Genomic DNA, 56,777 nt, shown 5'->3' on the forward strand with positions numbered 1-56,777 from the left:
CAGGCGCTCCATGTGGTTCCGCACCCGCACCGAGGCCCCCCTCGCCACGTTCCTCTGGCTGGACGTGGTCAACAAGGACATCAGTCCCTACCCCGGTGTCCTGGACCGCGTGCACTACGACGCCATGTCCGTCTACGTCGGCAGGGGCGTCGGCGGCGGCTCCCTCGTCAACGGCGGCATGGCGGTCACGCCCCTGCGGTCGTACTTCACCGAGCAGTTCCCCACGGTGGACGCCGAGGAGATGTACGGCACCTACTACCCCCGTGCGCGCGCCATGCTCGGCGTCAACACCATCGACCCGGCGTGGTTCGAGTCCACCGAGTGGTACCGGTTCACCCGCACCTCCCGGAAGGCCGCGGACAACGCCGGTCTGAGGACCACGTTCGTGCCGAACGTCTACGACTTCGACTACATGCGGCAGGAGGCCGCCGGCACGGCCGTGAGGTCCGCGCTCGCCGGCGAGGTCATCTACGGCAACAACCACGGCAAGCGCAGCCTCGACAAGACCTATCTCGCCGCCGCCCTCGGCACCGGCAACGTCACCCTCCACACCCTGGAGAAGGTGACGTCCGTCAGCCGGGCCGGTGACGGTTCCTACGTGCTGACCGCCGACCGGATCGACACCACCGGCGCGGTCCTCGGGACCAAGCAGTACAGCTGCACGTACCTCTTCCTCGGCGGCGGCAGCATCGGCACCACCGAACTCCTCGTCCGCGCCCGGGACACCGGGACGCTGCCCGACCTCGACCCCGCCGTGGGCGCGGGCTGGGGCACCAACGGCAACACCATGCTCGGCCGCGCCAACCACGTCTGGGACACCGTCGGCGCCGACGAGGCCACCATGCCGGTGATGGGCATCGACGACTGGGCCAACGCCGACAACCCGGTCTTCGCCGAGATCGCCCCGCTGCCCATGGGCTTCGAGCACTGGATCAGCCTGTACCTGGCCATCACCAAGAACCCCGAACGGGCGTCGTTCACCTACGACTCCGCCTCCGGCGCGGTGAGGCTCGGCTGGACCGCCGCCCAGAGCGCGGTCTCCGTGGGCATGGCCAAGAAGCTGTTCGACCGGATCAACCTGGCCAACGCGACCATCTACCGCTACGACCTGTTCGGCTCGACCGGCAAGGTCTTCGCCGACGACTTCACCTACCACCCGCTGGGCGGCTGTGTGCTGGGCGGGGCGACGGACGACTACGGCCGGGTGAAGGGCTACGACCGGCTCTACGTCACCGACGGCTCGCTCGTGCCCGGCAACATCGGCGTGAACCCCTTCGTCACCATCACCGCGCTCGCCGAACGCACGATGGCGCGGGTCCTCGCCGAGGACACCGCGCCATGACGGCCCGTCAGGAGGCCCGCTACTTCGCGTAGATCGCCTCGATCTCGTCCGCGTAGTCCTTCGCCACCACGTTCCGCTTGAGCTTCAGCGACGGGGTGAGGTGGCCCGACTCCTCCGTGAACTGGGAGGACAGAATGCGGAACTTCCGCACCGATTCCGCCTTCGACACCGCGGCGTTGCCGTCGTCGACCGCCGACTGGATCGCGGCCAGCAGGTCCGGGTCCTCGCGCAGCGACGCCGCGGTGGAGCCCGCCGGCTTGCCGTGCTCGGCGGCCCAATGGCCCAGGAACTCCTCGTCGAGGGTGACCAGCGCGCCGACGAACGGCCGCCCGTCGCCCACCACCATGCACTCCGCGACCAGCGCGTGCGCCCGGATCCGGTCCTCGATCACGGCGGGTGCCACGTTCTTGCCGCCCGCCGTGACGATGATCTCCTTCTTCCGGCCGGTGATCCTGAGGTAGCCGTCCTCGTCCAGAGTGCCGATGTCCCCGGTGTGGAACCAGCCGTCGGCCAGCGCCTCAGCGGTCGCGCCGGGGTTGTTCCAGTACTCCTTGAACAGGTGCTCGCCGTGCAGCAGCACCTCGCCGTCGTCCGCTATCCGGATCACCGAGCCCGGCAGCGGCTGGCCGACCGTGCCGATCTTCTGCCGGTCCCAGGGGTTGAACGCCGTCGCCGCGCAGGACTCGGTCAGGCCGTAGCCCTCCAGCACGGTGAAGCCGATGCCCCGGAAGAAGTGACCGAGCCGCTCGCCCAGCGGGGCGCCGCCGGAGATGGCGTACTCGCCCCGGCCGCCGAGCACCGCGCGCAGCTTGCCGTAGACCAGCCGGTCGAACACCTTGTGCTTGACCTTCAGGCCGAACGACGGACCCGACGGGCTGTCCAGCGCCTTGCTGTAGGCGATCGCGGTGTCCGCCGCCTTGTCGAAGATCGCTCCCTTGCCGTCCGCCTGCGCCTTGGCGCGCGCCGAGTTGTAGACCTTCTCGAAGACGCGCGGGACGCCGAGGACCAGCGTCGGCCGGAACGCGGCCAGTTCGTCGGTGAGGTTCTTGATGTCCGGGACGCAGCCCAGCTTGATCGGCGCCATCATCGGCGCGATCTGCACGAGCCGGCCGAAGACGTGGGCGAGCGGCAGGAAGAGCAGCACCGAGCACTCGCCGGTACGGAACAGCGGGCGCAGCCGCTCCACGATGTTGCCGCACTCGGCGAAGAAGCTGCGGTGGGTGAGCACACAGCCCTTGGGGCGGCCGGTCGTGCCGCTCGTGTACACGATGGTCGCCGGGTCGTCGGCCCTGGCGAGCGAGCTGCGCTCCTCGACCGTGCCGTCCGACACGTCCAGCCCGAGCCGCCCCAGCTCCTCGACACCGCCGGCCTCGATCTGCCAGACGTGCTTGAGGGCGGGCAGCGACTCGCGCACCGACTCCACGGCGGCGGCGTGGTTGTCGAGCTCCACGACGCAGGCGGTGGCGCCCGAGTCCGACAGGATCCACTGCACCTGCTCCGGGGAGCTGGTCTCGTACACCGGGACGGTGACCGCGCCGGCGCTCCAGATCGCGAAGTCGAGCAGGGTCCACTCGTACCGGGTGCGGGACATCAGACCCACCCGGTCGCCCGGCTGCACCCCGGCCGCGACGAGACCCTTGGCCGCGGCGTGCACCTCGGTCAGGAACGCCCGGGCCGTCACGTCCTGCCAGACACCGGCCACCTTGCGGGCGATGACGGCGACGTCGGGATGCTGCGCGGCGTTTCTGCGGACGATGTCGGTCAGGTTGCCGTCCGCAGGGACCTCGTACAAAGCCGGAAGGCTGAACTCGCGCAAGACTGCTGCTCCTCACAGGGCGCCGGCGCCACGACACTGTGTGATGCGACGGTGCGGTCCAAGGCTCGGGCGGGTGCTCGGGAATTCAGCTGTTGAAATCCAGAGCACGACTGGACTGCCCGGACGTTACCCGCCGGTATGGCCTTCCCGACAGGGGGTTCCGCCGAGATGTTCGCTGCGTCACACGCTGGGCGTTCCTTCGCGCACAGTAGTCCACGGCCGAACCGACCGGCGAGTAACCGCGGGCCGGACCGACACTGTTCACGCAGATCCCACAGGCCTACGCTTGATCGCCATGGCACCCACACGCTCCGGCAACCGAAGGACGCGCGTCCATGTGGTCAGCGACGTGCACGGCAACGCCCGCGACCTGGCCCGGGCCGGCGAGGGTGCCGACGCCCTGATCTGCCTCGGCGACCTCGTGCTCTTCCTCGACTACGCCGACCACTCGCGCGGCATCTTCCCGGACCTGTTCGGCAAGGAGAACGCCGACCGGATCGTCGAGCTCCGCACCGCCCGCCGGTTCGAGGAGGCCCGCGCGTTCGGCGCCCGGCTGTGGGCGGGCATCGGCGCCGACCGGGTGACGGCCGTCGAGAGGGCGGTGCGCAAGCAGTACGCCGAGCTGTTCGCCGCGTTCCCCACCCCGACGTACGCCACGTACGGCAATGTCGACATGCCGCCCCTGTGGCCGGAGTACGCCGGCCCCGGCATCACGGTCCTCGACGGCGAGCGGGTGGAGATCGGCGGCTGGACCTTCGGCTTCGTCGGCGGCGGCCTGCGCACGCCCATGCGCACGCCGTACGAGATCGGCGACGACGAGTACGCGGCGAAGATCGAGGCGGTCGGCGAGGTCGACGTGCTGTGCACGCACATCCCGCCGGAGGTGCCGGAGCTGGTGTACGACACGGTCGCCCGCCGGTTCGAACGCGGCAGCCGCGCCCTGCTGGACGCCATCCGCCGCACCCGGCCCCGCTACGCGCTGTTCGGCCATGTGCACCAGCCGCTCGTCCACCGCATGCGCATAGGCGCGACCGAATGCGTGAACGTCGGGCACTTCGCGGGGACGGGCCGGCCGTGGGCGCTGGAATGGTGAGAAGCGGGACATCGGTTGAAGGCGGCAGGTCGGCGGCGCGGTAGCCTTCACGCTGCACACACGTGCGCACGACGACCTCTGTACCGGCCCGCATCTGGAGGAGCCACGGCGATGGCGGAACACACCAGCTCGAGCATCACCATCGAGGCGGCACCGGCCGACGTCATGGGGGTGATCGCCGACTTCGCCCGCTACCCCGACTGGACCGGCGAGGTGAAGGAGGCGGAGGTCCTCAAGACCGACGACCAGGGCCGCGCCGAGCAGGTCCGCCTCGTCATGGACGCCGGTGCCATCAAGGACGACCAGACACTGGCGTACACCTGGACCGACGAGAACGAGGTCTCCTGGACCCTGGTCAAGTCCCAGATGCTGCGCTCCCTGGACGGGTCGTACGTCCTCAAGCCCACGGGACCGTCCACCACCGAGGTCACCTACCTCCTCACGGTGGACGTCAAGATCCCCATGCTCGGCATGATCAAGCGCAAGGCGGAGAAGGTCATCATCGACCGCGCGCTGGCGGGCCTGAAGAAGCGGGTGGAGTCGGGGGAGAAGTAGTCACTCCCGTTTCGACCCCGCGCACGGCGGTACCGTTCACCCCCATGCGCACCATCCTGATCACGGGCCCGGGCGGCAGCGGTCGTACCACGATCGCCGCCGCCACCGCGCTCGCCGCCGCCCGCGAGGGCACCCGCACGCTCCTCCTCGGCGCCGACCGCACCGACACCCTCGGCGCCGCACTGGGCTCCGCGACAGGACCGGCTCCGCGACAGACCGCACCTCACCTCACCGCCTGGCGGCCCGACGCCGTCGAACGCTTCCGTGGGGACCTCACCGCATTCCAGGACCGCGCCGCGAACGTCCTCGACCTGCTCGGCGCCGCCCGGCTGGACGCCGAGGAGGTCACCCCACTGCCCGGCGCCGAGGAGCTGTCCTTCCTGCGCGCGCTCAGGGACGCCGCCCTGTCGGAGCGCTTCGACCTCCTCGTCGTCGACCTGCCGCCGCTGCCGCAGGCCCTCGCGCTGCTCGGCCTGCCCGAGGAGCTGCGCCGTTATCTGCGCCGCCTGCTCCCGCCCGAGCGGCAGGCGGCCCGCGCCCTGCGCCCGGTCCTCGGCCGGCTGGCCGGGGTGCCGATGCCGTCCGAGTGGCTCTACGAGACGGCGGCCCGCTGGGACGTCGAACTGGCCGCCGTCGAGGCCGTCCTCACGGACCGGAACACCGTCGTACGCCTGGTCGCCGAGCCCGGCCCGGCCGGCGCCGACGCCGTACGGAGCGCCGGCCTCGGTCTCGCCCTGCGCGGCCTGCGCACCGAGGCCCTGGTCGCCAACCGCGCCCTGCCCGAGAGCACCCCGGACAGCTGGCTGTCCTCCCTGCTCGCGCAGCAGCGCAAGACGCTCGCCGACTGGCAGGAGCAGCCGTACGAGGTTCATCCCGTCCCGCACCTCGGCCGCGACCCGCGCGGCGCCGACGACCTCGCCGCCCTCGCGGTACCCGGCGTCGACCCGGCGCCCGCCCCGGTCGAGTGGCCCGTCGTGGACCGGCGGAGTGAGGACGGCGTGCTGGTCTGGCACATTCCGCTGCCCGGCGCCGTACGGGACGAGCTGGACCTGGTCCGGCGCGGCGACGAACTCGTGATCACCGCGGGCCCCTTCCGCCGGATCGTCCCGCTGCCCTCCGCCCTGCGCCGCTGCGGCGTCGCCGGCGCCGGCCTGCGCGAGGGCGAGCTGCGCATCCGGTTCGCCCCGGACCCCGACCTGTGGCCCGCGACCGGACGGTGATGATCCGGGTGCGCCCGTTCGGGTAACGTCGTAGAGGCGAACCGTAGTCAGGAGTCCGCCATGAGCGAAGAGCGCCCCGCATCCGACTCGTACGAGGAACAGGGCCGGGCGACCGACGCCGACGCCTGGGCCACGGCCTGTGCCGAGGACCTCGCGGCCGAGAAGGCCCGCCGCCGCGCCGAGCACGGCCCGCAGCCGGGCTCGGCCGCGGAGGAACTGAAGAGGCTCGTGGACACGGTGGCCGACAGGCTCTCCGGCCTGCAGTCACCGCTCCTCGGCGGCCTCGCAGGACCCGCCGCCCAGCAGGTGGTGCGCCAGGTCGTCCAGCAGGCCAAGGCCGCCGTCGAGCCCGTCATCGACCGCAACCCCGACGTCTTCGACCACCTCGCCGCCGCCGGCAGCGAACTGCTCGCCGCCTACCGCTCCGCCGTCCAGGCCCAGGAACGCCGCTGGACCGCCCGCACGGCCGACGACCTCACCCGCGAGGGCCCGGACGACCGCCCCGACGGGGGTGAGGGCACCGGTCCGGGGGAGCGCATCGACCTGGACTGAAGCCCTCCCACGGCAGGGCCTCGGGTACGGTTGGCCGTAGCGGGGCTCGACCGGAACTGAGGGATTCATGGGACTCACCATCGGCGTCGACATCGGCGGCACCAAGATCGCGGCCGGCGTGGTCGACGAGGAAGGCAACATCCTCTCGACCTTCAAGGTGCCGACCCCCACCACGCCCGAGGCCATCGTGGACGCCATCGCCTCGGCGGTGGAGGGTGCGCGCGCCGGGCACGAGATCGTCGGCGTGGGCATCGGAGCCGCCGGTTACGTCAACCGGCAGCGCTCCACGGTGTACTTCGCGCCCAACATCGACTGGCGCAACGAGCCGCTGAAGGACAAGGTCGAGGCCCGCGTGGGCCTCCCGGTCGTGGTCGAGAACGACGCCAACGCCGCGGCCTGGGGCGAGTACAGGTTCGGCGCCGGCAAGGGCCACCGCAACGTCATCTGCATCACGCTCGGCACCGGCCTCGGCGGCGGCATCATCATCGGCAACAAGCTGCGCCGCGGCCACTTCGGCGTGGCCGCGGAGTTCGGGCACATCCGGATGGTCCCGGACGGCCTGCTGTGCGGCTGCGGTTCGCAGGGCTGCTGGGAGCAGTACGCCTCGGGCCGCGCCCTGGTCCGCTACGCCAAGCAGCGCGCCAACGCCACCCCCGAGCGCGCCGAGGTGCTGCTGGCGCTGGGCGACGGCACGCCCGACGGCATCGAGGGCAAGCACATCTCCATGGCCGCCCGCCAGGGCTGCCCGGTGGCGGTGGACTCCTACCGGGAGCTGGCCCGCTGGGTCGGCGCGGGCCTGGCCGACCTGGCCTCCCTCTTCGACCCGTCCGCGTTCATCGTCGGCGGCGGCCTCTCCGACGAGGGCGAACTGGTCCTCGACCCGATCCGCAAGTCCTACAAGCGCTGGCTGGTCGGCGGCAACTGGCGCCCGGTGGCCGACGTGATCGCCGCCCAGCTCGGCAACAAGGCGGGACTGGTGGGGGCGGCCGACCTGGCCCGGGAGCCCGATCCGATCATGTGAGGGACGTTCACCCGAGCAGGGGCGCGGGGCTGTGTCTCCTGTGCTGCTACCGCCGCGTGGGCATGACCGGCCACGACGGCGCGGCAGCGGTACACGGCCTCCGCGCCCCGAGTCGTCGGGCGCCCCGACCCCGGGGCGTCGTAGATTGACGGCATGGCAACCCCCGCGCTCCCCAACTCCCGTACCGAGCCCGACGGTTCCGCCGTCATCCGTGTCCTGAGCTACAACATCCGCTCGATGCGCGACGACACTGCCGCCCTGGCCCGGGTCATCACCGCCTGTGCCCCCGACCTGGTCCTGATCCAGGAGGCCCCCCGCTTCTTCCGCTGGCGCAAGAAGCTGGCCCGGCTGGCGGCGGCCTGCGGGCAGGTCGTTCTCACCGGTGGCGCCACCGCGGCGGGCCCGGCGATCCTGTGCTCGCTCCGGGCCATCGTGGAGCGGACGGAGGACGTGCTGCTGCCTCTCACCCCGGGGCTGCACCGCCGCGGCCTCGCCACGGCGGTGGTCCGCTTCGGCGGTGCCCGCGTGGGGGTGATCAGCTGCCATCTGAGCCTCGACGAGAGCGAGCGGTACGAGCAGGGCGGGATGCTCCTCGACCGGCTGGCCGGGCTCGGGGCGGAGCACGCCCTCGCGGGCGGCGACCTGAACGAGGGCCCCGGCGGCCGGACCTTCCGCCGGCTCTCCGCGAGCCTCCAGGACTGCCGGGCCGTCGCCCCCTGGGGCGGCGGGACGACCTGGCCGCACAGCGACCCGCCGCAGCGCATCGACGCCGTCTTCGCGACCAAGGGCGTCGAGGTGCTCGGCTGCGGGGTCCCCCATGCCCGGCCGGGCGTCAGCCGCGCCGACCTGACGGCGGCCACGGACCATCTCCCGGTCCTCGCCGCGGTGCGCGTGCCTGCGGTATGACCGTCGCTTGAACCGAGTGCAGGAGATCGACCACCGTGGTCAGACCACGGCGCCCCGCCCCGGGTCGTCGTCCTCGTCGTCGTCCGTGCGCATCCGCATCACGAGTGCGCCGAAGCCGCCGAGGAAGCCGCCGACGCCCAGGGTGGTCAGCCACCAGGTCATGTCCCAGCCGAGCAGCACCGCCAGCAGGACCAGGACCGGGCCGCCGACGACGCCCAGCCAGGCGAACTTCGCGGTGGTGTCGGCGGCCGGCAGCGGCGGCGGCTCCGGCGGCACGAAGTGGCCCTCGTCGTCCTCGTCGAAGTCGTCCTCGGAGGGCTCGGGCGGGGTGTGGTCGCGCGGGCCGACCCCGGGCGCGAAGGACACGGAGCTGCCCAGCGGCGGCCGCACCGGCGCCTTGTCGGCGGTGTCGCTCTCGGCGTCCTTCTCCGGCTCCGGCAGCGCCAGGTCCTCCACCGGCCGGAAGGGCGTGGCCCCCGGCGGGTCCGGCGGCTCCTCGCCGTACCCCGCGACGATGGCCCGCCAGGCGGCGTCCTCGTCGAAGGGCGGGTTCTGCTCGTCCGGCTCGCGGCCCTCGCGGTCGGACTCGTGCTCAGCCACCTGTGGCCGTCCCTTCCTTGCCGAGACCGGGTGCGAGCCGACCCATGAAGGCGAGGCTCTCCTCGAAGACCCGGTCCGCGTCCTGGTCCAACGTCGCCACGTGGTAGCTGTGTTCCAGCACGATCTCCGTCACGTCCGTGGAGGACACCCGGCTCAGCACCCGGGCCGAGTCGGTCGCCGGAACCACATGGTCCTGGGCGCTGCGCAGCAGCAGCAACGGCTGGGTGACCTGGGGCAGCTCGCCGTCCAGCCGGCGCAGGAACAACCGCAGCGAGTGCGCCGCGTGCAGCGGCACCCGGTCGTAGCCCAGCTCGGCAGCGCCCTCCTTGGCTATGTCGCTGGCGATGCCCTTCGTGGTCCGCACGAGGTGCCGGGCCACCGGAAGGGCGTACGCCGACAGGCCGTGCACCTTGTTCGCCGGGTTGACGACCACCACGCCCGAGACGCGCTCGCCGTGCCGGGCGGCCAGCCTGAGCGCCAGCGCACCGCCCATCGACAGGCCCGCCACGAACACCCGGGAGCAACGCCCGGAGAGGATCCGCAGCTCGCGGTCCACCTCCGCGTACCAGTCCTGCCAGCCGGTGACCGCCATGTCCTCCCAACGGGTGCCGTGGCCGGGCAGCAGGGGAAGCGACACGGTCAGGCCGTGCGCCGCGTGGTGCTCCGCCCAGGGGCGCAGCGACTGGGGCGAGCCGGTGAAGCCGTGGCAGAGGAGGACCCCCACCTCCCCGCCCTCGTGGCGGTACGGCTCGGCTCCGGGGAGGACCGGCACCTTCGACGCTCCTGTTCCTGAAGAGGCCCCCGCCGGTGGCCGGCGCAGGCGTGAGGGAAACGTGCGGATGTGCTTCACCGTACGCGACCGCACTGACACCGACCAGGGTCGTCGGGTGCTTCGGCGCTCCCGCGGGTTAAGGTCTGTTCGACGGAAACAGGAGGCAAGCGGGTGTTGTACGGCACGATGAAGGTCGCCATCGGGGGACCGCTGAAGGTCGCCTTCAGACCCTGGGTGGAAGGCCTGGAGAACATACCGGCCGAGGGCCCCGCCATCCTGGCGAGCAATCACCTGTCCTTCTCGGACTCCTTCTTCCTGCCCGCGGTCCTGGACCGCAAGGTCACCTTCATCGCCAAGGCCGAGTACTTCACGACGCCCGGGGTGAAGGGCCGGCTGACCGCCGCGTTCTTCAAGGGCGTCGGGCAGCTCCCGGTGGACCGCTCCGGGGCGCGCGGCGCCGGCGAGGCCGCGATCAAGAGCGGCATAGAGGTGCTGGAGCGGGGCGAGCTGTTCGGCATCTACCCCGAGGGCACCCGCTCACCCGACGGCCGCCTGTACCGGGGCAAGCCGGGCGGCCTCGCGCGCGTGGCGCTCGCCACCGGCGCTCCGGTCATCCCGGTGGCCATGATCGACACCGAGAAGATCCAGCCGCCCGGAAAGGTGATGCCGAAGCTGATGCGCCCCGGCATCCGCATCGGCAAGCCGCTGGACTTCAGCCGCTACCACGGCATGGAGCACGACCGCTTCGTCCTGCGGGCCCTGACCGACGAGGTCATGTACGAGATCATGAAGCTCTCCGGTCAGGAGTACGTCGACGTGTACGCGACCGCCGCCAAGCGGCAGATCGCGGAGGCGGCGAAGGCGGCCAAGGAGGCCAAGGAGGCCAAGGAGGCCGAGAAGAAGGACGCCGAGAAGAAGAAGGCAGAGGATTAGGGGCCTCGCACCGGGGGCCGGGGGGACGGGGGACATGGCCGAGCGCGTCGGAGGCGCAGGAGCCGCACAACGGGCCGTGACGAGGATGTCGGTCGAGCTGCCGCTGTGGCGCGCGCTCTCCGGCTACCGCGTCCTGACCATGCTGTACGCCATCGGTCTGTGCGCCACCGCGTACTCCCACTTCGTACGGCCCTGGGTCGCCGTCGCCTACTACGCCGTCCTGGTGGTGTGGACCCTCGCCACCCTGCCCCGGGTGCGCAACGCGGCGAGCTGCACCAAGGGCTTCCTGGCCGCCGACCTGACCGTCGCGCTCGTCGGCATCCTGCTCACCCCGTTCGCCGACAACCACGAGCGGATCGCCGGCGGCGGCCCCACCCTGTCGTCGATATGGACCGCCGGCTCGGTGCTGGCCTTCGCCCTGAAGGGCGGCTGGCGCTGGGCGGCCGTCGCCTCCACCGCCGTGGCCGCCGCCAACCTGGTCGAGCGCGGGCGCCCCGCCCGGGACACCGTGCACAACGTGATCCTCGTCTGGGTGGCCTCGATCGCCATCGGCTACGTCGTGGAGGTCGCCCGCGCCTCCGAGCGCACCCTCGCCCGCGCCCTGGAGATCGAGGCGGCCACCCGGGAGCGCGAGCGGCTGGCCCGGGACATCCACGACGGCGTGCTCCAGGTGCTGGCCATGGTGCAGCGGCGGGGCGCGGTCATCGGCGGCGAGGCGGCGGAGCTGGGGCGGCTCGCGGGCGAGCAGGAGGTGGCGCTGCGCACCCTGGTGTCCGGCGGTCCGCCACCGGTCTCCCGGCTGCCGGAGGGCACCGCGCCCGGGGCCGTGCCACGCGCCGTCGAGGACGAGGAACCGGTCGATCTGCGCTCACTGCTGGCCCCCTTGGCGGGTGCCCGGGTGAGTCTGGCCGAGCCCGGGGCGCCGGTCGAGCTGCCCGCGCCGGCGGCGCGGGAGCTGGCCGCCGCGGCCGGCGCCGCCCTGGACAACGTACGCAGGCACGCCGGGGCCGAGGCCCGGGCGTGGATCCTGGTCGAGGACGAGCCGGACGGGATCGTGGTGACCGTCCGGGACGACGGCCCGGGCATCCCCGAGGGACGGCTCGCCCAGGCCGAGGGCGAGGGCCGGCTCGGCGTGGCCCAGTCGATCCGGGGGAGGCTGCGCGACCTGGGCGGCAGCGCCGAACTCGTCTCCGTCCCCGGGCAGGGCACGGAAGTCGAACTGAGAGTGCCGAAGAACGTGAAGGCGGGACGTCGATGAGCGAGCAGCGGGACCCGATCAAGGTCATGGTGGTGGACGACCACCCCATGTGGCGCGACGCGGTCGCGCGGGACCTGGCCGAGTCCGGCTTCCATGTGGTCGCGACCGCCGGCGACGGCGAGCAGGCGGTCCGCCGCGCCAAGGCCGCCGCCCCCGACGTCCTCGTGCTGGACCTCAACCTCCCGGCCAAGCCCGGTGTCCAGGTGTGCAGGGAACTGGTCGGTCACAACCCGGCGTTGCGGGTCCTCGTCCTCTCCGCGAGCGGTGAGCACGCCGATGTCCTGGAGGCGGTGAAGTCCGGCGCGACCGGCTATCTGGTGAAGTCGGCCTCCACCGAGGAACTGCTGGACGCCGTGCGCCGCACCGCCGTCGGCGACCCGGTGTTCACACCGGGCCTCGCCGGGCTGGTCCTCGGCGAGTACCGCAGGCTGGCCGCCGAGCCGGCACCCGCGCCCGACCCCGACGGACCCGGCGCGCCCCGGCTGACGGACCGGGAGACGGAGGTACTGCGGCTGGTCGCCAAGGGCCTGAGCTACAAGCAGATCGCCGAACGCCTGGTCATCTCCCACCGCACGGTGCAGAACCATGTGCAGAACACCCTCGGCAAGCTCCAACTGCACAACAGGGTCGAGTTGGTGCGGTACGCCATAGAGCGCGGCCTCGACGAGGAGTAGCACCTCCCTTGCCGCCTTCGGCAATGCCCCGAAATCACCCGTCCCGCCCCTCCCGGTGTGACCTGGATCACCGTTAGCGTGACTGCCTGTCAGGGAATTGCGGTGAAGGGACATATCCATGCGGGTCGGAGTACTGACCGGAGGCGGCGACTGCCCCGGGCTCAACGCCGTCATCCGGGGCGTCGTCCGCAAGGGCGTGCAGGAGTACGGCTATGACTTCGTCGGCTTCCGGGACGGCTGGCGGGGTCCTCTCGAAGGCGACACCGTCCGTCTCGACATCCCCGCGGTGCGCGGCATCCTGCCCCGGGGCGGCACCATCCTCGGCTCCTCGCGCACCAACCCCCTCAAGGCGGAGAACGGCATCCGCCGGATCAAGGACAACCTGACCAAGCTGGAGGTCGAGGCCCTCGTCGCGATCGGCGGCGAGGACACCCTCGGCGTCGCCGCCCGGCTGTCCGACGAGTACGGGGTGCCCTGTGTCGGCGTGCCCAAGACGATCGACAACGACCTGTCCGCCACCGACTACACCTTCGGCTTCGACACCGCCGTCAACATCGCGACCGAGGCCATCGACCGCCTGCACACCACCGCCGAGTCCCACATGCGGGTCCTGGTGGTGGAGGTGATGGGCCGTCACGCCGGCTGGATCGCCCTGCACTCGGGCCTGGCCGGCGGCGCCAACGTCATTCTCATCCCCGAACAGCGCTTCGACGTCGAGCAGGTCTGCGCCTGGGTGACCTCCCGCTTCCGGGCGTCGTACGCGCCGATCGTGGTCGTCGCCGAGGGCGCCATGCCCAAGGACGGCGACGCGGTGCTCAAGGACGGGTCGCTGGACTCCTTCGGACACGTCCGGCTCTCCGGGGTCGGCGAGTGGCTGGCCAAGGAGATCGAGAGCCGCACCGGCAAGGAGGCCCGCACCACGGTTCTCGGCCATGTCCAGCGAGGCGGCACGCCCAGCGCCTTCGACCGCTGGCTCGCCACCCGGTTCGGTCTGCACGCCGTCGACTGCGTCCACGAGGGCGACTTCGGCACGATGGTGGCCCTGCGCGGCACCGACATCGTCCGCGTCCCGCTCGCCGAGGCCACGGCCAAGCTGAAGACGGTGGACCCGAAGCTGTACCAGGAGGTCGGGGTGTTCTTCGGCTGACCGTCCGGCCCGGGCCCGAGGACCGGGCGGTCCCCGGGCCCCTTCGCTCACCTCGCCGTGCCGGCCCCGCGCAGCCGGCCGACCAGCTCCCGCACCACGGCGGCCCCGTCCAGGGTGAGGACGGACTCCGGGTGGAACTGCACCCCGGCGAACCCGGGGCCCCGTACCGCGTGCACCTCGCCGTTCGTCGCCCGGCTCACCTCGATCCCGTGCGCGGCCAGCTCCCGGGCCGCGTCCTCGTCGCAGCGGGCGACGAAGCTGTTGTAGAAGCCGACCGTCTCGGGTCGTCCGAACAGGTCGATCGTGGTCTGCGCCCCCTGGTACGGCACCTCCTTGCGGACGATGTCCAGCCCCAGTCCGGCCGCGATCAGCTCATGGCCCAGACAGACGCCGAGCACCCCGTGCCGGTGCTCCCGGAGCAGGGCGGCGGTCAGCTCCCGCAGGAAGCGCATCTTGGGGTCGGTGGGATCGCAGGGGTCCCCGGGACCCGGCCCGAGGACGACGGGTCCCTCGTGCGCGAGCGCCGCTTGCCGCAGCCCCGGCTCGTCGTACTGCCGGACGGCGACGTCCAGCCCGCTCGACCGCAGCACATGCGCGAGCATCGCCGTGAAGGTGTCCTCGCCGTCCACCACCAGGGCGTGCCCCGCCAGAGCCGCGGAACGCTCCTGCATCCGCAGCCAGAACGGCGCCAGTGCCGAGCGGCGCCCGTCCAGCGCGGCCTGCACCCGCGGATCGTCGGCCAGCCGGGGCCGCTCGCGCTCTTCGCGCGGCCGGGACGGCCGTACCCCGAGGGCCGCCAGCACGCCCGCCGCCTTGGCGTGGGTCTCCGCGACCTCGCCGGCCGGGTCCGAGCCGCGCACCAGCGTGGCGCCGACCGGCACGCGCAGCCGGCCCTGTGCGCAGATGTCGGCCGTGCGGATCAGGATGGGGGAGTCCAGGGTCTGCGCCCCGCCGTGGTCCCGGCCGAGCAGGGCCAGCGCACCCGCGTAGTACCCGCGGCCACCGACCTCGTGGCGCTCGATGACCCGGCAGGCGTTCCGCACGGGCGAGCCGGTGACGGTGGCCGCGAACATCGTCTCGCGCAGCACGTCCCTGGCGTCCAGGGACGACTTCCCGCGCAGTTCGTACTCGGTGTGCGCGAGGTGCGCCATCTCCCTCAGACGCGGCCCGACGACCACCCCGCCCATGTCGCCGACGGTGCACATCATCTTCAGTTCCTCGTCGACGACCATCGACAGCTCCTCGATCTCCTTGCCGTCGGCGAGGAAGGTCAGGAGGTGCTCGGGGCTCGGGCCCCCGGCGGGATAGCGGTAGGTCCCGCTGATGGGGTTCATGACGACCGTTCCGCCGGACATCCGCACGTGCACCTCGGGGCTGGCCCCGACCAGTGTGCGGTCCCCGGTGTGCACGACGAACGTCCAGTACGCGCCCCGCTCGCCCTCCAGCAGCCGGCGGAACAGCGCGAGCGCGTCGGCCCGGCCGAACCCCGGGATCGCGCCCTCGTACGTCCGCCGGATCACGAAGTTCGCGCCCTCGCCGCGGCCGATCTCCTCCGCCAGCACCCGACCGACGATCTCGCCGTACGCCTCGTCGCCGACGTCGAAGCCGCCGCCCTCGACGCGCACGTCATGACGCGGCAGCCGCCGCAGGGCTTCGTCCAGCGGGATCTCGTACGCCTCCTCGGGGACCAGCACCAGCAGCGGTGTGCCGTCGTCGCGGACGTCGAAGCCGCGCTCCCGGATCTGCCGGAACGGCACCAGCGCGAGTCCCTCGTCGGGCAGGTCGGCGAGCCGGTCGCGGCGGGTCACCGGGCCGGTCAGCACTTCCACCGTGTGCTCGTCGCGGCCCGGTGTGCGGCGGCGGAGCAGGGCGAAGGGGCGGTCGTCGTGCAGGAGCTGTGCCAGGTCCATGGTTCCTCTTCCGTCGGTGGGGAGGAACGACCCCGGACACACCGAAGGCCGCCCCTCGGGCGGCCTTCGCGAAGTCTTGCGCACGCGCGATCAGTGGGCCGCCGGATGAGCGGTCCACCACCAGTTCCGGATCGACGGCGCGAACATGGCAGAGACCCTACCGCACCCGCCCCGCGTCCACAGGACAACCTTCGCGTCTCACCTTTCGAGCCAGAAGAGGGGGCACGCGACACGACCCCGTAATGTTTACGAGGTGACCGTGAACGCTAAGACCAGCCCCGGCGCTGGCAACACCTGGCGAAACCTGCCCGCGGCGCAGCAGCCCGAGTACCCCGACCCCGAGGCTCTGCGTGCAGTGATCGCGGACCTCGAGTCGTATCCGCCGCTCGTCTTCGCGGGCGAGTGCGACCAGCTGCGCGCCCGGATGGCGGCCGTCGCCAAGGGAGAGGCGTTCCTCCTCCAGGGTGGCGACTGCGCCGAGGCCTTCGACGCGGTGTCCGCCGACCACATCCGCAACAAGCTGAAGACGCTGCTCCAGATGGGTGCCGTCCTCACCTACGCGGCCGCCGTGCCCGTGGTGAAGGTCGGCCGTATCGCCGGGCAGTACTCGAAGCCCCGTTCCAAGCCGACCGAGACCCGCGACGGCGTGACGCTCCCGGTGTACCGGGGCGACTCCGTCAACGGCTTCGAGTTCACCGAGGCGTCCCGGATCCCGGACCCCGAGCGGCTCAAGCGCATGTACCACGCCTCGGCGTCCACGCTGAACCTGGTGCGCGCCTTCACCACCGGCGGTTACGCGGACCTGCGCCAGGTGCACGCCTGGAACCAGGACTTCGTGCGGTCCTCCCCCTCGGGCCAGCGCTACGAGCAGCTCGCGCGCGAGATCGACAACGCGCTGAACTTCATGCGGGCCTGCGGCACCGACCCCGAGGAGTTCAAGACCGTCGAGCTGTACTCCTCGCACGAGGCGCTGCTGCTGGACTACGAGTCCGCGCTGACCAGGGTCGACTCGCGCACCGGCAAGCTGTACGACGTCTCCGCGCACATGGTGTGGATCGGTGAGCGCACCCGCCAGCTGGACGGGGCGCACATCGAGTTCGCCTCGCAGATCCGCAACCCGCTCGGCATCAAGCTCGGCCCCACGACGACGGCCGAGGAGGCGCTGCGGTACATCGACCGCCTCGACCCGGACCGGGAACCGGGCCGGCTGACCTTCATCGTCCGGATGGGCGCCGGCAAGATCCGGGACAAGCTCCCGGAGCTGGTGGAGAAGGTGACGGCGTCCGGTGCGACGGTGGCCTGGGTCACCGACCCGATGCACGGCAACACCTTCGAGGCGGCCTCCGGGCACAAGACCCGCCGCTTCGACGACGTGCTCGACGAGGTCAAGGGCTTCTTCGAGGTCCACAAGGCGCTCGGCACCCACCCGGGCGGCATCCACGTGGAGCTGACCGGTGACGACGTCACCGAGTGCGTGGGCGGCGGCGACGAGATCTTCGTCGACGACCTGCACCAGCGCTACGAGACGGCCTGCGACCCGCGGCTGAACCGCAGCCAGTCCCTGGACCTGGCGTTCCTGGTCGCGGAGATGTACCGGGACCAGTGAGCGGCCGAAGGGGCGCGGATCACACCGGATCCGCGCCCCTTCCTCTTTCGCCGGGCCCCACGGGATGGGTAAGGTTAGGTTTGCCTCACCGAGATACGGGACGGCAGTCATGGAGCGATCCCGTCGGGAGGTGCACCGCGTGTACGTCTGCAGCTGCTTCGGCATCACCGAGGCCCAGGTCGAGCGGCACGTCGAGGACGGTGCCTGCACGCCCCGCCAGATAGCCTCCGCCTGCAAGGCGGGCACGGACTGCGGCGGCTGCGTTCGGCGCATCCAGGCCCTGCTCGGGCGGAGTGCCTGTCCCCGCCGGGAACTGATCGAGCGGCGCGCCCCGGCTCTCGGCCGGCTGGACGAGGCCGCCTAGCGTCCGTGCCGCCGGCCGCTCAGTGCGTCGAGAAGCCGCCGGTGCCGGGGCCCGAGGCGTCGGGCTGGCTCTGCTCGATCAGGGTCGAGATGTACAGCGCCTCGCCCAGTTTGTCCACGAGTTCCAGCTGGGTGTCCAGGTAGTCGATGTGGTGCTCCTCGTCGGCCAGGATCGCCTCGAAGACGTTCGCCGAGGTGATGTCGTCCTTCTCCCGCATCACCCGGATGCCGCGGCGCAGCCGGTCGATGGCCTCGACCTCGATCTGCCGGTCGGCCTGGAACATCTCGGTCACTGTCTGACCGACCCTGACATGGAAGAGCCGCTGGTAGTTCGGCAGGCCGTCGAGCAGCAGGATGCGGTCGGTGAGGACCTCCGCGTGCCGCATCTCGTCGAACGACTCGGCCCGGGTGTACGTGGCGAGTTTCGACCACCCCTTGTGGTCCTGGAGCTTGGCGTGCAGGAAGTACTGGTTGATCGCGGTCAGCTCGGCGGTCAGCTGCTCGTTGAGCAGTTCGATGATCTCGGGGTCGCCCTGCATCGCAATGGACTCCTTCCAGGTAAGCCGGACCCGGCCGATAGCGCCGCATGATGGCACCGGCGACGAAGATCGTCCAGTAAGTGCGTACTTAGTAAATTCGTCATGAGTTGTCAGGCCTTGTCCGGCTTGGAGGAGGGTGGTCAAGGGCACTGCCCTAGGTCTGTCAGGATGGATACATGGGTCATCCGGTGGAGCGAGCGTCTGGAGCGAGGGCAGGGGCCGAGCTTCCGCCGGGTCAGCGGCTCCAGCGAGGCTGGCCGGTCACCCACTACGGACCCGTGCCGAAGTTCCGCCCCGAGCGCTGGGAGTTCCGGGTCTTCGGCGCCACCGCCGACGGTGACAAGCACATCTGGAACCACGAGGAGTTCACGGCCCTGCCGTACACCACCGTCGTGGCCGATCTGCACTGCGTGACGAAGTTCAGCATGGTCGGCGCGGAGTGGGGCGGCATCCCCGCCCGCACCATCCTCGACCTGGCCCCACCGGCGCCCGACGTCACCCACGTGATGGTCTGGGCGGAGTACGGCTTCAGCTCGAACCTCCGCCTGTCGGACTTCGCCGCCGACGGCACCATCTTCGCCACCCACAAGGACGGGGAACTCCTCACCGCCGAGCACGGCTTCCCGGTCCGCCTGATCGTGCCCCACCTGTACGCGTGGAAGGGACCCAAGTGGGCCCGCGGTGTCGAGTACATGAGCGCCGACCGTCGCGGCTTCTGGGAGGAACGCGGCTACCACAACATCGGCGACCCGTGGAAGGAACAGCGGTACTCCTACCAGGAGGAGCCGGGCGAGGGCCCGGAGCTGTGAGCCGGGGCCGGCCGGGCCGTCAGGCGTCCCTGAGCTTCTTCAGCCGCTCCACGTCCGCCGCGTGCCCCTCCTTGCCGCCCGGCGTCTCGATGATCAGGGGCACGCCCTCCGTCGCCGGGTGGGTCATCAGGGCGCGGAACGGGTCCTCGCCGATGTGGCCGGCGCCGATGTTCTCGTGCCGGTCCTTGTGCGCGCCGGCCACGTCCTTGGAGTCGTTGGCGTGGATCAGCTTCAGCCGGCCCTCGCCGACGGTGTCCACCAGCAGGTCGAGGGTCTGGTGCATGCCGCTCGGCCCGGTCAGGTCGTGACCTGCCGCGAAGACGTGGCAGGTGTCCAGACACACACCGAGCCTCGGGTGCGCGTCCAGCGCCTCGAAGTACGGGCCGAAGTCCCAGGTGCGGGAGCAGAGCGAGGCGCCCTGCCCGGCCGTCGACTCCAGCAGCAGGAACGGGTCGTCGTCGTGGGTCAGCTCGTCCAGCAGCGGCAGCAGATGTGCCCGCACCTGCTTCAGGGCCACCTCCCGGGTCCGCCCGCCGGTCGCGCTCCCGGTGTGCACGACCACGCCCAGCGCGCCGATCTCCCGCCCGCGCCGCAGGGAGTGCCGCAGCGACTCCACCGACCGCTCGACGGTCGCCTCGGTGTGCGAGCCGAAGTTGATCAGGTAGGGGGCGTGGACGTACGCCGGGATCGACTCCTCGGCGCAGGCCGCCCGGAACGCCTCGTCCTGCCGGGGATTGCCTGCGGGGTGGCCCAGCCGCGCGGATTGGCCACGAAGACCTGCACGGTCTCCGCCTTCAGCGCACGGGCGTACGACAGCCCCACCGCGTGCAGACCACCCGCGACGGGCACGTGGCCGCCGACGGGGTTGCGGAGGGAGGGGGCCGGGAGCGAGGGGGAGGAAGGTGAGGTCATGGCCCACCCAGCATGCCAGGACGTGTGGGGACGCCCCCGATCAGGGTACGACTGCACCAGCGCGCCCGCGCGGACGCCAGGGGAGGGTACACATGGGGGACGTCGTCAGCTTCTCGCTCCCGGACGGGGGCAGGGTCCTCGTCGAACCGGTCGACGAGGACGTCTACGGCCTGGAGGAGATCTCGGTCAACGGTGGCACGGTCGTCAGACGGGCCCAGGAGGGCCTCGGAGAGGCACTCGACGGCATCCGGCGCATGGCCGCGGAGGCCCATGCCCGGATCACCTCGCTCGCCGTCGCCCCGCAGCGCCTTGAACTGGAGTTCGGAGTCAAGCTCAGCGGGGAGACCGGAGCGGTCCTGGCCAAGGCGACCGGTGAGGCACACCTCGTCGTGCGGGCCGTGTGGGAGAACTAGCGGGGCCCGGCGCGGCCGAGCCGAGGTGTCCGGATCCGTCGCGGCGTGCGTACGGCCTTCTCCCGCAGTCGGGGGAGGTCGCCTACCATGCCCGAGTGGCGCGGACGCCGCAGTGCGGGCCGTGTGCCGGATGTCCCGGAGACGGAAGGGGCACAGGCATGGAAGAGACGACGGGGGTCGAGTGCGAACTGCCGGACATCGCCGCGTTCACCGTCGACGAACTGCGCGCGCTGCCGGGGTCCGTGCTCGCGGCGGCCCTGGAGCGGCTGCGGGCCGAGGCGGCGGAGTCCGGCGAGGACGCGTACAACAGCTGGCAGTCGAGCCCCTGACGGGCCGATGGCAGAGGTCGAGACGCTTCTCGCAGAGGGCTGGCGGCCCGTCCCGCTGCGCCAGTTCGTCGTCAAGATACGCAGCCGGTGCAATCTGGCCTGCGACTACTGCATCATCTACGAACACGCCGACAGGACCTGGCGCCGTCAGCCCGGTGCCATGAGCCCGCAGACGGTGCGGCAGACGGGCCGGCGCATCGCCGAGCACGCGACGCGGCACGGGCTGCGGCAGGTCCGGATCGTGCTGCACGGAGGCGAGCCGCTGCTGGCCGGACCGACGGGTATCGGCCGAATCGTGGGAACCCTGCGTGCGATCGTCGAAGACGCGGGCGCCGAGGCCGAGTTCGCCGTCCAGACCAACGGCACGCTGCTCGGCCCCCGCATGCTGCACACCCTGGCCGAACACCGGGTGCGGGTCGGGGTCAGCATGGACGGGGACCGGCGGGCGCACGACGCGCACCGCCGCACCCGGTCCGGCGCGGGCTCCTACGACCGGGTGACGGCCGGTCTGCGCCGCCTGTCCACGCAGTACCCGCACCTGTACGCCGGTCTGCTGTGCACCATCGACCCCGTTCGGGACCCCGTCGCCGTCTACGAGTCGCTCCTGCAGACCCGCCCCCCGCTGATCGACTTCCTGCTGCCGCATGCCCACTGGGGCGCCCGCCCGCCCGGACCGGCCGGCGCGTACGGCACCTGGCTCGCGGCCGTCTTCGACCGCTGGGCCGGAGCACCGCGCAAGGAGACCTCGGTGCGCCTGCTGGACGAACTGCTGCACGCCGTCCTCGGCGGCCGCAGCCGACTGGACTGGGTCGGCGTCACCCGCTCGGTGTCCGCCTTCGTCGAGGCCGACGGCGGCATCCACCAGAACGACGCCCTGCGTACCGGGTACGACGGCGCCTCCGCCACCGGCCTGGACGTCTACCGCAACTCCTTCGACGACGTCCTGCTGCACCCGGGGTTCGCGGCCCGGCAGGCCGGCCGGCGGATGCTCGCCGAGCAGTGCCTGGACTGCGCCGAGCTGTCCGTGTGCGGCGGCGGCGAATACGGCCACCGCTACGGCCCGGGCGGCGGGTACCGCCGACCGAGCGTGTACTGCGCGGACCTCCTGCTGCTCATCCGGCACATCCGGCGCTGGGTGGCCCGCTGCGCGGAGCCGCCGCAGTGATCGTCACGCACGTCATCCCGGACCGCGTCTTCGACGCGCTCGCCGCCGGCGGGGGCGGCCCGGACGCCGTACGGTTGCTGCGCCAGGCCCGGCGCAGCCGCAACCTCCTGCTGCTGCGGCGCATTCTCGACGGCTCCTGCGCGGCCGCCGCCGAGCCTGCCGCCGACCTGCTCGCCCGGGTGGAACGCGGCGACCCCGCCGCGGCCGGGAGCGTGATCGACGCCTCCTCGTTCGGCACCTGGGCCGCGCGCGCCGGGGGCGACTGCCCCGCCCACCGGCACGGCGGATGCAGCGCGCGCGCCCTCGGCGCCCTCGCCGCGGTCGCCGCCGTACGTGCCGGGATCGCCGCCGAGATCGCGGTACCGGTGCACGACGGCACCCTGCGGCTGCCCGGCCTGGGCACGGCCACCCGGCTCGGCACCGCCGACGAGGCACTGGTCGTGGTCACCCCCCGGCCGCGGGCGCACTCCGAGGCGTACGGTGCGCGGCCCGCCCGGTGCCAGGTGGAGATCCGGCTGCCGGGCGAGACACGGCCCCTGCCGCGCGATCCGGGCCGGGAGGGACACGACTGGCAGCCCGTGGCCTTCCTGGAGGCCCGGCACCGGGGGCTGGCACTGCGGCTCCCGCTGGAGACCGCCGACCCCCGGCTGCCCTCCCTCGACACGGCCAGCGCCCGCCCCGCGGCCTGGCAGGAACTGCTGCGGTCGGCCTGGCGGCTCCTGGTCGACAGCCACCCCGGCCGCGCCGCGGAACTCGTGGCCGGACTGGGCGCCATCGTCCCCCTGCCCGCGCCCGCGCGGGGGGTCACCTCCGCGACCTCACGCCACGCCTTCGGCACCGTCCTGGCATCCTGGCCCGCCGACCCCGACCGGCTGGCCCTGACCCTGCTGCACGAGTTCCAGCACAGCAAGCTCAGCGCACTGGCCGACCTCGTGACCCTGCACGAGCCGGACGGTCGTCCCCGTCTGTACGCACCCTGGCGGCCCGACCCGCGCCCGCCCGCGGGACTGCTCCAGGGCATCTACGCCCACCTCGGCGACCTGGCGTTCTGGCAGCAGCGCAGCGCCGGCCGGACCGCGCTCGAGCGTACCGACGCGGAGTGGCGGCTGGCGCTGACCCGGGCCCAGGCCGAGCGGGGCCTGACGGAGGCGGCGAGCCGGCTCCGGCTCACCCGGCTCGGCGCCCGGTTCCTCGACCGGGCCGCGCAGACCGTGCGGGCCGTCTGCCTGGATCCCGGCCCGGCCCGGGTCGCCGCACGTGTGGAGGCCGGTACCGAGGCGGTCTGGCGGCTGCGCTGGGCCGTGGCCGACGGCACCGCGATCAAGCAACTGGCCGAGCAGTGGCGCGCCCGGCTGGCGGCCGGGCCGCTGCCGCCCGGTGACATCAGGCCCGCCTCGGGTCCCGTGGCCGGGCCGGGCCCCGAGTTCGGCCGGTGGGCGGCCCGGCAGCGCGGTGCCCACCGGGCACCGCCCGCCCGGCAGGCCGCCGAAGCCGTCGCCGCCGCGCCCGACCGGCTCGAACGCTGGGCCCAGCTGGCCGGCTCCGCGGCGGAGGAACGGCTGCCGGGGGCCGCGGTGCTGCGCCGCCGTACCGAGGTCGTCCGGGACCTGTACCGCGAACTCGCCACAGGGGAGGGCACCGCCGCAGAAGCCCGCCCCCCGGAGCCGCTGGCCCTCGCGGCCTGGCTGGCCGGGGCGCAGGACGCCGACGCGGGCGAGGACACCGGTGTCTCATCGCCGGAGCGTGCCTGCCGGCCGCGGGGAGGACCCCAGGGAACCGGACAGCCGGACGGCTGAGGGACCCGCCGCCCGTGGCCCCGACAGCCGGGGCCCGGGGCCCGGGGCGGCGTGGGGTGCCTGTTTGCCGTGGGTGGGGAGGTGTGAGGCACCGGTCGGTCCGACGACCGGGGAGCCCCCCGGACTGGTCGGCCCTCGCGGCCCGGGTGGCCGGGTGGCCGGGTGCCGTCGGTCCGGGAGGCGGGCGCCGGTACGGGTCAGAACACCGGTGTCTCGATGTCGCAGAAAGCGCGCTCACCGCGGGAGAACACCCTGGCCACCGGATAGTCCGGGCCCAGCGTGTCGGCGAACCGGGTCAGTACGTCGTCGAGGAGCGCCGCGGCCTCCTCCTCCCGGCCCAGCGAACGCAGGTCGTGCACCAGGTTGCCCCCGCACACCAGCGTGACCGGATGGTCGGGACCGAGGGTCTCGCGCAGCGCGTCCAGCTGGCGGGTGTTCGCCCGCACCGCCTCCTCGAAGCGGCCCGCCGAGTGCAGGTCGTTGGCGAGGTTCACCCCGCAGCGCAGCGTGCAGTTGTGCTCCGGCCCGAACCGGCGCTCCAGCTTCTCGTAGGCGGACAGGTTCAGCGACAGCGCCCGCTCGTACCGGCCGAGCGCCCGCAGGACGACGGCGTGGTTGGTCTCCGTCATCGGAACATAGGGGTGGTCCGCGCCGAACAGCTGCTCGTATCCGTTCACGGTCAGCGCGGCCAGCCGCTCCGACTCCTCCAGCTCACCGCGCAGCAGCAGGTCGACGGCGTGATTGCCGATCGCGGCCAGGGTGTTGAGGTCCCCCTCGCCGTAGCGGGCCCGGCAGCGTTCCACCGTACGGCTGGAGCGCTCGTACGCCTCCTCGTAGGCGCCCATCGCCCGCAGCGAGACGGCGAGGTTCTTGGCCACGTCCAGGGTGTAGGGATGTTCGCGGCCCTGCCGGTCGCGCAGCTTGGGGTAGAGGGCGCGCAACGACTCCGTGGAGCCGTGGTAGTCGCCCAGTTCCCGCTGGTCGCGGGCATAGTTCGCGGCCACCACCAGGGTCAGCGGGTCATCCGGGCCGAAGACCCGCACGCGTCGCTCGTAGGTCTGCGCGTCCAGCTCCAGCGCCTCCTGGAACCGGCCCAGCAGCCGCAGGTCGAGCGCGCGGTTGGCCGCGGACATCAGGGCGAGCGGATGGTCCGGGCCGAAGCCCGTGATCAGCCGCTCCAGAGTGTCCCGGTCCCGTTCCGCCGCCGCCTCGAAGTCGCCCAGCACCCGCAGGTCGGCGGCGTTGCTGTTGGCGATCGCGAGGGTCTCCTCGTGGTCCTCGCCGTACACCCGGCGGGTGCGTTCCAGCAGCTCGGCGTTGAGCTGCCGGGCCTCGTCGAACTGCCCGAAGCTGCGGATCAGGTTGCCGTACGCGCGGGTGATGCGCATCGTCTGCGGGTGGTCCTCGCCGAGCCGTTCGCGCCACTCCCCGCGGGCGAACTCGGCGAGCTGGGCGCCGCCGGTGTAGTCGCCGTGCTGGTAGAGATAGCGGACCTCGTTGATCACCAGGTCGCGGACGTCCCGGTGCTCGCACTCCACCGCCCGGGTGGGCCGGATGTGCGGGCGCAGCTCGGCGTACCGCCGCCAGTTGGCGTCGTCCTCCGGCTCCTTGGGGTCCGCCGCCGCCAGCAGGACGTGGGTGAGGTGGTAGGTGTCCTCCTGCTCCTGCGGGGACATCTGGTTGAACAGCACCGCCTGCACCAGCCGGTGCATCTGCAGACTGTTGCTGCGGTGGTCGATGCGGGCCAGCGCCAGCCGGCCGATCTCCCGGGTGACCAGGCCCAGCTCCACCGGATCGCGCAGCGCCTCGGCGAGCGGGGACGGCAGCGGAGCGAAGGCCGCGCTGCGCAGCACGGCCCAGCTGATCGGCTCCGGCGCCATGCACGAACACAGCCGCAGCAACTGCACGGCGGCCGGGCTGCGTTCGGCCAGCCGTTCCATCGCCAGGTTCCAGGTCGCCACCACCGAGTGCGGATAGCCGGACGGCACCGAGCTGTCCAGCAGCCGTCCCGCGTGCTCGCGCAGCAGCTCCAGGTACTCGTCCACGGACATCGCCGTCTCCGCGTGCCAGGCACCGGCCTGCTCCACGGCGAGCGGAAGGTCGCCCAGCGCCTCGGCCAGCCGCGCCGCGTCCTGCGCGGGCATGCCCGGTACCCGGCGCTGCAGGAAGCGCACGGACTCCGCCCGGGAGAACACGTCCACCGCGATGGGATGGGCGTGCCCCGCCCAGCTCTGGTTGCGTGACGTCACCAGGATGTGGCCCTCGCCGGAGGGGAAGTACTCCTCCAGGTCCTCGGGCCGGTCGGCGTTGTCGAACACCAGGAGCCATCTGCGGAAGGGCGTGCCCCTGCGCAGACTGTCCAGGACGAGCGGGAGCGCCTCGTCGCCGCTGGGGGCCGCCTCCAGGCCCAGGTGCGGGGCGAGCGCGGCGATCGAGGAGCGGACCAGCGCCGGGTCCTCGGCGTTGATCCACCAGATCAGCTGGTACTGGGACTGATAGCGGTAGACGTACTCGACTGCCAGTTGGGTCTTGCCGACTCCGCCGAGGCCGAAGAACGCCTGCGGCACGATGGCCGCGCGCCGGTCGGCCAGCCGGTCGTGCAACTGCGTGATCAGTTCGTCCCGGCCGGTGAAGATGTGGTTCCGCGGCGGAATGCGCCGGCCCCACACCTGCGGCACGCTCTCCTCGAACCGCACCGGCCGGGTGTTCGTCGGCAGGGGAGCGGTGCCGGGCCCCCCGGTGCGCGAAGGGCCGTCGACGCCGGCCGGGCGAGACACGGACTCGGCCACGGATGATTCCCTTTCCGCTGATGGCCGGCGGGTCTCCGCCGCCCGGCCGGGTCCGACCGGGTGGGGACGGCCGGCCCCGGCTTCGGCAGTGTTGTTCAAGGATGTGGTGTCGGTCACGTCGTAATCGTAAGACTGCGCTGCGTCACCGCGACTCGCCGGGCGCTGCTGTCGGGAGATGAGTCCGCGCAGTCGGCGCGCCCGGGCGGCGAAGCTCCCGCCCAGCGCGTCGGCCACCGCCGCGTCGACCTTGGCGAAGGGCAGGCTCTCCACGCTGATGCGCGACGGCAGCTGGGCCGACGGATCGGCCAGCGTGGCGTCGAACCGGTACGGCGCCGACGAGTGTTCGGCCAGATAGTCCGAGACGGCCGTGAGGACCCGGCGGCTCTCCTGTCGGTGCAGGGAGCCGAGCAGCAGCGAGCGCACGTCCTCGGGGAAGTCGAACTCCGTCTGCTCCGCCGGGCGCCGCCGGGCGCAGGGCACCGGGTGCAGCAGTCCGGACAGGAACACCTCCGCGAGGTGCGACGGGGTCGTGCGGGGCGCCATGACCTGCTGGACCAGGCGCATCACCGGCAGGAACAGCGGGGCCGCCGCCAGGTACCCGGCCAGCTCGAAGGCCTGGGGCGAGGCCTGCGCGCGAAAGGCGAGCACCCGGTCCAGCGGGGACAGCCGCTCCTCGGCCGGCCGCGGGGGCGCCGTCCGCGCCGGGGCCACGGGTGCCGCGTCGCCCGCCACCACGGCATACCCCTGGAACGGCGAGGCCTCGGGACGGGCGACCAGGCGGGCCCACATCTGCAGCGCCGCGGGCGCGAGTTCCACCACCGGCACCAGGACGCCGGGGACGTCGGCAGCGCCGTGCAGGTCGCCGTTGGGGGCGCCTGGGCGGGAGGCGTGCAGGGCGACCGGGACCGGGCGCAGCGCGGTGCGGTGCCACAGCCGCCGGTCGAGCGGCTGCACGAGTGCCGTCGGCCGGCCGCGCGCCCAGCGGGCCAGCAGTCTCAGCGCCGCGCCGGAGCGCCAGCCGGGGCCGATGCCGTCGCTGAGGACGAGCACGGCACCGCGCGGCGAGTGATACGCGGGCGGCCCCTGGCCGGCGCGGCGGCGCGGCCCGCCCCCGGACCAGGGAGGCGCCGTGGTACGCACCGCGAGGGTTCCGTCCGCCAGGTGCTCCAGCCAGCGGACGGTGATCGAGCGGAACGCTCCCACCCGGCGCAGCACCGTGCGCAGCTCGCTCACCGCGCTGTCCCACAGCACCATGGACTCGCCCGTGTCGACCACCAGCACCAGATCGAGCCAGGGTTCCTCCTCCGGGACCAGCACCGGCTCCCAGACGTCGGTCTGCGCCGCGCGGTCGGCGGTGGCCTCCTCGTCCATCCGGTGCCGCACCGCGGACGAGACCCGGCGCCTGAGCGGCCGCAGCGCCCGCCCCAGTTCGACCGGCCTCGCCAGCGGGCGCACCCCGGGCGAACGGACCGGCAGCGCCGGTACGGCCGTCGCGGTGTCCCCCTCCGGCGCGCCAGGACCCCGGGCGTGCAGCTCCGGCCCCCGCGTGCGCGGGGCCGGAATGCCCGCGCGTACCGTGCCGTCCGCGTGTGGCTCGTCGGGCTCCTCGTCGGCCGGGGTGTCGCGCCGGCGCCGGAGCGGATCCGGCTCCAGCTGGCCCGTGAGCCCCGACAACGGGTGCGGCCTGCGGCCGGCCGGGCCTGCCTGCGCCGCGTGGTTCTCGGCATGCGCCAACCGCGCCGCGAGCCAGAGGACTTCGGCGATCTCCCGCGCGTCCGGAGTGGGGCGCTCCGGTGATTCGTACGCCATCAGGGCCCCGTCTCGAGATGCCGCCACAGGGTGCGCAGCAGATCCTCCCACTGCTCGCGGTCCTCGTCCGCGCCCGCGCGCGCCAGCTGGATGGCGCCGAGCAACTGGTCCACCGCCACGCTGCCGTTGCCCTGTTCCACGAGGAAGGCCTCCACCAGCGGGCGCGCCTCCTGCAGGGCCTCCTCGCCCAGATGCGCGGCGACGATCGCGGCGAGCCGTTCCGGACCCGGCGGTTCGATGTCGTACCGCAGGCAGCGCCGGGCGAAGGCGGCGGGAAACTCCCGCTCCTCGTTGGAGGTGATGACCACGAGCGGGAACGCCCAGCAAGCGATCTGACCGTCCGTCACCTGTGCCTGCCCGCCGTCCGCCGTCCGCACGGACACGCTGCGCTGCTCCGGGGGCAGCCGCAGCAGCTCCTCGATCGCGAAGCGTCCCTCCTCGAACACGGTCAGAAGATCGTTCGGCAGGTCGATGTCGCTCTTGTCCAGCTCGTCGATGAGCAGGACGCGCGGCCGGCGGCGCGGCAGCAGGGCCGTGCCCAGCGGCCCGAGCCGCAGGAACCGGCCGATGTCGCCGGTGCCCCCGCCCGTGTCCAGGCCCGCCCGGCGCAGGTTCGCCTCGTGCAGCCGGCCGATGGCGTCGTAGGCGTACAGCCCGTCCCGCAGCGTCGTGCGGGACGTCACCGGCCAGTGCAGCACGGGGCCGAGCCCCAGCTCGTAGGCGACGGCGTGGGCCAGCGTCGACTTGCCGGTGCCGGGGCGGCCGGTCAGCAGCAGCGGACGGCGCAGCAGCAGCGCCGCGTTGACCACGTCGACCAGTCCCCGGTCCACCTTGAACACCCGGCCCCGCCGGGCGTCGGCCGGCTCGGGAGCGAGAGGCTCGTCCTCGGGGGGCGTGCCCTGCTGGATCGGCCGCCAGCCCGGAGGGTCGGGGAGCCGTTCGATCGCGTCGTGCGGGACGCCGTCGCCGCGATACAGCCACCAACCGGGTGTCTGCGGGCTTCCGGTCTCGGTCACGAGGGGTCACCTCCGGGGGCGGGTACGGGTGCGGCCAGGGGGGTCTGTGGTGGCAGCCGGTCGAACGGGTCCCAGAGGAAGCCGAGGCGCAGTCCGCCGCCGATGCGCGGCCCGCCGCCGGCGGACACCGGCGACCACTCGCCGCGCCGGGCCCGCAGCACGGCCTCCGGCAGGCCCCGCACGCCGGTCGCCCGCAACCGGTCCGGCAGCTCCCGGGTGACGCGCGCCCCGTCCTGTTCGTCGTGCGCCCACACCAGCGCGGGAATCCCCGCGTCCAGGGCGGCGTCGAACTCCGGGTCCGGCGTGCGCTTCCGGGACGCCCGCGGCGGGAAGCCGAGCACCAGCGCGAGCGGTCCCTCCTCGGGGTACAGGGCGGAGAACAGCACTTCGTACGACGCGGTGTCCTGGCTCCGGGCGGGCAACACATCGACCACCCGCTCCCCGGAGAGTACGGACATCGCTCTCATCCTGTCCCACTTACGGGACCAGTTATGCCCCCATCCGACCCAAACCGATTCGTTCTGGCGCTCGAGGCTGCGCACGGCGACCGGGTGCACCACCCCCAGACGCACCTCCGCGCCGCTGGGCGTGCTGATCGGGAGCCCGTCCACGGGTCTGCCCAGCAGCTCCCGGGGCAGCACGAACTCCACGAAGAGATCGGGGGAGTCGATGGCCTTCGCCCGGCGCATCCGGATGATCTCTTTCCTGATCAGACGCTCGATGTCGGCGAACCGCATGGCCTCGGTGTACTGCTGGACGGCCTCGCGCGGCGAGCCCTCGTGCTCCTGGAAGACGTCGAGCAGATAGTGCCGGGACGGCGAGGCCGGAGTGATGCGGAAGGTGGCGTACGTCCACCGGGCGCCGGCCCGCGCCGGACGCGAGCGCCGCCCCAGCAACGGGCCGGGATCGACCACCGGCACGCAGTGCCCGGCCCGGCCGCGCACCCAGCGGGCCAGTTCCTGCCCGCGGGTGCCCGGGACCCGCTGGGACAGCGCCGCGACGAACGTCAGCAGGGGTGGCACCGGGCGGCCTGCCTGAGCGATCTGCTGCAGGTCGTGCACGATCCCGAGGATGTCCTCGGGGGCGCCCTGCCAGGGGCGGCGCACCGGCCCGAGCGCCTCGTCGCGCAGCGCCACCAGACCCGGGAGCGGCACCGCCCCGTCCAGCAGCAGACGGTAGAGGTCGTCCATGGCCTCCGCGTCGAACGGGCCGTCGTCGAACGGCACCGGGTGCGGGGCGGTGTCCGGCTCGGCGCCGGGCGGGGGCAACTCACCGGACAGCGCGAGAGCGGCCCGCAGCGGGGGCCAGGCCCGGGCCAGCCGCGCCAAGGGGATCATCCATGTCACCCCCGCGTCCGGGGCCTTGTCCCGCAGCACGGCCAGCCCCATCACCCGGGAGGTCGCCACGTCCTTCACGCCGCAGCCGCTGTACCCCTTGCCGACCTTGCGGCCGGTGTCCGGCGCGTCGTTCAGCTGGATCAGCGCCGAGGCGGGCCCCCCGGGGCCGGCCATGAGGCAGTCCGCCCACACCCCGTGCGGCTGCCCCTGCGGATAGCCGTACACCTGCATCCGCCGCTTCGCGCTGTACGCGCCCGCGGACAGATGACCGTGCGAGGTGGGCAACTGGTCGCCGGCCAGGGAGAGATCGCCGTGCAGGGTCAGCACCGAGAAGTCCTCGTGCGAGTGTCCGCCGGAGTAGAGGTGCCCGCCGCCCGGGGAGCCGCGCAGCCGCAGGCCGTTGCTCAGGCTGATCGTCACGGTGGCGCCCGGGTCGTCCTGCCACTGCCGGCCGACGGCGCTCGCCACCACGTGCGCACACGTCAGCACGTACCGCGGCGGCATGATGACCCCTCCGCCCACGGGTGCGCCCGTGGGCCCGAGGATGCTGACCTGCCAGACGTCGGTTGCGGTCAGCTCCGCGACCGGTTCCACCCCCAAGAGACCTCTCCCCCCGTCCGTCCCGCAACCGGACCCGCGTCTGCGGAGCCGCCATAGTAGCGGCCTCGAAGGGGAAGGAAGCAGGGGGCAACGGCCCTTCGACGGCGGGCAGTTGACCTTGCCGCCGAGCCGCCCGCGAGGGCCCCGGTCAGCGGATGGTGATCGTGATGGTGGAGCCCTTGGGGGCCTTGTCGCCGGCCTGCACCGACTGCTTCTTCACGGTGTCGCCGAACAGCCCGAGCAGCCCGCGGTCCTCGTCCACCTTGAAGCCGGCGCCCTCCAGCGCCTTGTGGGCGTCGTCGACGCTGTCGCCGACCACGTCCGGTACCTCGATCATCTCCGGGCCCTTGGACAGCGTCAGCGTCACCGTGTCGCCCTGGGCGGCCTGGCTGCCGTCGCCCGGGCTCTGCTGGGCCACCTTGCCCTTGTCGTACTCGGAGTTGACCTGTCCGGGCGCGACCCGCACCTTCAGCCCGGCGTCCGTCAGCTGCTGCCGGGCGTCCGCCGGATCGTCACCGGTGACGTCCGGCACGTCGATCGGGCTGCCCTTGCTGACGGTCAGCGCGATCGCCGAGCCGGCGTGCCGCTCGGTGCCGGCCTGCGGGGTCGTGGCGATCACGGAGCCCCTGGGCACGTCCTGGCTGAACTCCCGGGTGACCATGCCCGGCTCCAGACCGTCCGCCTTCAGCCGTGCCCGCGCCTCGGCCAGCGTGCGGCCCTCGACGTCCGGCACCTTCACCGTCTCCGGGCCGAGCGAGATGGTCAGCGTCACCGAGTCGTGGTCGCGGATGCGCGCGCCGGGCGCCGGGTCGGTGCCGATGACCGTGCCCCGCGCGACGGTGTCGTTGTACTCCCGCCTGACCCGCCCGACCTCGAGACCGGCCGAGTCCAGCCGGGCGCGGGCCTGAGCCTCGGTCTTGGCCAGCAGCGGCGGGACCTTCGTGAACTGGCCCGAGTTTATGTACCACACGCCGGCTCCGGCGCCGAGCAGCACCAGCACGGCGGCGGCGATCGTCAGCACCATCCGCGTGGACCGGCGGGGCGGCGCCGGGGGCGCCTGCAGCCGACTGGTGCGCTGCACGCCACCCTCGGCCGGCTCCTCGTCGCCGACCGGCAGCGGCCTGGGCACCGTCAGGGAGCGCGGTATCACGCTCGTACGGTCGCCGGCGTTGTCGTGCTCCGCCGTGACCGCCTGCGGCGGCATCGCGTCCAGCTGGTCGTCGCGCAGCCCCTGCCGCGCCTCGCGCGCCCGGGCGAGCAGCGCCACGGCGTCCTGCGGGCGGATGTCCGGGATACGCGCGGTCGCCGACGCGACCAGCTCGTCCAGGTCGTGGGGCAGTCCCGGCACCAGCGCCGAGGGCGGCGGCACGTCCTCGTGGACGTGCTTGTAGAGCACCTGCGCGGGGGAGTCCCCCGCGTGCGGCTTGGCGCCGGTAAGCATCTCGTACAGCACGACACCGCACGCGTACACGTCGACCCGCGCGTCGGCGCTGCCCTGCTCGATCTGCTCCGGCGCGAGGTACGACACGGTCCCGAGGACGGCTCCGGTCGTGCTGGTCTGGGTGTCCACGGACCGCACGAGCCCGAAGTCGGCGACCTTGACCCGGCCGTCGTCACCTATCAGCACGTTCTCGGGCTTCATGTCCCGGTGCACGAACCCGGCCCGGTGCGCCGCCCCGAGCGCGGCGAGGACGGGTTCGAGGATGTCGAGCGCCGCGCGGGGCTGCAGCGCCCCCCGCTCGCGCAGCACGTCCCGCAGAGTGCACCCGGCGACGTACTCCATCGCCAGGTACACGTACGACCCGTCGGTGCCCTGGTCGAAGACCTGCACCACGTTCGGGTGCGCCAGCCGGGCCACCGACTTCGCCTCCCGGATGAACCGCTCCACGAACGATCCGTCCATGGCGAGCGCCGGGTGCATCACCTTCAGCGCGAGCACACGGTCCAGACGGGTGTCCAGGGCCCGGTAGACCGTGGCCATCCCGCCGACCGCGATCCGCGCGTCGACGCGATAGCGGCCGTCGAGCACCTGCCCGACGAGGGGGTCCTGAAGGGTCGTATCCACGAGAGGGGAGTCTACGAGGAGCGGCCGACAGCGCCGCACGGTGCGCCGAGGCCGGTGACGGAATGCAGCACAGCTGTGACGGCCCCGCGATCAGAACGCCGGGCGCTCGGGATCCAGGTGGGCGCGTCCCTCGGCGGGGGAGGAGGCCTCGGCGAAGTGCCTGCGCGGAATGCGTCCGGCCAGCCTGGCCAGCCGGCCCCCTTCCACGGCATGCCGCATCGCGGCGGCCATCGTCTCCGGCTCCTGCGCCCGGGTCACGGCCGAGGCGAGCATCACACCGGCACACCCGAGCTCCATGGCGAACGCCACGTCGGACGCCGTACCGGCCCCCGCGTCCAGAATCACCGGCACACGTGCGTGCTCGACGATCAGCTGGAAGTTGTGCGGGTTGCGGATGCCCAGCCCGGAGCCGATCGGCGAGCCCAGCGGCATGACGGCGGCACAGCCCACGTCCTGGAGCTTGCGCGCCAGCACGGGATCGTCGTTGGTGTACGGCAGCACCGTGAACCCGTCGTCGACCAGTGTCTCCGCCGCCTCGAGCACCTCCACCGGATCCGGCAGCAGCGTCCGCTCGTCGGCGATGACCTCCAGCTTGATCAGGTCCGTGCCCAGCGCCTCCCGTGCCAGCCGCGCGGTCAGCACCGCCTCGCCCGCGGTGAAACAGCCCGCCGTGTTCGGCAGCACCCCGATGCCCAGCTTCCGAAGCACCGACAGCACCGAACCGTGCACGGAGGGGTCCACCCGCCGCATCGCGACCGTCGTCAGCTCCGTGCCGGAGGCGACCAGCGCACGCTCCAGCACATCGAGGCTGGGCGCACCGCCCGTACCCATGATCAGCCGTGACGAGAGGGTCGTACCCCCGAGGACCAAGGGATCGTCGGCCATGCCTCAGCCCCCCTGCACCGCGGTGAGGACTTCGACCCGGTCGCCCTCGGCCAGCGCCGTGGCGGCCCACTGCGCGCGCGGGACGACGGTCTCGTTGACGGCGGCGGCCACCCCGGACGGCGACGGGGTCAGCGACCGTACGACGACGTCGAGAGCGGTGCCCGGAACGATCTCCCGGCGCTCCCCGTTGACGGAGATCGAGACGCTCATGCGGGCAGCTCCATGAGGACGGCGGCGCCGAAGCGCCGCGGTGTGAAGGGACGGGCCTGTTCGGGCAGCTCGCCGTCGGCCAGCAGCCGCGCCATCACATCCCCGGTGACCGGCGTCAGCAGGACCCCGTTGCGGTAGTGCCCGGTGGCCAGCAGCAGCCCGTCCAGTCCGGACGGACCGAGCAGCGGAGCGTTGTCCGGGGAGCCGGGACGCAGCCCGGCCCGGGTCTCGGTGAGCGGCAGCTCGGTGATCCCCGGAGCCAGCTCGTGGGCGTCCCGCAGCAGCTCGTACACCCCGCCCGCGGTGACGGTCGTGTCCCAGCCCAGTTCCTCGCTGGTCGCGCCGACGACCAGTTCGCCGTTCTCCCGGGGCACCAGATACACCTGGCTGCCGCGGACCACGGCACGGACGGTACGGCTGAGGAAGGGCGCGTGCCGGCGCGGCACGGCGAGCCGCAGCACCTGCCCCTTCACCGGCCGCACCGGCGGCAGCAGCGCCTGCGGCACGCCCGCGAGTCGCCCGCTCATGCTCCCCGCGGCGAGCACCACTTGCCCGGCGAGCAGAGCGGTGCCGTCGGCCGTGGTCACCCCGGTCGCCCGGTCGCCTGCGACGTCCAGCCGTTCGGCCCGCGCGCGGTGGAAGGCGACTCCGGCCCGCTCGCACGCGGTCACCAGGGCCGCCGCGAGCCGCCGCGGATCGATCTGGTGGTCGCCGTCGACCCGCAGCCCGCCGCGCACCCCGGGTGCCAGCATCGGCTCGAGGCGCCGGCACTCCCGCCCGGACAGCCACTGCGAGTCCAGGCCCGAGCGCTGCTGCAGCGCGTGCAGTTCGCGCAGGTGGGCGCGGTCGTCGGCGTCGAGCGCGACCGCGAGGGTGCCGCAGCGGCGGTAGCCGAGGTCGTGGCCGGTCAGCTCGGTCAGCTCGGCCGCGAACTGGGGGTAGCGGCGGGCCGACTCCAGGTTCAGGGCGAGCAGCGTCTCCTCGCCGTAGTGCAGTTCGGTGACGGCGGCAAGCATCCCGGCCGCGACCCGCGCGGCCCCGCCGCCGGGCTCGGGGTCCACCACGGCCGTGGCGAGCCCGCGCTGCGCCGCCCGCCAGGCCGTGACCAGGCCGATGATCCCGCCCCCGATGACGAGGACGTCGGACGTACGTGACGACATGGGCGTCCAGCCCCTCCCTTCGCCGGCATGACCCGGATCAGGTTCGTACGGTCGGAGGCCGCCAGCCCCCCTCTCAGCCCGGTGCGTCCGGGCTCCCGCGAGTGCTTGTACGGGGGCCACCCTAGCCCGCCGCCCGCGCCGCCCGTAAGAGAGCCCCCGGCGGTGCGGGGCCGTCCGGTCGGCACCCGGGAGGGCGAGCCGCCGGGCTTCGGGGCACCGGTACGAGCGGTGTGGAGCAGGTCACCGGGCATCACGGCTGACTGACGCTCCGTCACCTGTCTATGGTGATCGGGTGAGCGAGCAGACAGCCCCGGAGGGCACGTCACAGGGGCGGCGCGTGGTCGTCGTCGGCGCGGGCATGGCCGGGGTGCAGACCGCGGTCGCGCTGCGGGAGCAGGGCTTCAAGGGCGTCATCACCGTGATCGGCGCCGAACGGCACCAGCCGTACGACCGGCCGCCGCTGTCCAAGGCCGTGCTCCTCGGCAAGGCCGAGGACTCCGCCTTCGACGTGGACTTCGAGTCCCTCGGGGTCGAACTGCGGCTCGGCTGCGAAGCGCTGGGCCTGCGCCCCGCCGAGCACGAGCTGGACACCGAGCGGGGCCCGGTGCCGTACGACGTCCTCGTCCTCGCGACCGGTGCCGAGCCGATCACCCTGCCGGGCACCGAGGGCGTGCCAGGCGTGCATCTGCTGCGCACCCTGGACGACGCCGAACGGCTGAAGCCGGTGCTCGCCCGGCAGCACGAGATCGTGGTCGTCGGGGCCGGCTGGATCGGCGCCGAATTCGTCACGGCCGCCCGGGAGGCCGGCTGCGCGGTGACCGTCGTGGAGGCCGCCGACCGGCCGCTCGCCGGTGCGCTGCCCGCCGAGGTCGCCGCCCCCATGGCCGCCTGGTACACCGACGCGGGCGCCGAGCTGCGCACGCGCGCGCGCGTGCAGCGCGTCGAGCCGGGCGCGGTGATCCTCGCCGACGGCACCCGGCTGCCCGCGGGCGCGGTCGTCGTCGGCATCGGCGCCCGTCCCGCCACGGCCTGGCTGGCCGGCTCCGGCGTCGATCTGGGCCCGCACGGGGACGTCCTCGCCGACGCCCGGCTGCGCACCTCCGCGCCGGACGTGTACGCCGTCGGCGACTGCGCCTCCTTCCCCTCCGCCCGCTACGGCGAACGGCTGCTCGTCCACCACTGGGACAACGCGCTGCAGGGCCCGCGCACGGTCGCCGCGAACATCCTCGGCGAGACCCCGGCGGCCTACGACCCGGTGCCGTACTTCTGGTCCGAGCAGTTCGGCCGCTTCGTCCAGTACGTCGGCCACCACCCCGCAGCCGACCGGTTCATCCGGCGGGGCGACCCGACGGGCCCGGCCTGGACGGTGTGCTGGCTGTGCGAGGACCGTCTGGTGGCCCTGCTGGCGGTGGGTCGACCGCGTGATCTCGCCCAGGGGCGGAGACTGATCGAGGCGGGCAGCCGCATGGACGCGGCGGCCCTGGCCGACCCCGGAAAGCCCCTGAAGGACGCGAAGGCCGACTGATCGGTGCTTTGAGGGGCAGTGCCCCAAAGCGGGCGCGGGGCTGTGCCGACAGCGCTGCTCCACCGCGACGGGTGTCCCCCTCGGGTTCGAGCGAAGCCGGGAACCCGGGGGCGGCCTGCCATGACGGCATCGCCCCCGCCCGACGACACAACAGGCACGACGCATCGCGACCAGACCGGCCGAGCGCCTACCCTTGGTGCCGTGACCGAGATTGACGCAAAGATCGATGCTCTCGTCCCCGCCTGGCTCACCCTCCCCGACATCGCCGAAATGCTCGGCGTGGAGGTGACGCGCGTGCGGCAGCTGGTCAAGGAGGGTCAGCTCATCGCCGTCCGCCGCGGTGAGAACCGGGCGCTGCACGTCCCCGCCGCCTTCATCGACGGGGACAAGGTCGTCAAGGGCCTGTCCGGCACCCTGACGCTCCTGCGGGACGACGGCTTCACGGTCGAAGAGATGATCGAGTGGCTCTTCACCCCCGACGACACCCTGCCCGGCACCCCCGCGCAGGCCCTGAGCGAGAATCGCGGCACGGAGGTGAAGCGCCGCGCCCAGGCGCTCGCCGTCTGAGCCGATCCGCACGAGGGGGTGGCGTGCGGGCCGCGGAGCCCGTACGCCACCCGTGACCGCAGCCAGGGACACCGATCAGGGGGACCCACGTATGTCCGACACCGCGCGCGCCGCGCTTGCCGACGCCCGTCTGTACCTCTGCACGGACGCGCGCACCCGTCAGGGCGACCTGCCCGAGTTCCTGGACGCGGTCCTGGCCGGCGGAGTCGACATCGTGCAGCTGCGCGACAAGGGCATGGAGGCCGCCGAGGAGCTGGCGCACCTGGAGGTCTTCGCGGACGCCTGCGCCCGGCACGGGAAGCTGCTCGCGGTGAACGACCGCGCGGACGTCGCCCACGCGGCCCGCGCCGACGTCCTGCACCTCGGCCAGGGCGACCTGCCCGTCCCGGCCGCCCGCGCCGTCCTCGGCGACGAGGTGCTGATCGGCCGTTCCACGCACGCCGAGTCCGAGGCCGCCGCAGCCGCCCTCCAGGAGGGCGTGGACTACTTCTGCACCGGCCCTTGCTGGCCCACGCCCACCAAGCCCGGCCGGCCCGCGCCCGGACTCGGCCTGGTCCGGTACACGGCCGGCCTGGACACCGATCGTCCCTGGTTCGCGATCGGCGGCATCGACACGGCCAACCTGGACGAGGTGCTGGAGGCGGGTGCCCGCCGGGTGGTCGTGGTCCGTGCGATCACCGAGGCCGACGACCCGGGAGCGGCCGCGGCCGAGTTCGCCAAGCGGCTCCGGCAGGCCTAGGGCGTGTTTCGAAAGTCCCGTCTGGTCCGCGACGCCTGGCACGGCACCTCGCCGCGTTGTCGGGATCGTCCACGTACGCCCGGTACGAGGACGACCCTCCGCCTTGCGATGCACCGCACCAGACGCCGCGGACCCCGCCCTCCGGGCGGACGACGCTACTTTCGAAACACGCCCTGGTGCCGCAACAGGCAACGTTCCCCCCGTCGCGACGCCCGGCACGTACTCTCGCCGCTGACGCCGCGCGGCCGCCCTTCGGGCAACGACGTCAGAATGGCCCTCCAGCGTCTGTCGTCGCCGCCCGTCGGGCGACGTCGGAAACATGACGACAGGCCTCAGCGGCTCGGCGGACCTGCGATCTTTGTCCAAGGGATGGACAGGACAGCGGCAATTCGGGCAAATCGCCGTGCTCCGGTTGGGGGACCGCCCACCCCTGGCTAACCTGCCCGTATGGCCCTCGGAACCTCCTCCACCAGGACTGATCGCGCACGCACCGTGCGCGACATTCTCGCCACCGGCAAGACGACGTACTCGTTCGAGTTCTCGGCGCCGAAGACCCCCAAGGGCGAGCGGAACCTGTGGAGCGCGCTCCGACGGGTCGAGGCGGTCGCGCCCGACTTCGTCTCCGTCACCTATGGTGCCGGCGGCTCCACCCGCGCCGGCACCGTCAAGGAGACCGAGCAGATCGTCGCCGACACCACGCTCACCCCGGTCGCCCACCTCACCGCGGTCGACCACTCCATCGCCGAACTGCGGAACATCATCGGCCAGTACGCGGACGCCGGGATCCGCAACATGCTCGCCGTGCGCGGCGACCCGCCCGGCGACCCCATGGGCGCATGGGTGCCGCACCCGCGGGGCCTGACCTACGCGGCCGAACTCGTCCGGCTCATCAAGGAGTCGGGTGACTTCTGCGTGGGCGTCGCCGCGTTCCCGGAGATGCACCCCCGCTCCACGGACTGGGACACCGACGTCGCCCACTTCGTGGACAAGTGCCGTGCGGGCGCCGACTACGCCATCACACAGATGTTCTTCCAGCCGGAGTCGTATCTCCGGCTGCGCGACCGCGTGGTGGCCGCGGGCTGTGACACCCCCGTGATCCCCGAGGTCCTGCCCGTCACCAGCGTGAAGATGCTGGAACGGTTGCCGAAGCTCAGCAACGCCCGCTTCCCGGACGCCCTGAAAGAGCGGATCCTCACAGCCAAGGACGATCCGGCGGCGGTACGCTCCATCGGTATCGACTTCGCCACGGAGTTCTGCGCTCGGCTGCTCGCCGAGGGAGTGCCCGGACTGCACTTCATCACGCTCAACAACTCCACGGCGACCCTGGAAATCTACGAGAACCTGGGCCTGCACCACCCCCCGCAGGCCTAGACCGGCCGCACCGCGATACGACACACTGCGTAGCGGTCACTGGGAGAGGGGCGTACATGGGCTGGACGGTCCTCTACATCGCGTTCGGCATCGTCGCACTGTGGTTGCTGGGCGAGGTGCTGCTGCAGTACAAGGCGCGACTGCGCTGGCGGCTGCTCGCCTTCGTCGGCTTCCTCGGAGTCGTCCTCGGCGTGCTGATGCCGTCCGTCGTCGTCATCGGGGTCGGCGCGATCGCCTTCGCGATCGGCCAGACCTACGTCACGCTGTCGTTCCGGCGCGGCTTCGCCGCCGGCTGGGCGGTCAAGCGCCCCGACCCCGACACCGAGGGCGGCAGCAAGCGCCGTCGCGGCAAGGCCGACCGGCACGACCCCGAGCTCGACGGCCACGAGCCGACCGGCCCGGAGGACGACCGGGACGCCGACGGCCTCTACCACCAGGACCACGGCGCCTACGACGAGGACTACGACCGCGACGACGTCTTCACCCCGGCCTCCCGCGGTGCCGAGCCCGCAGCCGCCGGGACCACCGCCGTCTACGAACCGCAGCCCATGCCCGAGGACACCGGTTCCTACGGCGTCTACGGCGACCCCGCCCACGCGGGCGCCACCCAGGCCCAGGGCACCGAGCAGCAGCAGTACGCCTACGACTACTCGGGCTACGGCCAGCAGGGCTACGGCTACGACGCCGGGGGGCAGCAGGCCTACGCCAACTACTCCGACCCGTACATCGGCAGCCAGTCCTACGGCGGCGCCCCGTACGACCCCGGCTACTCCGGGCAGTACGCCCAGCAGGGTTACAGCCAGGACCCGTACGGCGGCGGCTACGGCGAGACCCCGGCCAGCGGGGTGTGGGTCCCGCAGCAGCGGACCGACGAGACCTACGGCGGAGAACTCCCCCAGGAGCAGCCGTACCCCTACCAGGGCCACGCCCAGCAGCCGCAGCACGGCGCCGGGTACGACGAGCAGTACCGCTTCTGAGGCGCGTACCGCCGTCACTGGCCCGGCGCCTGCTCACCGGGAGCCGCGGAACTCCGGGCCCTCCACGATCAGTCCCGCCACCAGCGCGCCCGACATGCCCGCATGCGGCAGGCCACCGCCGGGGTGGGACCATCCGCCGACGGCGAAGAGACCGGTCAGACCGGTGGCGTTGCCCGGGTGCAGCAGGCGTCCGGCGCCTGCCGCGAGCGCCGGGGCCGGTATCGCACCGCCCGCAGCTCCCGTGGCCTCCTCGACCGCGGCAGGGGTGAGCACCTCCGTCCAGAGGATGCGGTCCCGCAGCCCGGGCACGGCCCGCGCGGCCGTGTCGATCAGGTTCTCGGCGTGGCGCCCGAGAACCTCCTGACTCTCCTGCCGTGGACCGGCGGGGACCACCGAGGACAGGACGACCGCCTCATGGGCCGCGTCCGGCACGAGTGCCGGGTCGTCCGGCCGCAGCACGGTGACGGTCGGGCGCGCCACCGTCCCTCCCGAGCTGCCGAAGATCAGCTCCCGCTCGGCCTCCGTGTCCTCCGCGTGCACCACGGTCCGGTGGGCCGTGCCGTCCGGCCGCTCGCCGTGCAGCGCCAGCAGCACCGTGAGCCGGCTCGGCATACCCCGCTGTGCAGGGACATCGCCCGCACCGCGCGGGGCCGCGCCCGGCACGAACCGGCCGAGGACGTCCGGGGCCACACCGGCCACCACGAAGTCCCCCTCGGCCACGGTGCCGTCCGCCAACTCCACGCCCACCGCCCGGCCGTCCTTCTCCAGGACCCGGGTGACCTCCGTGCCGAAGACGAACTCGACCCGCCGCCGCACGCACCGCTCGTACACCGCGCGCGCCAACTCCCGGACGCCGCCGCGCACATACCAGGTACCGAAGGCGTGCTCCATGTAGGGCAGCACGGCCGCGCTCGCCGGAGCGGTCCGCGGGTCGAGCCCGTGGGCGAGCGCCGCACTCTCCAGCAGCGCGGCCAGCCGCTCGTCGCGCAGCTCCCAGGCGCCGACCTCGGACAGCGTGCTCGCCCGCCGCGTGCGCAGCAGCCGCTTGTGCGGGACGGCCGGATACGGCTCCTTGTCCGCCAGCACCTGCCAGTTGGGCCACACCGGCTCCTCGAGCAGCGGTCTGCGGGTGCGGTCCCACGCCTCCCGGGCCCGCACCAGGAAATCGCCCCAGCGCTCGCCCGCGCCCGCGCCCAGCGCCTGGTCCAGGGCCGCGACCACACCCGCGCGCGAGGCGTTCGGCAGCGACACCTCGGTGCCGTCCGCGAAGACGTGCCTGGCGGAGGGATCGACCTGGACCAGCTCGACGCAGTCCTCCAGCGGCTCCTTGCCGGTCTTGACGAACAGATCGCGGTACACGGCGGGCAGCGTCAGCACTCCCGGGCCGGTGTCGAAGCCGAACCCGCCCCGCTCGAAGCGGCGCACCGCTCCGCCGTACGTGTCCGTGCGCTCGTACACCACCACCCGGTGGCCCGCGACGGCCAGCCGGGCGGCGGCAGCCATCGCGCCCATCCCGGCGCCGATCACCGCAATCCGTGCCATGCCTGCGACTTTACCCACCGCCACTGACGATCCGGTCCGCGGGAGGCGAGCACCGACGCGCCCCCGCGCCGGGCCGTCGGCCGCGGGTGTGAACAGGCTGAGTACCCGTACCCAGGCCGAGAGATGAGTATGTGCGCGGATGGGCCGCGACCCGGGTGAACGGGACAGTGGAGACACGGCCAGGGGGCGCGGTGCGGCACCGCCGACACGGGGCGGCGGAACGGCGCCCGCCACCGGGCCGCTCCTTCCGCCGATCCGTCGGCGGAAGCGAGACGGGGGCCCGGGGGGACGACCGCCCTCGGGGAACCACAGGGGGAGAACCGTACGGGGGAGTACGGGGAGTGGGAAGGCGCCGGCCCGGCGGCGGACCGGCGCCTTCCGCATGTCCCGGTGCCTGCGGCCCCGCCGCGGGCCGCTCAGCCCTTTCCGCTCACGCGTCCCTGCAGCAGCCGGGACAGGGCCGCGTGGACGTCGTCCAGGGAGCGCTCCGGCTGGAAGGACTTCCAGTCCAGCGCGGCCACCAGCACCATGCCGACCAGCGCGGCCGCCGTCAGCTGGACGTCGATCTCCTCGCTGAACTCGCCGGACGCCACGCCCGCGCGCAGCACCCCCTCGACCACCGCGACGGCCTCCTGCCGGACCACCATCAGCGTCGACTGCCAGGCCCGGTTGGTGCGCCACAGCTCGGCCACGTACAGCTGGGTGAAGGCCGGGTAACGGTCGATGAAGACCAGGCCCGCCCGGATCATCGCGTCGAGCGCGTCCACCCTGCTGCCGCCCGCCCGCGCGGTCCGCTCCGCCGCCTCCTTCAACGAGGCGGTGAGCAGACCGACGCCGTGCCGCAGCAGCTCCTCGAAGAGGACCGACTTGCTCGCGAAGTTGTAGTAGACCGTGCCCTTCGCGACCCCGGCCCGCTCGGCGATCTCGTCCACGGTGGTCGCGGAGAAGCCCTGCTCGGCGATGAGAGTGACGGCCGCCTCGTAGAGCTTCTGCCGGGTGGCCTCGCGGCGGGTGCTGCCGCCGGCCCTGGCGCTGCTGCTTTCCATGGCCCCGATTCTCACAGGTACGCGCGCGTGCGGTGACAGCGCGGGGAGCACGGACCTCACAGACTCAGCTCCGGGTGCAGCCGGTCCGGCGTCCACACCTGGCGGCGCCGGGCCGCGAGGGCGGTCAGCGCGACCGCGCCCGCGGTGAACGCGGCCAGCACCGCGCACGCCTGCCAGACCGGGGCGAGCCCGCCCCCGGTGATCAGGCGGCGCAGCGCCTCCACGATGTAGCTCATCGGCAGGAACGGATGGATCGCGTTGAAGAAGCCCGGACTGGTCTGCACGGGGTAGGTGCCGCCCGCCGAGGTCAGCTGGAGCATCAGCAGCGCCAGCACCAGGATCCGGCCCGCCGCGCCGAAGCGGGCGTTCAGCCACTGCACGATCCCCGCGAAGCACGCCGTGACCAGGAACAGGAAGCCGATCGTGCCGGCCGCACGCAGCATCTGCAGACCGATCGCCCAGTGCAGCACGGCCATCAGCGCGGTCACCTGGAGCACACCGACCGCGACCACCGGCAGCCAGCCCGCGAAAGCGATCCGCCAGGCCGGCGAACCGGCCGCAAGGGCACGCCGGTTGAGCGGCGGGATCAGCATGTAGGCGACCATCGCGCCCACCCACAGGGACAGCGGGATGAAGTACGGGGCGAAACCGGTGCCGTAGTTCGGCGCCCTGTGCAGGTCGTGGGAGGCCAGCTGGACCGGGTCGGACATCACGCCGGTGCGCCGGTCGCGGTCCTTCTTGTCGTAGTCCGGGATCTTCCCGGCGCCGTCGTGGAGACCGCCGGCGAGCCTGCCGGAGCCGTCGGACAGCTTGTAGAGGCCGCCGTTCAGGGTCTGGGCGCCCGATGCGGCCGTGCCGATGCCCTTGTCCAGCGAGGTCGCTCCGGCCTGGGCGGTGCCGAGCCCGGTGTGCAGCCTCTTGGCGCCGGCGGCGACCTTCTGGGCACCGCTGTTCAGTGCGTCGATCTTCGCGACGGCGTCGTTCACGTCCTCGTACAGGTGCGGCGCGCGCGCTTCGAGTGCCTTGGCCTGCTGCTGGAGGGTGCCGAGGTTGTCCCGCATCGTCTTCAGGTCGCCGTTCTGGTCGGCGATCAGCGTGTTGAGGTCGTCGGCCACGGTCGCCACGTCGTCGGCGGCCGTCCTGGCCCGCCCGAGGTCGGGGCAGACCGGGTCGGGGACCGCGGCCTTCTCGCAGCGCGTCCGGTAGACCTCGTCCAGGACGGCCGAGGACGCGTGGGCGGTCCTGGCGGCGCCCGGGGCGAGCTTCACCAGGACGTCCAGATTGTCGTCGACGGTCTTGGCCGAGTCGGCGACCAGGCGGGCGGTGTCCCCGATCGTCCTCTCGTTGTCCTTCAGGTAGGGGCCGGCCTTGCCGTGGACACCGTCGACCTTGTCGGCGAGCGCCTGGGTGCCGTCGGCGACCTGCCGGGACCCGTCCTGGAGGTCTCCGGCGCCGGTGTTCAGCTTCTTCAGACCCTTGGCAAGCCTGCCGCTGCCGCTCTTGGCCTCCTTCAGCCCGTCGGCGAGGTCCTTGGAGCCCTTCTCCGCCTTCCCGATGCCGGTGTTCAGCCGGTCGGCGCCCTCGGCGGCGGTGACGGTCCTGTCGTGGATGTCGGAGAACGAGACGAAGATCTTGTCCAGGAAGGTGCGGGAGGTCTTGGCGGAGGCGGCCGAGCGGACCTCGTGGAAGACGGTCCGGGAGATCTGGCCCACGATGTAGTTGTTCGCGTCGTTGGTGCGCACCTGGAGTGCGCCGGTCTCCGGGGAGCCGCCGGAACTGGACGCGATGCGCCGGCTGAAGTCGGCCGGCATGGTCAGCGACAGATAGTACGTGCCGTCCTCGACGCCCTTGCGGGCCTCCTCGTCGCTCACCTGGTGCCAGTCGAAGGTCCGGCTGTCGCGCAGCCCGGCCACGATGTCGTGACCGGCGGTGATCCGCTCACCGTCGGCCGCGGCGCCCTTGTCGTCGTTCACCAGGGCCACCGGGATGCGGTCCAGGCGGCCGTACGGGTCCCAGAACGACCACAGGTACAGGGCGCCGTAGAGCAGTGGCAGCACGAGCAGCGCGACCAGGGCCGCACGCGGGAGCCGCCCGCGTCCGAACCTCCTCAGCTCGAGCGCGGCCAGCCTAGGCGAGCGCATCGGCGTCCTCCTTCGGGTCGCTGTTCCGGCGCTGCTCGCCGCCCGCGTCGGCGCTGTCGGCCTCGGTCGTGCCGGGCTCCGCACCGGTGTCCTTCGGCCCGGTCCGTACGACGACGCAGTCGCCGGGGGCGGTGCGGCAGACGGCCGCAACCGTCGTCCCCGCGCGCGTGAGCGAGCGCAGCAGTTCCCACAGGTCGGCGCGCTCGGCGTCGGAGAGCTTGGTGTCGATGTCGTCCACGCCGAGGAGTGCGGGCCGGCCGAGCAGTGCCAGGGCGACGGAAAGGCGCAGTTCCTGGGGCCGGTCGAGGTCGCGTACGGCCGTACGGGAACCCTTGGGCAGCGTTTCGAGGTCGAGGCCGGCGGCGGCCAGGGCCGCGTCCACGCGCAGCCGGGCCTCGTGCACGCGATGGGTGCGAGGCCGCAGCAGGTCGCGCACGGAGTCGGCGAAGCGGCTCTGCCACAGAGCCCGTTCCCGCAGGTGCTCGCCGACGGTGAGCGCCGGCTCCAGGTCGGTCACCCCGGTCACGTTGGCCACCGCGCTGACGCGGCGCAGCCGGGCCATGTGCCGGGGCAGCCGGAACCCGCCGACGGTGGCCGTCCCCTCGGTGGGCTTCATTCGTCCGGTGAGCGCGAGCAGCAGACAGGTCCGGCCGGAGCCGGAGGGTCCTTCGATCGCGATGAGCGAGCCGGGCTCCGCGCCCAGGGTGACGCCTCGGAAGGCCCACCCCCGCGGCCCCTTGAGCCCCAGGCCCTCGGCCCTGACGTCCACGCCGTCCACAAGCCCCCTGCCCCTTCGTGTCGTGAATTCTTTTGAACTGACTGGTCAGTGCAAAAATACGCCCGAACCTACGATCGAAGCAAAACACCAGGTCAGAACGGATTGTCAGTGCCACACCCCACGATGAGCACATACGGCACCCGTGCCGTCACCCAGACGACAGGAGGTTCGTCATGGCCAACCCGTCCGCAGCCGCCGCCCGCCGGCGCCGCGCCACCGGCCCTGCCCCCTCACTGACCGGCCCGGCGAGCGATGTGCACCCCGTGCTCCGCCGGGCCACGGCCCCGCCCGCCGCCCTCGACCTGCTCGCCCAGGCCCGCACCGGGCTGGACGAGGCCGCCGTCCTGGAGACGCCGAACGAGCGCTATGCGACGGCCCACCTCGCCGCCCTGCGCACCGCCGCCGCCGTGCTCGCCGCCCGAGGCCGCCCCGAGACCTCGCCCCGCCGCCGCACCCGGATCCGCAGTGCCTGGGAAGTGCTGCCCGAGATCGCCCCGGAACTGACCGAGTGGAGCGCGCTGTTCGCCTCCGGCGCCGCCCGCCGTGCCCGCGCCGAGGCCGGCATCCAGGGCGCGGCGAGCCACCGGGACGCCGACGACCTGATACGGGACGTGGCGATGTTCCTGCGCATCGTCGAGCGGATGCTCGTCCTCCAGCCGCTCCTGCCCCAACCCCGCCAGGACCCCGGAGAACCGGACGGCCCGAGAGCGCGCGGTGACCTTCCGGACGCGGGCTGACCACCGGAAGTCCGGCGGGCGAGACGAGCCCCGTCCGACCCGCCTGCGGTGACCGCCGAAGCGGCGGAGGCAATAGGGTGGAGCCGCCTGAAGCCTTCCAGCCCTGCCGAGGAGTCAACCGCCGTGTCGGATCCGATGCGCCCGCCCGCCTCCCACCAGCACCCGCACCCGGCGTCGCTGCGCTCCGACACGCCCCGCTCCCGCGCCTCCCTGCGGACCGCTGTCGTCTGGGAGGTCCTCCAGGACGCCCTCGACCGCCGGGTCAAGGCCACGGGGCGGGAGGCGCTGGACGTCCTCGACACCGGAGGCGGCAGCGGCAACTTCGCGGTGCCCGTCGCCCGGCTCGGCCACCGCGTCACCGTCGTCGACCCCAGCCCCAACGCGCTGTTCGCCCTGGAGCGCCGGGCCGCCGAAGCCGGCGTCGCCGAGCGGGTCCAGGGCGTCCAGGGCGATGCGCACGGCCTGTTCGACGTGGTCGAGCGCGGGGGCTACGACGCCGTGCTGTGCCATGGCGTCCTGGAGTACGTGGACGACCCGGCCGAGGGCGTCCGCAACGCCGTCGCCGCACTGCGCTCCGAGGGCTTCCTCAGCCTGCTCGCGGCCGGACTCGGCGGCGCCGTGCTGGCCCGCGCCCTCGCCGGGCACTTCACGGAGGCCCGGCAGGCGCTGCAGGACCCCGAGGGCCGCTGGGGCTCCGGGGACCCGATGCCGCGCCGGTTCACCGCCGAGCAGCTCACCGCGCTCGTCGAGGGCGCGGGCCTGAGGGTCGGCGCCGTGCACGGCGTGCGGGTCTTCGCCGACCTGGTGCCCGGCGTCCTCGTCGACACCGAGCCCGGTGCGCTCGATGCCCTCCTCAAGCTGGAGTGCGCGGCGGCCGAGCTGCCGGCCTTCCACTCCGTCGCCACCCAGCTGCATGTGCTCGGTGAGACGCCGGGTGCCGCCGAGGCCTGAGCCGACCGCCGTGACCCGCCGCTGATCAGGGCCTTGGCGGCGGATGGAGTACGCCACAAGCCCCCCGATCGAGGGGTTTGCGCCGTATGATCGAGGTACACCACCCGGCATGACGGGTCGGCCGCCGGGGAATGGAAGTCTCAGCGGCCGGGACGGCCATGACGGACTCCGGTTGGCCAATTGGCGTAGAGGGGCGGGTTTCACGGGGGCGATTCCCTGCCTATCCTGAAGGGACCCCCCGGGTCGCCCCGGCGACTGCACGATGAGGAGGACTCCGTGCCGCTCTCGGAGCACGAGCAGCGCATGCTCGAGCAGATGGAGCGAGCGCTGTACGCCGAAGATCCCAAGTTCGCGTCGGCGCTTGAGGGAAACGGGCTGCGGACGTACACCCGGCGGCGGGTCTACCAGGCGGTGGCGGGCTTCCTCGTCGGTATCGCGCTCCTCATGGCCGGCATGGTCGCGCAGCTGATCTGGGTCAGCGTGGTGGGTTTCCTCGTCATGCTGGGCTGCGCCGTACTCGCGGTGACCGGCTGGCGCAAGGCGCCCAAGCCGGGTGAGCAGCAGCAGGCGGGAGCCGTCCGCCGCCAGGCGCGGCCGAAGCGCTCCATGATGGACCGGATCGAGGAGCGCTGGCAGCGCCGCCGGGACGGGCAGGGCCAGTAGTCGTACGGCGGCTTCGGGGAGCGAACCGGACGACGCCGACGGACAAGACTCGACGTGTGAGGGGCGGCCACCAGCGGTGGCCGCCCCTCACACGTGCTCTCAGCCCTGCTGTTGCGCCGGCCTGCGCAGGCCGGACCTGGCCCCCGTCAGCCGGGCCGTGAGCGTTGCCCAGCCGGCCGACACCGCCCACAGCACCCGCACCGACGAACGGGGCAGGAACAGCGCGCGCAGCCGCGTGCCGGTGCTCACTGTGCCACGCAGCCCTGCGATCGCCCGGCGCACGTCCTCCGCCGCCCCCGCCGCCGGACGCGGCCGGGGCGCGTAGAGCGCCTGCTCCACCGCGTCGGCGAGTCGGTGCACCGAGGCAGCGGCCGCCGGATCAAGTCGGCCGAGCTCCGCGATCCGGGCGGCCGCCCGGCGCGGGGTCAGCGACTCGTCGGGCCCGATGCCGTGGTCCCAGGCGCTGTCCGTCAACTCCTGCCAGGCCGCCAGGGTGTGCGCGACCGCGCCCTCCTCGGTCCGGGCGTGCCCGCCGAGCCGCACCGAGCGCACCCGCAGCCGCCACAGCAACGGCGACAGCGGAATCGCCAGGACCACCAGCGCGGCCAGGCCGATCAGCAGATACCACCACGGGCCCGCGCCACCGCCGCCGCTGTGCGGGGCCGCCGCCGCGGACGCGGTGTCGCACCCCTGCAACCTGGCCAGGTCGGGCGTGCAGCTCTGGCTCTGCGAGGCCGCCGCCGAGGGCGCCGCGGACGCCTCGTGCGACGGCAGGTCCGGGTTGGGCAGCGAGGTGCCGGGCGTGTCCGACTCGGTGTACGACGGCATGGTGCCGCGGGTCGGGGTCGGCTCGAAGCGGGTCCAGCCCACACCCTCGAAGTACAGCTCGGGCCACGCGTGCGCGTCCTTCTGGTTCACCGTGACCGTGCCATCGGCCTGCGGGGTGCCGGGTGCGAAGCCCACCGCGACCCGGGCCGGGATGCCGAGGGTGCGGGCCATCGCCGCCATGGCGAAGGAGAAGTGGACGCAGAAGCCCTCCTTCTTCTTCAGGAAGGTCGCGATGGCGTTCGGACCGCGGCCGACCTCCACCTGGGTGTCGTACTGGAAGCCACCCGAGACGGCGAAGTAGTCCTGGAGCTTGACCGCCTGCTCGTAGTGGCTGCGGGCACCCGCCGTGATCTCCCTGGCGGTCGTGGCCACCACCTTGGGCAGCGAGGACGGCACCTTGGTGTACTCGCGCTCCAGGGCGGGGGGCGGCTCCGGCGCCGTGGACAGTTGCTCGGCGGTCGGCTGCACGTCCAGGCTGGTCACCTGGTAGGTCTCGCCCCGCGTGGTCTGGCCGTGGTCGCCGACGAGGGTCATGCCGACCGGCTCGTACCGCCAGCGGCCGTCGGCCTTCACCCCGCTCGGCGGGTACGGCATCGGCAGCCAGTCCTGGGCGTACCAGTCCGCCGCCGAGATCGTCGTCGTCACCGTGGCGCGCTTGACGTCCCCGCCGAGGCCGATGGGGGTGGGGAACCGGTCCGGTACGCCGACGATGTGCCGCTGGGCCGGCTTCCAGGTGGTGCCGTCGAAGTCGTCCAGGGACACTATCCGCAGATACAGGTCCGAGATGTCGGTCGAGCTGGTCCTCAGGGACAGCACCTGGCGGTCGGTGTTCGTGTTCAGGCTGTCGCGCAGGGACACCAGCGGGTTGACCGCGGAGATCGTGCCGCCGTTGCCGTTGCCCGCTCCCACGCCCGTGCCGGCGGCGCCCAGCAGGCCCCCCTGCATCGCGGGCAGGGCGAGCGGCACCACCAGGGCCGCGCCGAGCGCGAGTGCGCCGATCCGCCGCCCGGTGCGCACCGGGGCTACCGCGTCGCTCTCCGCGGAACCCGGAGCACGGGGCGCGCCGCCGAAGACCCGGCCCCACTGCGCCAACCGGTCCCGGCCCTCCGCGAGCAGCAGCATCAGATAGCCGGCCGCCGCCACCAGGAACCACAGCCAGTCGGCCCCGCCGCCGGACAGCCCGGCGGCCACCGAGTACAGCGCGAGCAGCGGCAGCCCGGCCGGGGCCGCGCTGCGGAAGGTCACCGCGAGCGTGTCCACCAGCAGACCGATCAGCAGCACCCCGCCGATCAGCATCAGCCGGATGCCGTCGGTCAGCGGCGCCGGTATCGCGTACTCGCTGACATCGGTCGAACCCTGTCGGAGCAGGTCGCCGAAGTGCCGGAAGGCATCCGGGCCCGGCAGCAGCCCGACGATCGCGTGCTCCCGGGCGAAGACCAGGGTCAGCAGCACCAGGGTGACCAGCACCTGCGCCGTCACGGTGAGCGGCCGGCCCAGCGGCACCCGGCGGGCCGCCGCGCCCACCCCGGTCTGCACGGCCAGCAGCGGGAGGAGCTGCAACAGCCAGGTCGGCGCGGCCACCAGGGGCAGCAGCGCGCAGGATGCCATCAGCGTGGCCGCCGCCGCGCACAGTGCCAGGCGTGCCCGCGCGCTCATCGCGCCGCCTCCCCGCTCATCGCGGCCAGGCCCGAGCGCTCCCGGTCCGCCTGCTGCCACAGTGCGTCCAGCGCGCCGCCGCGCGGCACGCTCAGCGCGGTCCAGCCGGCCTCGCGCAGGATGCGCAGCCGCTCGGCGTGCGGGTCGCCCGGCCGGGGCACGTCGGTCGCCTCCCGGGTCCACGTGTCCGGGTCCAGCACGAAGGCGACGGCACCGCCACTGCGCCGGCTCATCTTGGCGACCGTCGCCGCCTGCTCCTCGTCCAGGTCCCCCAGGAAGGCGATCAGCAGGCCCTCGTTGCCGCCGCGCAGCACGTCGTACGCGTGGGACAGGCCCGTGCCGTCGGAGTGGTCGATCACCGCGAGGGTGTCCATCATCAGGCCGGCCGCCTCCGCGGTCTCCTGGCCGGTGCCCGCGAACCCGTCGGCACTCGCACCCGGCACCGTGCTGCCACTGTCCGTCAACAGTCTTACGGAGAATCCTCGTTCGAGCATGTGCACCAGCACGGAGGCGGCACCGGAGACGGCCCACTCGAAGGCCGAGTCAGGGCCCGCGCCCTCGTAGGCGCCGCCCCGGGTGTCCAGCAGGACCGTGCACCGGGAACGCCGGGGCTGCTCCTCGCGGCGCACCATCAGCTCGCCGTAGCGCGCGGTGGACCGCCAGTGCACCCGGCGCAGATCGTCGCCGTGGCGGTAGCCGCGCGGGATCACGTCGTCCTCGCCGGCCAGAGCCAGCGAGCGCTGCCGCCCGTCGCCGTACCCCTTGGCCTCGCCGCTGAAGCGGACCGGGGCGAGCGGCTCCACGCGCGGGATCACCGTGAGGGTGTCGAACGTCGAGAAGGAACGGGTGAGTTCGCACATCCCGAACGGGTCCGTCAGCCGCAGCTGCAGCGGGCCCAGCGGATAGCGGCCGCGCAGATCGGAGCGGACCCGGTAGGACACCTCGCGGCGGCCGCCCGGCTCCACCCGGTCCAGCACGAACCGGGGACGCGGCCCGAGGACGTACGGCACCCGGTCCTGGAGCATCAGCAGACCGGTGGGCAGTCGCGAGACGTTGTCCATCCGCAGATGCACCCGGGCCTCGCTGCCGGCCGGCACGCGCGCGGGGGAGAGCCGGCGGGTGCCGGTCACCCGGTAGCGCGTGCGGTACACCACGGTCGCGCAGATCAGGGGCAGTGCGGCGAGCAGCAGGCCGACCCGCAGCAGATCTCGCTGGCCGAGGACGTACGCGCAGATCGCCGCGGCGATCCCGGCCGCCAGGAAGGAGCGGCCACGGGTGGTCAGGCCCGCGAGGGCCGTACGCACGCCGCCCGCGTCCCCGCGGTCGGCCTCCGCCTGCCCGGTCCCCCCGGCGCCCATCACAGACCCCGCGGGGGCTGCTGGGGATACGCCGGAGCGCCCCGCCCGAGCCCGCCGAAGCCGCTCTGCCGGCCCGGCGCGGAGGGCACCGGTGTCTGCTGGAGGATCTCCTGCACGACCTGTTCGGCCGTACGCCGGTTCAGCTGGGCCTGGGCGGTGGGCAGCAGGCGGTGCGCGAGGACGGCGACGGCGAGCGCCTGCACGTCGTCCGGCAGCGCGTACTCCCGGCCGGCCAGGGCCGCGGACGCCTTCGCCGCGCGCAGCAGGTGCAGCGTCGCGCGCGGCGAGGCGCCGAGTCTGAGGTCGGGGTGCGTGCGCGTCGCGGCGACCAGTTCCACCGCGTACCGCCGGACCGGCTCGGCGACGTGCACACCGCGCACCGCGTCGATCAGCTTCACGATGTCGTGGGCGTGCGCCACCGGCTGCAGGTCCTCCAGCGGGCTCACCGCGCCATGGACGTCGAGCATCTGCAGCTCGGCCTCGACGCTCGGATAGCCCACGGAGACACGGGCCATGAAGCGGTCGCGCTGGGCCTCGGGCAGCGGGTAGGTGCCCTCCATCTCGACCGGGTTCTGCGTGGCCACCACCATGAACGGGCTGGGCAGTTCGTACGTCTGCCCGTCGATCGTGACCTGGCGCTCCTCCATCGACTCCAGCAGCGCCGACTGGGTCTTGGGCGACGCGCGGTTGATCTCGTCGCCGATCACGATCTGCGCGAAGACGGCGCCCGGTTTGAACTCGAAGTCCCGGCGCTGCTGGTCCCAGATGGACACCCCGGTGATGTCCGAGGGCAGCAGGTCGGGTGTGAACTGGATCCGCCGCACCGAGCAGTCGATGGACCGCGCCAGCGCCTTGGCCAGCATCGTCTTGCCCACGCCGGGGACGTCCTCGATCAGCAGGTGGCCCTCGGCGAGCAGCACGGTCAGTGCGAGCCGTACGACCTCGGGCTTCCCCTCGATCACGCCCTCCACCGAACCGCGCACCCGCTCCACCGTGGCGGTCAAGTCAGTGAGGCTCGCTCGATCGTCATAGGTCGTCACCCGGCCCTCCTCGGCCCGTTCTGTCCGGGCCGACGCTATGCGATGCGAAACCGGCCCACCCCGAAACACGGACACCACGCGGGAAAAGTTCCGCGTGACGCCACACCCCGCATTCTTGCCGCCGTTACCGATTCGTGTCACTCGCCTGTGGACAACTGCCCGCACGAGGTCGGTGTTACGTCTTTTTCGATCCCGGTTTCGATACGGGGTGCGGCGGGATGCCTTCGGGGCGGCCGGTGCGCCCCGGTCAGGCCGGGTCGACCTCGCGCAGCAGACCCGTGCGCACGTCGAACACGAAACCGCGCACGTCGTCCGTGTGCAGCAGGAACGGCGAGGTGCGCACGCGCTGCATGGACTGGCGGACGTCCTGGTCGACGTCCCGGAAGGCCTCCACCGCCCAGGCCGGCCGCTGGCCGACCTCCATCTCCAGGTCGTGCCGGAAGTCCTCGGTGATGGTCTCCATGCCGCAGCCGGTGTGGTGGATGAGGACCACGCTGCGGGTACCGAGCGCGCGCTGGCTGATGGTCAGGGAGCGGATCACGTCGTCGGTGACCACGCCGCCCGCGTTGCGGATGGTGTGGCAGTCGCCGAGCTGCAGGCCGAGCGCCTTGTGCAGGTCGAGGCGGGCGTCCATGCAGGCCACGATCGCGACCTCGAGCACGGGACGGGCGTCCATGCCCGGGTCGGTGAACTCGGCGGCGTACGCCCGGTTCGACTCGACCAGGCGGTCCGTGACGGTACCGCCGTCGGTTATGGCGCCTTCGGATCCAGTGGGCACTGCTGCGGAAGTCGTCATACTCATGACGTTACTGGTCACGGCCGGTCCCGTCTCCCGGGGAGAGCGGGACAAAAAACGTCATCGCGGCGTGTTGTGAGCTAACCCACAGGGAGGGCAAACCTGCTCCGGGCGGGTGAATCCCGTCGCATCCGGGCTTCCGCCGCGATGCGGCGGGCGACGCGCAGGCCGGTTGATTGACCGCGAGACAGGGTGGACTAAAGTGACGCGAAGCGGGAGACGTGGCTCTCCCTGCTGGTGAAACCCCCGGAGACCCCGGCTCGCCCCCGGACCGTCTCCCCACGTGCGCGGCGCGTACGTACGGCTCGGCCTCCTCCCGCTCCCGGTCCGGCTGACGCTTCCGGCGCCGGCAGGCCCGACCCTTCACGAGCTCGCGGGGGCCCGGCGGTGCGTGCGGCCCGCGCCGGAGATGAGAGGCCCCCTTGAGCCAGAGTCGACACGTCCCGGTGATGCTCCAGCGGTGCCTGGACCTGCTGGCGCCCGCCCTGGAGCGGCCGGGGGCGGTGGTCGTCGACTGCACCCTCGGTCTCGGTGGGCACAGCGAGGCACTGCTGGCCCGGTTCCCCGAGGCCCGGCTGATCGGTCTCGACCGGGACAAGGAGGCACTGCGCCTGTCCGGCGAGCGGCTGGCGCCCCACGGCGAGCGCGCCACCCTCGTGCACGCCGTCTACGACGAGTTGCCCGACGTCCTGCGAAAGCTGCGCGTCGCGCGCGTGCAGGGCGTTCTGTTCGACCTCGGGGTCTCCTCGATGCAGTTGGACGAGGCCGACCGCGGCTTCGCCTACGCCCAGGACGCGCCCCTGGACATGCGGATGGACCAGACGACCGGCATCAGCGCCGCCGAGGTCCTGAACACCTACCCGGCGGGCGAACTCGTGCGGATCCTGCGCGCGTACGGCGAGGAGAAGCAGGCGAAGCGGATCGTGGCCGCGATCGTGCGGGAGCGCGAGAAGGAGCCGTTCACCACCAGCGCGCGGCTGGTGGAGCTGATCCGTGACGCCCTGCCGCAGGCCGCCAAACGCACCGGCGGCAACCCGGCCAAGCGCACCTTCCAGGCGCTGCGCATCGAGGTCAACGGCGAACTGTCCGTCCTGGAGCGGGCGATCCCGGCCGCGGTGAAGGCCCTGGACGTCGGCGGCCGCATCGCCGTGCTGTCGTACCACTCGCTGGAGGACCGCCTGGTCAAGCAGGTCTTCGCGGCCGGTGCGGCCTCCACCGCACCCCCCGGCCTCCCGGTCGTGCCGGAGCGTTACCAGCCGCGGCTCAAGCTGCTCACCCGGGGTGCCGAACTTCCCACCGAGGAAGAGGTCGCCGAGAACCGCCGCGCCGCCCCGGCCAGGCTGCGCGGCGCCGAACGCATCAGGGAGGACGCCGAGTGACCGAGACGGGCCGGTTGGATTCCCGAACCGATGGGGGGAACCACGGGGACTCCCCGCCGCACCGTGGCACCTGCGAGGGTTCCCGGGCCGGCCGGGAGGGGCCGGGGGATCTCCCCGGTCACCTCGCACGCCAGGAGGAGTCGCCGATTCGTCCGGGGCACCGCCGGGACCGCCGGCCGCTCCGGGGAACCGGGGTGAATTCCCGGCCCCGTCGGGGGCACCGTCAGCGCTTCCGGACCCGTCGGGGGAGCCGTGCGTAGGAAACCCCAGCTGAAGGGGCGGGCCGCCCGGCTCGCGCGGCTCTTGCCGGCCGGCCGGCCCAGGGCCGCCCGTACCCCGTTCGTGCTGCTCGTCGTCCTGCTCCTCGGCGGTGGCCTGATCGGGCTGCTGATGCTCAACTCCGCGCTCAGTGAAGGCTCCTTCAGACTCGCCGACCTGCAGAAGCAGACGAAGAACCTCACCGACGAGGAACAGGCGCTCCAGCGGGACATCGACGCCTACTCGTCCCCCGACGCCCTCCAGCGCCGCGCCCGCGAACTCGGCATGGTCCCCGGCGGCGACCCGGTCTTCCTCGGCTCCGACGGCAAGGTCAGGGGCATCCCGAGCCCCGCCGCCCCCGAGGCCGCCGCCCTCACCGACCCGGTCGCCCCCGAGGTCCTGACCCCGGCCCCCGGCCCCTCCGCGCCCCCGGCCACGCCCGACGCCGCCGTCACACCGCCCCAGGCCCGGCCCCGAGCCACCCGGACCCCCACTCCCTCGGTCTCCGCCGCGGCCGTACCCCCGCTCCGCTCCCAGCCCACCCCCACCCCGACCCCCGGCAGGTGACCGAAGTGTCCGACAGGGAACCGCCGCGCCGGCGTGTGCCCGGGCCCGCCGGGCCACCGCGGCCGAGGAGTGCCGCACGGCGGCAGCCCGTGCCCGGTGCGCGTCCGGCCCGGCGCCCGAGCGCGGCCCGGCCGTCCGTGCCCGCGTCCCGGCTCCGGCTCGGCAGCCCCCGGCCCCGGCTGCGCATGGTCAGCCTCACGCTCACCCTGGTTCTGATCGCCTTCGTCGTACGACTGCTCCAGGTGCAGGCCGTCGA

General features: G+C 73.0%; 50 protein-coding genes, 1 pseudogene and 1 riboswitch (2 of these 52 only partly in view). Of the genes and pseudogenes, 29 read left to right on the top strand and 22 right to left on the bottom strand.

Annotated features, from left to right (window positions below):
- On the top strand, positions 1–1,342 hold the 3' portion of the coding sequence (locus tag AC5WRT_RS09175) for a GMC oxidoreductase (protein WP_496092456.1). Its footprint begins 296 nt before the window's first position; 1,342 of the gene's 1,638 nt are visible here — the last part of the coding sequence; the start codon falls outside the window, past its left edge; its stop codon occupies positions 1,340–1,342.
- A 19-nt stretch (positions 1,343–1,361) separates the two neighbouring features.
- On the opposite strand, the gene AC5WRT_RS09180 is transcribed toward AC5WRT_RS09175, so the two are convergent.
- Positions 1,362–3,158 carry an AMP-dependent synthetase/ligase gene (locus AC5WRT_RS09180; protein ID WP_496092457.1) on the bottom strand — a complete coding sequence of 599 codons (1,797 nt, stop codon included), beginning with the start codon at positions 3,156–3,158 and terminating at the stop codon, positions 1,362–1,364.
- Between the two features lie 295 nt (positions 3,159–3,453).
- On the opposite strand from AC5WRT_RS09180, the gene AC5WRT_RS09185 reads away from it, so the two are divergent.
- The 6 genes from AC5WRT_RS09185 (at position 3,454) to AC5WRT_RS09210 (ending at position 8,505) form a co-directional block, all read left to right on the top strand.
- Positions 3,454–4,251, top strand: a complete 798-nt coding sequence (locus AC5WRT_RS09185; RefSeq protein ID WP_496092458.1) for a metallophosphoesterase family protein — start codon at positions 3,454–3,456, stop codon at positions 4,249–4,251.
- A gap of 111 nt (positions 4,252–4,362) precedes the next feature.
- A complete protein-coding gene (locus tag AC5WRT_RS09190) occupies positions 4,363–4,806 on the top strand; it encodes an SRPBCC family protein (RefSeq protein ID WP_496092459.1) in 444 nt (147 codons plus the stop codon).
- A 44-nt stretch (positions 4,807–4,850) separates the two neighbouring features.
- Positions 4,851–6,026: an ArsA family ATPase gene (locus AC5WRT_RS09195; RefSeq protein ID WP_496092460.1), complete on the top strand. Its 1,176-nt coding sequence runs from the start codon at positions 4,851–4,853 to the stop codon at positions 6,024–6,026.
- Between the two features lie 60 nt (positions 6,027–6,086).
- The gene (locus tag AC5WRT_RS09200; RefSeq protein ID WP_496092461.1) at positions 6,087–6,578 is read left to right on the top strand and encodes a DUF5304 domain-containing protein; all 492 of its coding nucleotides are present in this window, start codon (positions 6,087–6,089) and stop codon (positions 6,576–6,578) included.
- A 67-nt stretch (positions 6,579–6,645) separates the two neighbouring features.
- Positions 6,646–7,599, top strand: coding sequence for an ROK family glucokinase (locus tag AC5WRT_RS09205; protein ID WP_360149925.1), 954 nt, complete (start codon positions 6,646–6,648; stop codon positions 7,597–7,599).
- 153 nt (positions 7,600–7,752) lie between these two features.
- Positions 7,753–8,505 carry an endonuclease/exonuclease/phosphatase family protein gene (locus tag AC5WRT_RS09210; RefSeq protein ID WP_496092462.1) on the top strand — a complete coding sequence of 251 codons (753 nt, stop codon included), beginning with the start codon at positions 7,753–7,755 and terminating at the stop codon, positions 8,503–8,505.
- A gap of 39 nt (positions 8,506–8,544) precedes the next feature.
- Here the strand turns inward: AC5WRT_RS09210 and AC5WRT_RS09215 are convergent, their stop codons facing one another.
- Positions 8,545–9,105 carry a hypothetical protein gene (locus tag AC5WRT_RS09215; protein WP_496092463.1) on the bottom strand — a complete coding sequence of 187 codons (561 nt, stop codon included), beginning with the start codon at positions 9,103–9,105 and terminating at the stop codon, positions 8,545–8,547.
- Positions 9,098–9,877, bottom strand: a complete 780-nt coding sequence (locus AC5WRT_RS09220) for an alpha/beta hydrolase (RefSeq protein WP_496092464.1) — start codon at positions 9,875–9,877, stop codon at positions 9,098–9,100. Before AC5WRT_RS09220 ends, AC5WRT_RS09215 begins: the two co-directional genes overlap by 8 nt.
- Positions 9,878–10,063: 186 nt before the next feature.
- Between AC5WRT_RS09220 and AC5WRT_RS09225 the strand changes: the two genes are divergently transcribed.
- The 4 genes from AC5WRT_RS09225 to AC5WRT_RS09240 all read left to right on the top strand — a co-directional run bounded on the left by AC5WRT_RS09225 (position 10,064) and on the right by AC5WRT_RS09240 (position 13,889).
- Positions 10,064–10,810 (top strand): lysophospholipid acyltransferase family protein, encoded by a 747-nt coding sequence (locus AC5WRT_RS09225; protein WP_496092651.1) that lies wholly within the window; start codon positions 10,064–10,066, stop codon positions 10,808–10,810.
- An 85-nt stretch (positions 10,811–10,895) separates the two neighbouring features.
- Entirely contained in the window at positions 10,896–12,068 is a 1,173-nt protein-coding gene (macS, locus tag AC5WRT_RS09230; protein ID WP_496092652.1) for a MacS family sensor histidine kinase, read from the top strand.
- On the top strand, positions 12,065–12,742 hold the full coding sequence (locus tag AC5WRT_RS09235; RefSeq protein WP_496092465.1) for a response regulator: 678 nt from the start codon (positions 12,065–12,067) through the stop codon (positions 12,740–12,742). The genes macS and AC5WRT_RS09235 overlap by 4 nt, the downstream gene beginning before the upstream one ends.
- A gap of 118 nt (positions 12,743–12,860) precedes the next feature.
- Positions 12,861–13,889, top strand: coding sequence for a 6-phosphofructokinase (locus tag AC5WRT_RS09240; protein WP_496092466.1), 1,029 nt, complete (start codon positions 12,861–12,863; stop codon positions 13,887–13,889).
- Positions 13,890–13,936: 47 nt separating this feature from the next.
- Here AC5WRT_RS09240 and AC5WRT_RS09245 read toward each other — a convergent pair whose 3' ends face one another.
- On the bottom strand, positions 13,937–15,799 hold the full coding sequence (locus AC5WRT_RS09245) for an anthranilate synthase family protein (protein ID WP_496100109.1): 1,863 nt from the start codon (positions 15,797–15,799) through the stop codon (positions 13,937–13,939).
- Between the two features lie 90 nt (positions 15,800–15,889).
- On the bottom strand, positions 15,890–15,946 hold the full coding sequence (locus AC5WRT_RS09250) for a trp operon leader peptide (protein ID WP_382467012.1): 57 nt from the start codon (positions 15,944–15,946) through the stop codon (positions 15,890–15,892).
- Positions 15,947–16,052: 106 nt separating this feature from the next.
- On the opposite strand from AC5WRT_RS09250, the gene AC5WRT_RS09255 reads away from it, so the two are divergent.
- A complete protein-coding gene (locus tag AC5WRT_RS09255) occupies positions 16,053–17,405 on the top strand; it encodes a class II 3-deoxy-7-phosphoheptulonate synthase (protein WP_496092468.1) in 1,353 nt (450 codons plus the stop codon).
- A gap of 109 nt (positions 17,406–17,514) precedes the next feature.
- On the top strand, positions 17,515–17,769 hold the full coding sequence (locus AC5WRT_RS09260) for a (2Fe-2S)-binding protein (protein ID WP_496092469.1): 255 nt from the start codon (positions 17,515–17,517) through the stop codon (positions 17,767–17,769).
- A gap of 19 nt (positions 17,770–17,788) precedes the next feature.
- On the opposite strand, the gene bfr is transcribed toward AC5WRT_RS09260, so the two are convergent.
- On the bottom strand, positions 17,789–18,307 hold the full coding sequence (gene bfr / locus AC5WRT_RS09265; protein ID WP_496092470.1) for a bacterioferritin: 519 nt from the start codon (positions 18,305–18,307) through the stop codon (positions 17,789–17,791).
- Positions 18,308–18,483: 176 nt separating this feature from the next.
- On the opposite strand from bfr, the gene AC5WRT_RS09270 reads away from it, so the two are divergent.
- Positions 18,484–19,116 carry a sulfite oxidase-like oxidoreductase gene (locus tag AC5WRT_RS09270; RefSeq protein WP_496100110.1) on the top strand — a complete coding sequence of 211 codons (633 nt, stop codon included), beginning with the start codon at positions 18,484–18,486 and terminating at the stop codon, positions 19,114–19,116.
- Between the two features lie 19 nt (positions 19,117–19,135).
- On the opposite strand, the pseudogene AC5WRT_RS09275 reads toward AC5WRT_RS09270, so the two are convergent.
- Positions 19,136–20,028: pseudogene (locus AC5WRT_RS09275) on the bottom strand (deoxyribonuclease IV).
- Between the two features lie 92 nt (positions 20,029–20,120).
- On the opposite strand from AC5WRT_RS09275, the gene AC5WRT_RS09280 reads away from it, so the two are divergent.
- From AC5WRT_RS09280 to AC5WRT_RS09295, 4 genes are all read left to right on the top strand, one after another.
- On the top strand, positions 20,121–20,441 hold the full coding sequence (locus AC5WRT_RS09280) for a CU044_2847 family protein (RefSeq protein ID WP_496092473.1): 321 nt from the start codon (positions 20,121–20,123) through the stop codon (positions 20,439–20,441).
- Positions 20,442–20,599: 158 nt separating this feature from the next.
- Complete coding sequence (gene fxsA, locus AC5WRT_RS09285; RefSeq protein ID WP_496092474.1) at positions 20,600–20,770, top strand: FxSxx-COOH cyclophane-containing RiPP peptide; 171 nt, start codon at positions 20,600–20,602, stop codon at positions 20,768–20,770.
- Positions 20,771–20,777: 7 nt separating this feature from the next.
- Complete coding sequence (locus AC5WRT_RS09290) at positions 20,778–21,935, top strand: FxsB family cyclophane-forming radical SAM/SPASM peptide maturase (RefSeq protein ID WP_496100111.1); 1,158 nt, start codon at positions 20,778–20,780, stop codon at positions 21,933–21,935.
- Complete coding sequence (locus AC5WRT_RS09295; protein WP_496092476.1) at positions 21,932–23,731, top strand: aKG-HExxH-type peptide beta-hydroxylase; 1,800 nt, start codon at positions 21,932–21,934, stop codon at positions 23,729–23,731. The genes AC5WRT_RS09290 and AC5WRT_RS09295 overlap by 4 nt, the downstream gene beginning before the upstream one ends.
- Before the next feature lie 197 nt (positions 23,732–23,928).
- On the opposite strand, the gene fxsT is transcribed toward AC5WRT_RS09295, so the two are convergent.
- The 7 genes from fxsT to thiO all read right to left on the bottom strand — a co-directional run bounded on the left by fxsT (position 23,929) and on the right by thiO (position 35,602).
- A complete protein-coding gene (gene fxsT, locus AC5WRT_RS09300; protein ID WP_496092477.1) occupies positions 23,929–28,329 on the bottom strand; it encodes an FxSxx-COOH system tetratricopeptide repeat protein in 4,401 nt (1,466 codons plus the stop codon).
- Positions 28,329–29,345, bottom strand: coding sequence for an AAA family ATPase (locus AC5WRT_RS09305; RefSeq protein WP_496092478.1), 1,017 nt, complete (start codon positions 29,343–29,345; stop codon positions 28,329–28,331). Before AC5WRT_RS09305 ends, fxsT begins: the two co-directional genes overlap by 1 nt.
- The gene (locus tag AC5WRT_RS09310; RefSeq protein WP_496100133.1) at positions 29,342–31,276 is read right to left on the bottom strand and encodes a VMAP-C domain-containing protein; all 1,935 of its coding nucleotides are present in this window, start codon (positions 31,274–31,276) and stop codon (positions 29,342–29,344) included. The genes AC5WRT_RS09305 and AC5WRT_RS09310 overlap by 4 nt, the downstream gene beginning before the upstream one ends.
- 154 nt (positions 31,277–31,430) lie before the next feature.
- The gene (gene pknB / locus AC5WRT_RS09315; protein ID WP_496100112.1) at positions 31,431–33,347 is read right to left on the bottom strand and encodes a Stk1 family PASTA domain-containing Ser/Thr kinase; all 1,917 of its coding nucleotides are present in this window, start codon (positions 33,345–33,347) and stop codon (positions 31,431–31,433) included.
- Positions 33,348–33,437: 90 nt separating this feature from the next.
- The gene (locus tag AC5WRT_RS09320) at positions 33,438–34,232 is read right to left on the bottom strand and encodes a thiazole synthase (RefSeq protein ID WP_496092480.1); all 795 of its coding nucleotides are present in this window, start codon (positions 34,230–34,232) and stop codon (positions 33,438–33,440) included.
- 3 nt (positions 34,233–34,235) lie between these two features.
- On the bottom strand, positions 34,236–34,442 hold the full coding sequence (gene thiS, locus AC5WRT_RS09325; protein WP_496092481.1) for a sulfur carrier protein ThiS: 207 nt from the start codon (positions 34,440–34,442) through the stop codon (positions 34,236–34,238).
- On the bottom strand, positions 34,439–35,602 hold the full coding sequence (thiO, locus tag AC5WRT_RS09330; protein ID WP_496092482.1) for a glycine oxidase ThiO: 1,164 nt from the start codon (positions 35,600–35,602) through the stop codon (positions 34,439–34,441). Before thiO ends, thiS begins: the two co-directional genes overlap by 4 nt.
- A riboswitch (TPP riboswitch) is annotated at positions 35,600–35,711 on the bottom strand. It overlaps the preceding gene by 3 nt.
- A 183-nt stretch (positions 35,712–35,894) precedes the next feature.
- Between thiO and AC5WRT_RS09335 the strand changes: the two genes are divergently transcribed.
- From AC5WRT_RS09335 to AC5WRT_RS09355, 5 genes are all read left to right on the top strand, one after another.
- On the top strand, positions 35,895–37,127 hold the full coding sequence (locus AC5WRT_RS09335; protein ID WP_496092483.1) for an NAD(P)/FAD-dependent oxidoreductase: 1,233 nt from the start codon (positions 35,895–35,897) through the stop codon (positions 37,125–37,127).
- A gap of 201 nt (positions 37,128–37,328) precedes the next feature.
- Complete coding sequence (locus tag AC5WRT_RS09340; protein ID WP_387516151.1) at positions 37,329–37,694, top strand: Rv2175c family DNA-binding protein; 366 nt, start codon at positions 37,329–37,331, stop codon at positions 37,692–37,694.
- Between the two features lie 91 nt (positions 37,695–37,785).
- Positions 37,786–38,433 (top strand): thiamine phosphate synthase, encoded by a 648-nt coding sequence (gene thiE / locus AC5WRT_RS09345; protein WP_496092484.1) that lies wholly within the window; start codon positions 37,786–37,788, stop codon positions 38,431–38,433.
- Positions 38,434–38,880: 447 nt separating this feature from the next.
- A complete protein-coding gene (gene metF / locus AC5WRT_RS09350) occupies positions 38,881–39,804 on the top strand; it encodes a methylenetetrahydrofolate reductase [NAD(P)H] (protein ID WP_496092485.1) in 924 nt (307 codons plus the stop codon).
- A gap of 56 nt (positions 39,805–39,860) precedes the next feature.
- Positions 39,861–40,781 carry an SCO2102 family sporulation regulator gene (locus tag AC5WRT_RS09355; protein WP_496092486.1) on the top strand — a complete coding sequence of 307 codons (921 nt, stop codon included), beginning with the start codon at positions 39,861–39,863 and terminating at the stop codon, positions 40,779–40,781.
- A gap of 33 nt (positions 40,782–40,814) precedes the next feature.
- On the opposite strand, the gene AC5WRT_RS09360 is transcribed toward AC5WRT_RS09355, so the two are convergent.
- The 4 genes from AC5WRT_RS09360 to AC5WRT_RS09375 form a co-directional block, all read right to left on the bottom strand.
- Complete coding sequence (locus AC5WRT_RS09360; protein WP_496100113.1) at positions 40,815–42,323, bottom strand: phytoene desaturase family protein; 1,509 nt, start codon at positions 42,321–42,323, stop codon at positions 40,815–40,817.
- Positions 42,324–42,739: 416 nt separating this feature from the next.
- Positions 42,740–43,369: a TetR/AcrR family transcriptional regulator gene (locus tag AC5WRT_RS09365; protein WP_496092488.1), complete on the bottom strand. Its 630-nt coding sequence runs from the start codon at positions 43,367–43,369 to the stop codon at positions 42,740–42,742.
- A gap of 56 nt (positions 43,370–43,425) precedes the next feature.
- Entirely contained in the window at positions 43,426–45,510 is a 2,085-nt protein-coding gene (locus tag AC5WRT_RS09370; RefSeq protein WP_496092489.1) for a YhgE/Pip family protein, read from the bottom strand.
- Positions 45,497–46,288, bottom strand: a complete 792-nt coding sequence (locus AC5WRT_RS09375) for an ATP-binding cassette domain-containing protein (RefSeq protein WP_496092490.1) — start codon at positions 46,286–46,288, stop codon at positions 45,497–45,499. The genes AC5WRT_RS09370 and AC5WRT_RS09375 overlap by 14 nt, the downstream gene beginning before the upstream one ends.
- Positions 46,289–46,461: 173 nt before the next feature.
- Here AC5WRT_RS09375 and AC5WRT_RS09380 point away from each other — a divergent pair, with 173 nt between their 5' ends.
- From AC5WRT_RS09380 to AC5WRT_RS09390, 3 genes are all read left to right on the top strand, one after another.
- Positions 46,462–47,025, top strand: coding sequence for an SAV_6107 family HEPN domain-containing protein (locus AC5WRT_RS09380; protein ID WP_496092491.1), 564 nt, complete (start codon positions 46,462–46,464; stop codon positions 47,023–47,025).
- Between the two features lie 123 nt (positions 47,026–47,148).
- Positions 47,149–47,976 carry a methyltransferase gene (locus AC5WRT_RS09385; protein ID WP_496100114.1) on the top strand — a complete coding sequence of 276 codons (828 nt, stop codon included), beginning with the start codon at positions 47,149–47,151 and terminating at the stop codon, positions 47,974–47,976.
- Positions 47,977–48,252: 276 nt separating this feature from the next.
- Complete coding sequence (locus AC5WRT_RS09390; RefSeq protein WP_496100115.1) at positions 48,253–48,639, top strand: SCO2097 family morphological protein; 387 nt, start codon at positions 48,253–48,255, stop codon at positions 48,637–48,639.
- A 99-nt stretch (positions 48,640–48,738) separates the two neighbouring features.
- Here the strand turns inward: AC5WRT_RS09390 and AC5WRT_RS09395 are convergent, their stop codons facing one another.
- From AC5WRT_RS09395 to AC5WRT_RS09410, 4 genes are all read right to left on the bottom strand, one after another.
- Positions 48,739–51,123 carry a transglutaminase TgpA family protein gene (locus AC5WRT_RS09395; protein WP_496092494.1) on the bottom strand — a complete coding sequence of 795 codons (2,385 nt, stop codon included), beginning with the start codon at positions 51,121–51,123 and terminating at the stop codon, positions 48,739–48,741.
- A complete protein-coding gene (locus AC5WRT_RS09400; RefSeq protein WP_496092495.1) occupies positions 51,120–52,481 on the bottom strand; it encodes a DUF58 domain-containing protein in 1,362 nt (453 codons plus the stop codon). The genes AC5WRT_RS09395 and AC5WRT_RS09400 overlap by 4 nt, the downstream gene beginning before the upstream one ends.
- Positions 52,481–53,521: an AAA family ATPase gene (locus AC5WRT_RS09405; protein WP_496092496.1), complete on the bottom strand. Its 1,041-nt coding sequence runs from the start codon at positions 53,519–53,521 to the stop codon at positions 52,481–52,483. Before AC5WRT_RS09405 ends, AC5WRT_RS09400 begins: the two co-directional genes overlap by 1 nt.
- Before the next feature lie 247 nt (positions 53,522–53,768).
- Positions 53,769–54,317, bottom strand: coding sequence for a beta-class carbonic anhydrase (locus AC5WRT_RS09410; RefSeq protein ID WP_496092497.1), 549 nt, complete (start codon positions 54,315–54,317; stop codon positions 53,769–53,771).
- Between the two features lie 422 nt (positions 54,318–54,739).
- Between AC5WRT_RS09410 and rsmH the strand changes: the two genes are divergently transcribed.
- The 3 genes from rsmH to AC5WRT_RS09425 all read left to right on the top strand — a co-directional run.
- Complete coding sequence (gene rsmH / locus AC5WRT_RS09415; RefSeq protein ID WP_496092498.1) at positions 54,740–55,696, top strand: 16S rRNA (cytosine(1402)-N(4))-methyltransferase RsmH; 957 nt, start codon at positions 54,740–54,742, stop codon at positions 55,694–55,696.
- A 252-nt stretch (positions 55,697–55,948) separates the two neighbouring features.
- The gene (gene ftsL / locus AC5WRT_RS09420; RefSeq protein ID WP_496092499.1) at positions 55,949–56,521 is read left to right on the top strand and encodes a cell division protein FtsL; all 573 of its coding nucleotides are present in this window, start codon (positions 55,949–55,951) and stop codon (positions 56,519–56,521) included.
- A 5-nt stretch (positions 56,522–56,526) separates the two neighbouring features.
- On the top strand, positions 56,527–56,777 hold the beginning of the coding sequence (locus AC5WRT_RS09425; protein WP_496092500.1) for a peptidoglycan D,D-transpeptidase FtsI family protein. Its footprint extends 1,717 nt past the window's final position; the window shows 251 of its 1,968 coding nt (coding positions 1–251); the start codon lies at positions 56,527–56,529; the stop codon falls past the right edge of the window.

It is taken from the genome of Streptomyces sp. NTD91, assembly GCF_059510455.1.

Excerpts from the sequence above, each read along its gene's own strand:
- AC5WRT_RS09270 (WP_496100110.1), top strand. The coding sequence starts at position 18,484 with ATGGGTCATCCGGTGGAGCGAGCGTCTGGAGCGAGGGCAGGGGCCGAG.
- thiO (WP_496092482.1), bottom strand. The coding sequence starts at position 35,602 with ATGTCGTCACGTACGTCCGACGTCCTCGTCATCGGGGGCGGGATCATC.
- AC5WRT_RS09235 (WP_496092465.1), top strand. The coding sequence starts at position 12,065 with ATGAGCGAGCAGCGGGACCCGATCAAGGTCATGGTGGTGGACGACCAC.
- AC5WRT_RS09365 (WP_496092488.1), bottom strand. The coding sequence starts at position 43,369 with ATGGAAAGCAGCAGCGCCAGGGCCGGCGGCAGCACCCGCCGCGAGGCC.
- AC5WRT_RS09205 (WP_360149925.1), top strand. The coding sequence starts at position 6,646 with ATGGGACTCACCATCGGCGTCGACATCGGCGGCACCAAGATCGCGGCC.
- fxsT (WP_496092477.1), bottom strand. The coding sequence starts at position 28,329 with ATGGCGTACGAATCACCGGAGCGCCCCACTCCGGACGCGCGGGAGATC.
- thiS (WP_496092481.1), bottom strand. The coding sequence starts at position 34,442 with ATGAGCGTCTCGATCTCCGTCAACGGGGAGCGCCGGGAGATCGTTCCG.
- AC5WRT_RS09290 (WP_496100111.1), top strand. The coding sequence starts at position 20,778 with ATGGCAGAGGTCGAGACGCTTCTCGCAGAGGGCTGGCGGCCCGTCCCG.
- AC5WRT_RS09370 (WP_496092489.1), bottom strand. The coding sequence starts at position 45,510 with ATGCGCTCGCCTAGGCTGGCCGCGCTCGAGCTGAGGAGGTTCGGACGC.
- AC5WRT_RS09400 (WP_496092495.1), bottom strand. The coding sequence starts at position 52,481 with ATGGGCGCCGGGGGGACCGGGCAGGCGGAGGCCGACCGCGGGGACGCG.
- AC5WRT_RS09380 (WP_496092491.1), top strand. The coding sequence starts at position 46,462 with ATGGCCAACCCGTCCGCAGCCGCCGCCCGCCGGCGCCGCGCCACCGGC.
- metF (WP_496092485.1), top strand. The coding sequence starts at position 38,881 with ATGGCCCTCGGAACCTCCTCCACCAGGACTGATCGCGCACGCACCGTG.
- AC5WRT_RS09225 (WP_496092651.1), top strand. The coding sequence starts at position 10,064 with ATGAAGGTCGCCATCGGGGGACCGCTGAAGGTCGCCTTCAGACCCTGG.
- AC5WRT_RS09210 (WP_496092462.1), top strand. The coding sequence starts at position 7,753 with ATGGCAACCCCCGCGCTCCCCAACTCCCGTACCGAGCCCGACGGTTCC.
- fxsA (WP_496092474.1), top strand. The coding sequence starts at position 20,600 with ATGGAAGAGACGACGGGGGTCGAGTGCGAACTGCCGGACATCGCCGCG.
- AC5WRT_RS09355 (WP_496092486.1), top strand. The coding sequence starts at position 39,861 with ATGGGCTGGACGGTCCTCTACATCGCGTTCGGCATCGTCGCACTGTGG.
- AC5WRT_RS09395 (WP_496092494.1), bottom strand. The coding sequence starts at position 51,123 with ATGAGCGCGCGGGCACGCCTGGCACTGTGCGCGGCGGCGGCCACGCTG.
- macS (WP_496092652.1), top strand. The coding sequence starts at position 10,896 with ATGTCGGTCGAGCTGCCGCTGTGGCGCGCGCTCTCCGGCTACCGCGTC.
- AC5WRT_RS09200 (WP_496092461.1), top strand. The coding sequence starts at position 6,087 with ATGAGCGAAGAGCGCCCCGCATCCGACTCGTACGAGGAACAGGGCCGG.
- thiE (WP_496092484.1), top strand. The coding sequence starts at position 37,786 with ATGTCCGACACCGCGCGCGCCGCGCTTGCCGACGCCCGTCTGTACCTC.
- bfr (WP_496092470.1), bottom strand. The coding sequence starts at position 18,307 with ATGCAGGGCGACCCCGAGATCATCGAACTGCTCAACGAGCAGCTGACC.
- AC5WRT_RS09245 (WP_496100109.1), bottom strand. The coding sequence starts at position 15,799 with ATGGACCTGGCACAGCTCCTGCACGACGACCGCCCCTTCGCCCTGCTC.
- AC5WRT_RS09360 (WP_496100113.1), bottom strand. The coding sequence starts at position 42,323 with ATGGCACGGATTGCGGTGATCGGCGCCGGGATGGGCGCGATGGCTGCC.
- AC5WRT_RS09240 (WP_496092466.1), top strand. The coding sequence starts at position 12,861 with ATGCGGGTCGGAGTACTGACCGGAGGCGGCGACTGCCCCGGGCTCAAC.
- AC5WRT_RS09410 (WP_496092497.1), bottom strand. The coding sequence starts at position 54,317 with ATGACGACTTCCGCAGCAGTGCCCACTGGATCCGAAGGCGCCATAACC.
- AC5WRT_RS09190 (WP_496092459.1), top strand. The coding sequence starts at position 4,363 with ATGGCGGAACACACCAGCTCGAGCATCACCATCGAGGCGGCACCGGCC.
- AC5WRT_RS09260 (WP_496092469.1), top strand. The coding sequence starts at position 17,515 with ATGGAGCGATCCCGTCGGGAGGTGCACCGCGTGTACGTCTGCAGCTGC.
- AC5WRT_RS09320 (WP_496092480.1), bottom strand. The coding sequence starts at position 34,232 with ATGGCCGACGATCCCTTGGTCCTCGGGGGTACGACCCTCTCGTCACGG.
- AC5WRT_RS09195 (WP_496092460.1), top strand. The coding sequence starts at position 4,851 with ATGCGCACCATCCTGATCACGGGCCCGGGCGGCAGCGGTCGTACCACG.
- AC5WRT_RS09280 (WP_496092473.1), top strand. The coding sequence starts at position 20,121 with ATGGGGGACGTCGTCAGCTTCTCGCTCCCGGACGGGGGCAGGGTCCTC.
- AC5WRT_RS09185 (WP_496092458.1), top strand. The coding sequence starts at position 3,454 with ATGGCACCCACACGCTCCGGCAACCGAAGGACGCGCGTCCATGTGGTC.